Source organism: Parabacteroides sp. Marseille-P3160 (assembly GCF_900162725.1).
Lineage (GTDB): Bacteria > Bacteroidota > Bacteroidia > Bacteroidales > Tannerellaceae > Marseille-P3160.
In genome coordinates this window covers 2,270,191-2,323,560 of sequence record NZ_LT799418.1, presented here as the reverse complement: position 1 = coordinate 2,323,560, position 53,370 = coordinate 2,270,191, and the positions used below count along the sequence as shown (strand labels likewise).

Here is a 53,370-nt window from a genome sequence, read left to right as displayed (position 1 = left end):
ACCTGCCATTACCCACTTCGGCAACAACAGGTTTTTATATCCTGACAATGTCAGCAGGTTATCTGTTCCTATTGGTTGGTGGATTATGGATGAGCCGATTGCTGAAGAACAATCTTATGGACGACGTTTTCAATATGGAAAACGAATCGTTTATGCAGGAAACACGGCTATTGCAGAGTGAATATTCCGTAAATCTGCCTACAAAGTTTTGGTATAAGAAAAAAGAATGGCGGGGTTGGATTAACGTGGTAAACCCGTTTCGAGCCAGTATCGTGTTGGGAACTCCGGGTAGTGGTAAATCATACGCCGTTGTTAATCAGTACATAAAACAACAGGTGGAGAAAGGTTTTTCGATGTATATTTACGACTTTAAATTTCCAGACCTTTCTACAATAGCTTACAACCACTTGCTTAATAATCAATTAGGCTATAAAAAAGTTCCTACATTTTATGTTATCAATTTCGATGATCCGTCACGTTCCCACCGATGTAACCCGATTAATCCCTCTTTCATGGATGACATTAGCGATGCTTACGAATCGAGCTATACAATTATGCTCAACCTCAATAAAACGTGGGTGCAGAAGCAAGGCGATTTCTTTGTGGAATCTCCGATTATTTTATTTGCTTCTATTATATGGTATCTACGCATATATAAGGATGGAAAGTATTGCACATTTCCGCACGCAATAGAATTTTTGAACAAACGATATGAAGATATATTCCCTATTTTAACTTCTTATCCTGAACTCGAAAATTACCTAAGCCCCTTTATGGATGCGTGGCTCGGAGGTGCAGCCGATCAGTTGATGGGGCAAATTGCGAGTGCAAAAATTCCGTTATCCCGCATGATTAGTCCGCAGTTATATTGGGTAATGTCGGGCGACGAATTTACGTTGGATATAAACAATCCTGACGATCCGAAAGTATTGGTAGTCGGCAACAATCCCGACAGGCAAAATATTTATGGTGCAGCTCTGGGGCTTTATAATTCTCGTATTGTAAAACTTATAAACAAAAAGGGACAACTAAAAAGTTCGGTAGTCATCGACGAGTTGCCCACAATATATTTCAAAGGTCTGGACAACCTTATCGCAACTGCCCGAAGCAACAAGGTTGCTGTACTTTTAGGATTTCAGGATTTTTCGCAATTAACAAGGGATTACGGAGATAAAGAAGCAAAAGTCGTGATGAATACCGTCGGAAATATTTTTTCCGGTCAGGTTGTAGGAGAAACAGCCAAAACGCTTTCCGACAGGTTCGGAAAAGTATTACAGAAACGTCAGTCTATGACTATCAACCGCAATGATAAATCGACCTCTATCAGCACCCAAATGGATAGCCTGATACCGCCATCGAAAATTTCCAATCTTACACAAGGCATGTTTGTCGGAGCCATAGCCGACAATTTTGATGAGCGTATTGAGCAGAAAATTTTCCATTGCGAAATTGTAGTGGACAATGCGAAGGTAGCCGCAGAAACTAAAGTATATCAATCCATCCCTGTAATTACCGATTTTACAGACGAAAACGGAGAAAATAAAATGAAAGAGCAGATACAACTTAACTACAACCGTATCAAAGAGGAAACGAAACAGATTGTCGCTGAAGAATTACAACGAATTAAGGATGATCCTGCATTGGCTCATTTATTACAACAGGAATAATTTTATACATATATATAATGTAAGAGCCGGATTTTCGGCTCTTTTTCGTTGGAATTATTTCTTTTGTAAAAGAACTATATTAGCTGTGATTGACTCAGATCAGTTCAAAATCCAACTTGAACGCATTCGGATTTACCAACATTTGATAAACCCGCATATCTGGATTTAATTTTCTGGCTAACTGGATTATCTCTTCTTTATCTTCTCGACTGATATTTACGCCCAAATAAAGAGCGGCAAAACACTCGGTACCGATTGTCGGATAGGCGCGAACTTCTTTCCAATCTATCACTTCGTTCTCGTCTTTGAGTTCATAAGGTAGATGCATATTCATACACATCATATGAGGGCCAAAAATAAATATTCTCACCTCTTGTTCGTGTGCCCATTCTTTGCCTTTCGTTAATATCTGATAAAGAAAAAAATCTTTGTTCCCGGTAAAGAAATCTGGTTTCTCGATAATATTCTTATATTCTACCTCATAAGGTGGAAAAACCATTTTTCCAAGCATATAGTTAATGTATTGTTCGATATTTTGAACATCTACTCCGATGCAAACACCCTCATGCTTGTTGTAGTAACTCCACATCAATATTGAATCAAATACTTTTGAAAGACAACAAATCCATGCTTCATCTCTATTTCTTTCGTATGGATTGATTTTTAACGAAATGGTGTCTTCTTTTCCCCAAGGATAGGCTTGTTCGGGAGTAATTTTAGAAAAATCAATAAGTGCTGGATGACAATCAAACGGATCATTAAGTTTTGTGGCGTTGGTAAACTGCAAATTGCTGTTTGAAAGCATTGCTTTTGCGCCATTGATGTCGAGGTATTTATACAACAACCTCTGCTTTTTTTCTTTTGAATTGGTTTTAGCATCCATCATGTGGTATCTCTTATATAATCAAAAGCAAATGGAGAATAGCTGGATTTACCCGTTGTCCCCCTTCTTCTTTTGTAGTTTGTTAATTACGGCATCGACATTGATATTGTGCTGAAATACAAAAACAAAGATACATCTTCTCCACTGAACTGATTTAAATAATCGTAGTTTTTCTTGCTCTCAGCGCCACTCACTGCCAAATCGGAGCCACAAGCGACCACCTGCCTAAAAATCAACAGCTAACATCCTGATTACCGCTACTTTTATTCTGCATTAATAGTGATGCAGAACTAAAAACAGTTTAATCATGGATGAAAAATTAAATCCGAAAGACAAGGTTCTCCTGATGCGAGATGAAGGAGAAGGCAACAAACTCAAAGTCGTGAAAGGCATCGACAAAAAAGGAAAGATTGATGCCATAGACCCCATGAAGGCGAAGCAAAGTGATTTTATCAAAATTGACAAACACGCCGATCCCCTCGAAAACTTTTTCAAAAACTTCTTTAATCAGGCTAAGAATCCCTCACATACGGGATTTTATGCCGTAACAGTTGATATGCTTGATAAAATCCTGCATATCAAAGAAGAAGATTTGGAAAAGTACCGTATTAATCCGAAGGATTACCTGAATAACGAACAGGAACAATCGACTAAGAAAACAGAAAAAGAAGTAGTGACCGAAAAAAAAGACGAAAAAATGGAAGCGACACCAACAACCGAACAAAAGACCGAATTTAAGCAATTCGATACAAGCCGTATTCCTGAAAGCGAGTATCAGAAATACGGCATTAAACCCGAAAATCTGGAAGGCGAACTCAAAGCCATGAGTTACGGGTATAAATCCCCGCATCTTGTAGATATCAATCCTAATATAGAGGGCGTGGACTATCCCATGCAAGCCCGCCTTTCACTGGAGGAACAACCGGACGGCAGCCTGAAATTTACTCCACATCCATATCAGCAACAGGTTGATTTGGAAAAACCGTTTCAGGGGATCATGCTTCCGAACGATGTAAAAGAAAGCCTGTTAGCAACGGGTAACGGTGGCAGGGTGGTAGAACTGGAGCCGATACCGGGCGAAAAAGTACCGTCGCTTATTTCTATTGACAAGCTGACCAACCGATTGGAAGCTGTACCCCTTGATAAACTCACTGTTTCTCAAAATCTGAAAGGCGTTGAACTATCTCCCGAACAGCAACAGGCACTAAAAGAAGGAAAAAAGGTACTCGTAGAGGGAATGACCTCTAAAAAGACAATCGGAACCGATAATCCCAAAAAGTTTGATGCTTATGTTCAGTTCAATGCAGCTAAAGGCGGTTATGATTTTAATTATGACGGATTAGACCGCAATAAGTACCAACAGAACAATAAACAGGAACAGAGCCAGGGCAGAGAACAGCAAAACCAAGTCCGTATTCCTAAAAAACTTTTAGGCGTTGATTTGGATGAGAAACAGCAGAACTCTCTCCGGGAAGGGAAAGCCGTTTATGTTCAGGGAATGGTGAAAGACGGAAAAGGCGAGCCTTTCAATGCCTATGTAAAGGTCAATAATGAAAAAGGCAAACTGGATTTCTTTAAATGGAATCCCGACAGAGCCAAGAAGCAAGGGGCAGAAGTAACTCCTGCCAACGAAAGCAAAACACAAGTTGCTGTCAATTCACAGGGTAAAACCAATGAAGCGACCAAGCACTCAAAAGAACCCCTGAAACAAGGTCAGCAAAAGCCTACCGAGAATCAGAACAAAGAGCAGAAGCAACAGCAAGGAGTTAGAAAGCCTGTGAAAAAATCCACAGGACATAAAATGTAATATCAACCACTAAAAAATCCAATAGTAAATGAACGTTTTGATTGCTGAAAAACCGTCTGTGGCTCAAAGTATTGCAGCCATAGTTGGAGCGAATAACCGCAAGGACGGTTATCTGGAAGGTAACGGATACGCCGTTACATGGGCATTCGGCCACCTCGTAGGGTTGGCAATGCCACAGGATTATGGTATCACAGGATTTCAGGCTGAAAACCTGCCGATACTTCCCGCAGAATTTAAGTTGATACCCCGTCAAATCAAAGACGGTAAGGGGTATAAGAATGACCCCGGCGTGATGAAGCAACTTAAAGTTATCAAAGAGTTATTTAATAAATGCGAACTCATTATTAATTGTTGCGATGCAGGTCGAGAGGGCGAAGCCATTTTCCGCTACATATATAATTATCTCGAATGCACCAAACCTTTCGACCGTCTTTGGATAAGTTCACTCACGGATCAGGCTATCCGGGGTGGATTGGAGAACCTACGTCCGGGAAAGGAATACGACAACCTGTACGCTTCAGCCAAAGCCCGGAGCCAAGCCGATTGGGTTGTCGGTTTGAACGCTACCGGCGCTTTATCAATATCTGCCGGGTACGGGGTATGGTCATTAGGGCGGGTACAAACACCCACACTTGCCATGATTTGCAGCCGTTACCTCGAAAACAAAGAGTTCAAGCCGCAAACTTATTTTCAGGTAAAACTCCATACGGCAAAAGATGCGACCCAATTCGCCGCTATTTCCACAGAACGATTTGGCACCAAGCAGGAAGCAGACGAAATCTTAAACCGTGTCCGTTCCGCAGAATCCGTAAACGTGATAAGCGTTGAGAAAAAAGAAGCTAATCAGGAGCCGCCATTGCTCTACGATTTAACTACATTACAGAAAGAAGCGAACAGCCGGCATAGTTTTTCGGCAGATAAAACCCTGTCGGTAGCCCAGTCGCTTTATGAAGCGAAGTTCATTTCCTATCCGAGAACGGGAAGCCGTTATATTTCCGATGATGTTTTTGCCGAGATACCTGCCCTTATCGGTCAGCTATCCGGTTACACTCCATTCGGCAGTTATGCAAAATCGTTATCAGAAGCATGTCTGAACCAGCATTCTGTAAAGAATACGAAAGTAACAGATCACCACGCCTTGATAATTACCGAAAACATACCGGGCGAACTATCAGCAGACCAACGTATCATATATGATATGATTGCCGTTCGTATGTTGGAAGCCTTTTCGGGTAAATGTACCAAAGAAAACACAAGTGTTTCATTGGATGCTTCGGGCGTTTCGTTTTCGGTCAAAGGCAGCGTTATTCTTATTCCAGGTTGGCGTGCAGTATTGAATGCTCCAGATGAAGAAAAAGGCGAAGACGATGCTCCGGCACTTCCGTCCCTGTCTGATGGTGATGTACTTCCCATTAAGGGAATGGATTTATTGGAGAAGCAAACCAAGCCCCGCCCGTTACATACGGAAAGTAGTTTATTATCTTCTATGGAAACCTGCGGCAAAGAACTTACTGATGAAGCCGAGCGGGAAGCTCTCAAAGAATCGGGTATCGGAACACCTGCCACCCGTGCCGCCATTATCGAAACATTATTTTCCCGTGAATATATCCAGCGTGAAAAAAAATCCCTTGTCCCGACCAATAAAGGATTGGTAGTTTATATGGCTATCCGTGATAAAAAAATAGCGGACGTAGCTATGACCGGAGCATGGGAAAATGCTTTGAATAAAATAGCAACGGGAGAAATGGATGCCGATACATTTCATCGGAGTATCGAAGTATATGCCGCACAGATTACAACCGAATTACTGGAGAAGAAAATCGAAGGTGGCAATACAAGAGAGAACTGCCCATGTCCTAAATGTAAAAACGGTCAGGTAACCATATTCCAAAAGGTAGTCAAGTGTAACAATGAAGGATGCGGACTGACGGTATTCCGGAACAAATCAGGTAAAGACCTGACTGACGGACAACTGAAAGACCTGCTTACCAAAGGCAAGACAGGAGTTATTAAGGGCTTTAAGAGCAAAGAGAATAAGCCTTTTGATGCTGCCGTAACCTTTGACGGCGAATATAAAACCGTCTTTTCGTTCCCACCTAAAACAGGTTTCAACAAGAAACGGAAATAAAAATGTTATATTTGCCACTAAGAAGTTCATACGCCACAGGTTTGATGAGAAATTGTTAAATCAGGTGCTATTGAATTTTTTAGTGGTGGCACTGGGGAGGGATACCCCGGTGCCTTTTGCATATTCAAATCAACAGTTTCCACTAAAAAATTCATAGTAATGAAATACAATTCAAATTTAGAGCCTGCGGAAATGTCGTACTTCCGGCTCAATCTATTATCTTATTTACGTGATTCCCACCCCGACAAAGCAAATGACCTTTCCTTTATCGCCGGACGTGGGGATATGGCAGCCGAAGCATACAGCGAAGCGGTAAAAAGCGGTTTAGACCATATTCAGGCAGCCGAAATCGCAAATGAAGCCTTATTCAAAGGTTTACACTTTTCTCCTTATAATATGATTGTCGAAATACTTTGGAATGAGTTTTTCGACGAAGTTTCTCCGGGTGAAGCCCAGGCAAAGGCAAAAGAACTAATGCCCGAATGTCAGGCGGTATTTGCTAAATACAACCTCAGTGATGATTATGCCGAAACGACAGAGTACCAGTCGCTTTATACAGAGCTTGTCGGCACAATCCTGATACTGCTCGAAAATGAGTTACAATAAGCGAACTCATTTGCATCAGAACATTGATGCAATAAAGTTAGCGTTAAGGCTCGATAAGGAACAAAAGAAGGCAACTCCCAAAGAACGGGAAATATTCGCTAAATATTCAGGGTTCGGAGGAATTAAGGCAATCCTTAACCCTGCCGACAAACCCGAAGATATTGAGCGGTGGCCTAAGTCCGAAATCGAGCTTTTTCCGTTAGTACGGGAACTTCACGAGGTACTCCGTGAAAATTCCCCCACACCGGAAGTTTACAAACGCTATGTCAGTTCCCTGAAAAGTTCTATCCTGACGGCATTTTACACGCCGAAGCCTGTAATTGATGCGTTGGCAGATGCGCTAAAGGATAGGGGAATAACACCGACACGGTTTTTAGAACCCAGTGCCGGAACAGGTGCGTTTATTTCTTCCTTCAAAGAAATCGCACCCGAAGCTAAAGTAACCAGTTTTGAAAAAGACCTGCTGACAGGTAAAATTCTTTCACACCTCTATCCCGAAGATAAAGTAAGGATTGAGGGTTACGAAAAAATGGAAGGACGTTATTCACAGCATTTTGANGAACACCTGCCACCCGTGCCGCCATTATCGAAACATTATTTTCCCGTGAATATATCCAGCGTGAAAAAAAATCCCTTGTCCCGACCAATAAAGGATTGGTAGTTTATATGGCTATCCGTGATAAAAAAATAGCGGACGTAGCTATGACCGGAGCATGGGAAAATGCTTTGAATAAAATAGCAACGGGAGAAATGGATGCCGATACATTTCATCGGAGTATCGAAGTATATGCCGCACAGATTACAACCGAATTACTGGAGAAGAAAATCGAAGGTGGCAATACAAGAGAGAACTGCCCATGTCCTAAATGTAAAAACGGTCAGGTAACCATATTCCAAAAGGTAGTCAAGTGTAACAATGAAGGATGCGGACTGACGGTATTCCGGAACAAATCAGGTAAAGACCTGACTGACGGACAACTGAAAGACCTGCTTACCAAAGGCAAGACAGGAGTTATTAAGGGCTTTAAGAGCAAAGAGAATAAGCCTTTTGATGCTGCCGTAACCTTTGACGGCGAATATAAAACCGTCTTTTCGTTCCCACCTAAAACAGGTTTCAACAAGAAACGGAAATAAAAATGTTATATTTGCCACTAAGAAGTTCATACGCCACAGGTTTGATGAGAAATTGTTAAATCAGGTGCTATTGAATTTTTTAGTGGTGGCACTGGGGAGGGATACCCCGGTGCCTTTTGCATATTCAAATCAACAGTTTCCACTAAAAAATTCATAGTAATGAAATACAATTCAAATTTAGAGCCTGCGGAAATGTCGTACTTCCGGCTCAATCTATTATCTTATTTACGTGATTCCCACCCCGACAAAGCAAATGACCTTTCCTTTATCGCCGGACGTGGGGATATGGCAGCCGAAGCATACAGCGAAGCGGTAAAAAGCGGTTTAGACCATATTCAGGCAGCCGAAATCGCAAATGAAGCCTTATTCAAAGGTTTACACTTTTCTCCTTATAATATGATTGTCGAAATACTTTGGAATGAGTTTTTCGACGAAGTTTCTCCGGGTGAAGCCCAGGCAAAGGCAAAAGAACTAATGCCCGAATGTCAGGCGGTATTTGCTAAATACAACCTCAGTGATGATTATGCCGAAACGACAGAGTACCAGTCGCTTTATACAGAGCTTGTCGGCACAATCCTGATACTGCTCGAAAATGAGTTACAATAAGCGAACTCATTTGCATCAGAACATTGATGCAATAAAGTTAGCGTTAAGGCTCGATAAGGAACAAAAGAAGGCAACTCCCAAAGAACGGGAAATATTCGCTAAATATTCAGGGTTCGGAGGAATTAAGGCAATCCTTAACCCTGCCGACAAACCCGAAGATATTGAGCGGTGGCCTAAGTCCGAAATCGAGCTTTTTCCGTTAGTACGGGAACTTCACGAGGTACTCCGTGAAAATTCCCCCACACCGGAAGTTTACAAACGCTATGTCAGTTCCCTGAAAAGTTCTATCCTGACGGCATTTTACACGCCGAAGCCTGTAATTGATGCGTTGGCAGATGCGCTAAAGGATAGGGGAATAACACCGACACGGTTTTTAGAACCCAGTGCCGGAACAGGTGCGTTTATTTCTTCCTTCAAAGAAATCGCACCCGAAGCTAAAGTAACCAGTTTTGAAAAAGACCTGCTGACAGGTAAAATTCTTTCACACCTCTATCCCGAAGATAAAGTAAGGATTGAGGGTTACGAAAAAATGGAAGGACGTTATTCACAGCATTTTGATGTGATTGCTTCCAATATTCCATTTGGGGATGTTTCGGTATTCGATCCGCTACTTTCCAACCATGAAATACCCGCCGTCAAACAATCAACACAGGCTATCCACAACTACTTTTTTGTAAAAAGTGTTATGTCGGCCAGAGAGGGCGGGATAATTGCCTTTATTACCAGTCAGGGCGTACTTAATTCGGAACAGAATAAACCGATACGGGAATACCTGATGGACACCTGCGATGTGGTTTCAGCTATCCGTTTGCCGAACAACCTCTTTTCCGACCATGCCGGAACGGAAGTCGGCAGTGACCTGATTGTATTACAACGGAACAATAAAAATATCCTACCCAGTCAGCGACAGCAGAATTTTATCGAATCCCGCAAGTTATCCAATGGCATATCGATTAATAACCTGTTCCGTGATTTTAACAGGGTTATACAAACACGTTCCAAAATCGACACCGATCCATACGGTAAACCTGCGATTGTCTTTACCCACGAGGGAGGAATTGACGGCATAGCTAAAGATTTACGGCAAATGTTGAAAGAAGATTTCTCCCAACATTTGGATTTGCAGCGTTATCAATCCCATGCACAGGAAAGTTTGGCACAACTGCAATCGCGGATAGAAGTAACCGAAGCGATTAAACCTGCTATTGAAATTAAACCGGAACAGTCCAAACAACAGCAAACTTATTCAGGTACTCTTTTCGATATGGACGATCCTGCCATTAAAAAAGAACCGACTCCGGAGGCGAAACCTAAATCCGTTACAGAGCAACCATTAATTACGCTCTATGACCTTTTTGGCTTTACCCAAGAGGAACGCAGTCAGGTAAACAAGCCTAAAAAACGGGGTAGAAAATCCAAATCGCAAGCGAGCAAAGCAAAGGAACCGCCGTTTATGGACTGGCGGGAAGAAATGATAGTAAATGCGCATGAGAAAAGGGAAAAGCTGCAACAGGAAACTGCCGCAGCCTATCCCGTATTTGATGCCCGACGGGAGGAACAGTTGGAACGGCTGAAAGAAGAAGCCGAACGGGAACAGCAGGAACGCATGAAACCTGTTCCTTTCCTATTGGAAGATATACCATCCCATTATCGTGAAGGCTCACTTGTTACCGACTCAACTAATCGTATCGGTTATTTGCGTGATTTGGACGGATTTCAGCCGATGTTCCATCCGCTTCAGCTCACCGGAACACAGGAGGCGAAAGCATCCCTTTATATTGAAGTACGGGACACTTATCACCACCTGTACAGCAACGAAGCGACAAAGTTGGAAGCCAATCCTGCATTAAGGGAAATGCTCAACCGACTGTATGATGATTTTACCCGTCGTTTCGGAAACATAAACGATGCGAAAAATCTTAGCCTTATTAAAATGGATGCCGGAGGAACGGAAATTCTTTCTCTGGAACGGTATATAGATGGTAAAGCCGTCAAAGCCGATATTTTCCAACAACCGGTTGCATTTAATCCGAATGAGATTACCCATGCCGATAACGCACGGGAAGCCCTGACCGCTTCACTCAACAAATATGCAACGGTAAATCTTGAATATATAGCAGGGCTTACCGGAGGAACTTCGGATGAAATACTGGAGGAACTGAAAGGACAGATATTTTTTAATCCGATGATAGGCTCTTATGAAATTAAAGACAAGTTCATAAGCGGTAACGTCATTTCAAAAGCGGAACACGTCGAGCAGTATGTAGAAAACCACCCCGACCATGAAGCGGCAAAAGAATCCCTGACGGCATTACGGGAAGCAACGCCCCGCCCGATACCTTTCGAGGATTTGGATTTTAATTTCGGGGAACGGTGGATTCCGACAGGTATTTACAGCAAATATGCTTCACATTTGTTCGATACCAATGTCTCAATTCACTATGCACAAAGCCGTGATGAGTACAGCCTGAAAGCTGACAGCAAAAACGTAAAAATTTACGACCAGTATGCCGTAAAAGCTCAAAGCCGGACATTTGACGGGGTAGCCCTGATGAAACACGCCCTACACAATACCTCTCCCGATATTACCAAGAAAGTTAATAAGGTAATTGACGGGGAAACGGTAGAGGTAAAAGTGCGTGATGCCGAATCAATCCAACTCGCCAACTCCAAGATTGACGAGATACGGAACGGCTTTACCGAATGGCTGAACGAGCAATCGCCGGAGTTCAAAAACCGGTTGGCGGATAAATATAACCGCACATTTAATTGCTTTGTCCGTCCTGATTACGATGGAAGCCACCAAGAGTTCCCCGGATTGGATTTGAAAGGCTTGGGTATTCCCGACCTGTATAAAAGCCAGAAAGATGCCGTCTGGATGGACAAACTCAATGGCGGGGGCATAATCGACCACGAGGTTGGCGGCGGTAAAACCCTGATAATGTGTGTAAGCGCCTATGAGAAAAAACGATTGGGACTGGTAAACAAACCGCTCATTATGGCTCTCAAAGCCAATGTACATGAGATAGCCCAAACTTTTTGTACGGCTTACCCCAATGCAAAGGTTTTATATCCGGGCAAGGAAGATTTTACTCCTGCCAAACGTATGCGGATTTTCAATGAAATGAAAAATAATAACTGGGATGCTATTATTTTAACACACGAACAGTTCGGCATGATACCCCAGTCGCCCGAAATACAGCAACGGATATTACAGTCGGAACTCGATTCAGTGGAAGAAAATCTGGACGTGTTACGGGCACAGGGCAAAGAGATTTCCCGTGCTATGGAAAAAGGCTTAGTCAAAAGGCAATTAAACCTTGAAGCCAAACTGGAGAACGTAGCCCACCAGATTAAAACCCGCACCGATGATACGGTGGACTTCCGGCTAATGGGTATTGACCACCTCTATGTTGATGAATCACACCGATTTAAAAACCTGACCTTTACTACCCGCCATGACAGAGTTGCAGGTCTGGGTAACGCCGACGGTTCACAACGGGCACTTAATATGCTTTTTGCCCTGCGTACCATTCAGGACAGGACGAATAAAGATTTGGGTGCGACTTTCCTTTCGGGTACAACCATTTCCAATAGTCTGACGGAGTTATACCTGTTATTCAAGTATCTCCGCCCGAATGAACTGGAACGTCAGGGTATTACCACCTTTGACGCATGGGCAGCCATTTTTGCCAAAAAGTCGATAGATTATGAGTTTTCGGTGACGAATGAAATTGTACAGAAAGAACGGTTCAGGTATTTTATCAAAGTACCCGAATTAGCGGCTTTTTATGCTGAAATTACGGACTATCGTTCTGCGGAAGATATTGGTATCGACCGACCTGTAAAGAATGAAATCTTGCATAATATTCCGCCTACACCCGACCAACAGGAGTTTATTAAGAAGTTGGTAGAGTTCGCCAAAACAGGTAATGCCGAACTGTTAGGACGTCCGAAACTATCGGAAAGTGAAGAAAAAGCAAAAATGCTGATAGCGACGGACTATGCCCGCAAAATGTCGCTCGATATGCGGCTCATTGATCCTGTTAAATACGGCGACAATGTGGATAATAAAGCATCCCATGTCGCTAAAATGGTATCGGACTATTATAAAAAGTATGACGGGCATAAGGCTACCCAGTTCATCTTTTCCGATTTAGGTACTTACAAGCCCGGACAATGGAACCCATGCTCCGAGATAAAGCGTAAGCTGATGGATGACTACGGAATCCCGGCTCACGAAATACGCTTTATTCAGGAAGCCAAAACGGACAAGGCTCGTAAAACCATGATTAAGGATATGAATGAGGGCAAAATCCGTGTTCTGTTTGGCTCTACCGAAATGTTGGGAACCGGAGTAAATGCACAGAAAAGATGTGTTGCAATCCATCATTTAGATGCGCCCTGGCGACCGTCAGATCTGGAACAACGGGACGGTCGGGGCATTCGCAAAGGTAATGATATAGCCAAATTGTATGCTGATAACAAAGTAGATGTACTTATTTATGCCGTTGAAAAATCATTGGATGCATATAAGTTCGGGTTATTGCATAACAAGCAACTCTTTATCCGGCAGTTGAAAAATAACTCACTGGGTAGCCGTACCATTGACGAGGGCAGCATGGACGAAAAAGGCGGTATGAATTTCTCTGAATATGTCGCTATTCTTTCGGGCAACACCGAATTACTGGAGAAAGCACGATTAGAAAAGAAAATCGCTTCCCTTGAATCGGAACGGCAAGCCTTTATGCGTGGAAAATCATCATCCCGCTATAAGTTGGAAGGAATTATGTCTGATGTGGAGAAGAATAACGGATTTATTAACCGTATATCCAAAGATGTGGAAGCGTTCAATTCACGTGTTCAGCAGGCACCTGATGGCACACGGCTCAATCCTGTGCAGTTAAACGGATTGCAGGGAAGTAACCTGAAAGAAGTCGGCTTAAAGCTCAATGAAATAGCGGATAAAGCCGAAACTTACGGATTATATCAGCCTATCGGAACCCTGTACAGTTTTAACTTGCTTGTAAAATCCGAATCAAGTAACAAAGACGGTTTTATTGTAAAACAGAACCGCTTTTTCGTTAAGGGAGAAGGAGAAATTCTGTATAACTACAATCATGGAGTTATGGCCACCGATCCGAAAACGGCAGCGCAGAATTTCTTAAATGCACTTGAAACGATGCCGAAATTGTTGGAAAGGTACCAGGCAGATAATGAAAAACTGCAAAAAGACGTTCCGGTACTCAAAGAAGTAATCGAAGGTACTTGGCGCAAGGAGCCGGAACTGAAAGTTTTGAAAGACGATTTGATTAAGTTAGACCGTGAAATCCAACTTTCACTTACCCCAATCAGTGAAACCGAAGGACAGGCGGAAAGTGTACCTGATAAGACTGTTTCTACCAACAATCAGAACCAGTCGCAAGGTAAATCCGAAGCATCAACTGTTCAGGATGCACCATTGCCCAATACTTTGCAAGGAGTAAAAGAAATAATGGGGGACAGGCTTATTATTGCATCGGTGGGCGGTAGTCCGCCGAAAGTGGAGAAGAAGGAATCATCTAAAAATTTCAAATTGTAAGAGTAAAGCCCGTTCCTGTCATCACGACGGTACGGGCTTTTGATTAACATTAAAAAATCAATATGAACATAAAAGAAATCGAAAACAAAAGTTCTTACGGCTTTTTATTATTGCCCCTTTTCTTGTTAAAGTTTTCCCGGATAAAGATATGTACATCGCTTTCTTTATAGTAGGTCTTATGGTAAACTGTCTGGAAAGGCAGTTCACCTGTACTACGATAACGTTGCAAGGTGCGCTTGCTTACATTAAGCAGCATACATAAATCCTGATTATCAAGCAAAATTTCTCCGTCCAACATATTTCTTCTTTGGCTCATTTTTTCAAGTTTTTTGTCTTGCCTGTCGAAGCGATCCATAATTCGCTCCATCCATGCTTCAAAATTTTCTTTATCTATATACATAATATTCCATTTTTAGATGATATGCCCTATCATAAAGTAGTTTTGATTGGACGGATCTTTTATTATTATTTCTTTTTCTCGCATATATTTAATGTAGCTTTTGGCTGTGCGTTCTTTTACATCCATTATCTGTTGGATGCGGTCGCACAGCTCTATATAGGTCAGATGCCTTTTTGTATCAAATATTTCACGGGCAACCGTCGCCAGTTCTTTCTCTTTTCGTTTTTCTTTTTCCTCCCGTGGCTTTTCTCCGATATATATGTGCATACCCAATTCTTTATCCCATGAAAATTGCATTAATGGAACGTCGAGAGGGCTGCCGTCCCTTACTTTGAGCGCTTTTACTACCGATATGGACGGATCGCTGTCAAGTTCTATACTAAGGATTGCAGCAGCTTTGCGTTGTAGCTCCGAACCAAGATGCCCCCGCAATTTCAAGCCATTGGGTACATAATGAAGTACGCATACGATACAAGTGCGGTATATTCCCGCCAACCGGTATAATTCGTCCATAATCCTGATGCTTTCCACTTCATCATTTGCCGATGATACTAAATCTGCTATCCCGTCAATAACAACCAAGCGAATGCCCTCATATTCGTAATGGTATTTATCCATACTTTGAACAATGGCTTGCAACCGCTCTTTCCGGGACATTCCGGTAAGGGAGAAAGCCCGTAATTCTTCCGGTTTTTTTTCCAGTTTAGCACGTTTCAGAAGATTTGATACATTTTTGAAAAGTTGTACTTCCGATTGTTCCGTATCATAGAGCAAAACCGCTTTATGGTCGGAATTATCCCGCACATCAACGCCTAACGTATCTATTGGACGATTGTCGTTTCTTATCGAACCTGCAATCAGGGCGGCAACATAGTTACTTTTTCCTGTACCCTCGCCACCGGTAATACAAAGTATATTACCCTGTGTGCCCAGTGGTACGTCGCCGGCAGATATAACTTCCTCTGCTTTTGCCGGAGGATTGTTAAAATCAATTTCGCACGATTTCAGCATGGTCATTGTTTCGTTATATAGGTTATCAAGAAAATCGAGAAATAGTTGCCGGAACTCTTTCCGGCTATTGCCCTTACTGAAATAGTCGGTTATATCTTTGTCTTTTTTCTCTCCTGATAGTGGTAGTACAAGCCGTTTAACGCCATATTCGGATAATGCTTTTTCATGCTTTACCGCACTATCCGTTCCTGTTTTGTCCGCATCGTAGAGTAGTACAATATGTTTAAAGCGGAACGTCAGTTTATAAATAATCCCTGCCGGGATTGTAGAAGTTTCACTATTAAAGCAGATAGCGTGGAATCCGTGAGCGGCAAGTGTCATCACGTCTTTTTCTCCGCCAGAGATGAACAATGTATCTCCTTTGGCGGGTAATTGCTCCAGTCCGAAACAGTAATTCTCTCCGATATTACCACCATACAAGAAACGGACTTCCGAAAACGGACGGTAAATCTTCACATGCCTTTTACCCATATATCCGAAAATCGGTTCATTTTCTGATGAAGTATAATAAAATGGCTTATTGTCTTTATTTTCACTCCTGAACTCTTTTAGTGATACTGTTTTGTATAGTTTAAGTATTTCAGGGGTAATGCCTGACTGCATCCAAAAATCCAATTCTTTTTGGGTGAATTTTTGTTGAAGAATATTATACGGTTTGTTTTTTTGCGGTTCCGGTGGAGCCTGTTGCTTGTTTGATGCGATTGGCGGAGTATGTGAGTAATCTGAATCACTCAATCCTAACGCCATATCCCTGTTTATGGTCTTTAATATTTCTACAAAGTCGGCACCATTTCCACAATTCAAGCCTTTTAGTTTTCCAACAAAAAAGAAGCAATCACCACTATAATCGTCATTGCCGAAATCCTTAATCTTATACACTCCATTGCGACGGTCAAAATACACATTACATGACGCTTTACGGTCTTCATACAAGGGATTGAGGAAATTACGCCCTGTTTTCCATTGGACTGGTATATAATGCTTGAAAACATCAAGACCGTTATTTGTTCGTCTTAATAGTTCGTCTTTGTTGAGCATGATATTTATGATTGTTTATAAGGTCATTCATACATTCATCAGTACTGCGGATTCTCTTTTCAGTAAGCATCCGTTTTATTTCTGCAATGGTATAATATGATTTGCCGGAGATAATAGAATAAGAAATCATCCGGTTACTGCGTAAACGTTGAAGTGTACGTTCACTGATTTTGAGGAAAGTGCAAACTTCGTAACTGTCCACCCACATTTCGTCTGGATCGGTAGTATCATCATCCTGATGATCTATAACGAATTTCGCTATGGCATTGATTTTAGATACTAAATCTTTGTATGCTTGGGATTCTATTGTTATGACATCCATAAATGCAACTGTTTGATTTGCTGCAAAGTTGGGAAGTCGAAAAATACTTTTCTGCCAACTTGGTTGATGTTTTTTTTGAGTTTTTTTGACGAGAAATCAACGGTTTTAGTGGATTTTGAATAGGTAGGATAAAGGCAAAAAAAAACTACCAAGTTGGTAGTTTCTATGAAAAGAAAATCTAAGAAGAATCGTCTTCGTCTATTCGTCGTAAGAGATTCTCTATAATTATTTTTAAATATTTAGCCCGTTCCATCTTTCTATCCTTTATTGATATATATGTTCTGTAATATTCTCCTAAGTCAACATTGAACAAAGTTTCTAATCCTATCATTATTTCTTTAATATCGGCTTTTCCTCGGTTTACATATTTACTTGAATCAAATCCATATCCTAATTCTACTAAAGCGATTAATGGCCCCGTCCATTTTAGATCACTGACCGGAAATGAAGATCTATTTTTATTTATTATAATTTGTTTTTCTATCTGATGCATTTTTTTATTGAGATAAATGCGCAGCATTTCATTACAGATAATTTTTGCTACTTTATAATCATATCCGGTTGAAAAATACTTATCCATTATAAAGTGAACGCTGTCTATGCAAAGTTTATACGATTTTTTCTTTCTCAGAAAATAATGTTCGTCTAAATATGTTGATTTTGACCTGTAGTATTGGTAAAAATCTATGTTCCGTTCAAAAAAATAAGTAAGACTCTCTTGTTCATTTTCATAGTAACTTTTTAATGTATCATTACTTCCATTTGGACATTTTAATTCAATTGTGTGTACTTTATTGAAATATAGCAAAAACCCTAATACTTCGGGTTTGATTTCTTTAAAAAAACATATTTCATCAGATGAATCGATTGAGTTTAAAGAAAGAAAATAACTTCTCATTTTTTCCAAACAATCATTCAAGAAATTTATCATCGATTCAGCTTCTTCTATGGAAATATTACAACTTTCCATATCAACCATTTCCAATTCTGTATGTACTACTTTTAATATTTCTGAATTATATTCTTTCATTTTAAAATTCGAAAGATTTAAATTTAAGCATATGAAAGCCAAAAATATACCTGTAATATAATTTTAGTTTTATTATTAAAAACGTCAAAATTATGATAAAGCACACCGACATATATACTCCAATTTATCAGGTTATTTCATATGCCGGTGTGACACTTAACAGAATCAAATAAAAACAATTAAAATTTCCATCAGGTAATGAATAAATAGAATTTATTTCATTCGCAACATTAATGCATTTATAGCGACTATCACTGTACTGACGGACATTAGCACAGCTCCTATGGCTGGACTAAGGATAATACCTACAGGAGCGAGAACTCCTGCTGCCAATGGTATAGCGATAATATTGTACCCTGCTCCCCACCATAGATTTTGTACCATTTTGTTCGATGTGTTCTTTGCGAGCGAAAGAAAATGAATAATGTCATACGGATTGCTTTTTACCAATATCACATCTGCCGAATCTATTGCAACATCTGTTCCGGCGCCTATAGCCACGCCAATATCTGCGCGAGCCAGAGCTGGGGCATCATTCACCCCATCACCCACCATCATAATAGTTTTACCTTTATGTTGGTATTCCAAAATAACTTTCTCTTTGTTTTCAGGTAAGAGGGAAGCAAATACATCGTTAATACCTACTCGTTCGGCAACAGACTTTGCAGAGGCCTCATTATCTCCTGTTAGCATGACTGGGGTAATGTTTTCTTTATGAAGTTCCTCCACAGTCCGTTTTGCTTCCGGTTTAATCTGATCACCTTGAGCTATTAAGCCTGCAACTTCATTATTGATTAAAAGGTAGCTTATGGAATTACCTTTTCCTGCCAAGTCATTAAACAGGGATTTATCATATAGTATTGCGTTTTTATCCAGATATGCAGCAGTGACAATCTTCGCTTCCTGCCCACTTACTGTACCCGATAGACCTGTTCCGCTTATCAGAGTTACATTTTCAGCCTTTGGTATATCTGTTTTGTACTCTTTAGCCTTATCCAAAATACCCACTGCCAACGGATGATTAGAATGCACTTCCATTGCCGCCATTGTTTTCAGTATATCTGCATCACTCCATCTATCCGAAAGACTTTTTACAACAGAAACGCGGAAATTCCCTTCAGTGAGTGTACCCGTTTTATCCATAGTTACAACGGATATATCCTTTGCTTTTTCCAATGCATTGCGGTTGCGGATCAGCAGGCCATGTGTAGCTCCCAATGATGTGGAACGAGCAACGACAAGTGGTATCGCCAGTCCTAAAGCATGTGGGCAGGCAATAATAAACACTGTTACCATCCTTTCCAATGCGATATTTATATCTTTGTCGATAATATACCAAACAATAAATGCAGTGATACCTACTATCAATGCTATATAAAAGAGTCCTTTGGCTACTTTATCGGAAATGGATTCCGCTCGTGATTTTTCTTGTTGGGCTTGTCCTACTAGTTTCATCACCTGTGCCAAATAACCCGATTCGCCTGTGCCTGTCACTTCTATTACGATAGAGCCCGAACCATTGACCGAGCCGCCTATTACGGTTGTTCCTTCGTTTTTCTTTATGGCTTTGGCTTCACCGGTTACCATTGATTCATTAACAGATGTTTCACCGGATATAACTTTCCCGTCGGCAGGCACTTTTTCTCCTGCCTTTACCATTACATGCTGCCCTTCCTGTATTTGTTGAAGAGGAACATCATTAATACTTCCGTCAGGTTGTACCAGATGCGCACTTCCAGGCAACAACTCAGCCATTTTCTGTAATGCGTTTCCTGCATTACCGACCGCCTTCATTTCTATCCAATGACCGAGTAACATAATAACAATCAGTGTCGCCAATTCCCAAAAGAAATCCATTCGGTGGCCCGGCACTTGCAGAATGTAATTGCTAACAAAAGCGTACACACTGTATATGTAAGAAACAGTGATACCCATTGAAATCAATGTCATCATGGCCGGATTTTTCGTTTTTAGTTCACCTATAGCTCCAGTGAGGAACGGCCATCCGCCGTAAAAGTATAGGAATGAAGCTAACAACAGCACTACCCAATATGAACCTTCGAACGAAAGGGTAAAAGGTAGTTTCATCCCCATCATGGGGGAAAACAGAATAATCGGTATTGCTACGATAAGGGAAATCCAGAATTTCTGTTTAAGATTTCCCATATGTGCCATATGTCCTCCTGCATGGTCATGATTTTGGTGGCCATGTTCCAATGGTATAGACATACCAGTATGGTCATGCCCTTGATGCATACTGTTCATTTCTACATGATCAGGGTTATTATTATGTGACACATTTTGAGCAATTTCTATAGTATAATCGCCAACTTTCGATAAGGCATCCTGCAAAACTTCCGTAGGTATGTGTTTATCCATCCTGATGATGGCTACCGGAGGATCAAGAGTAACAGTTGCATGAATGCCTTCAATCGCATTCAGTGCTTTTTCCACACTGGAACGGCAATGACCACATGTCATACCGCCTATTGTATATGTATGTTTCATGTCTGGCTTCTTTTTATAAGAGGAATGCTCAATCGGAGCATTCCCTTTAAATATAATACTCGCATATCCCGGTTATTTATTTACCGTTTAATATATTTCTAACAGGATTTACCTGTATTTACAACAGCCGGGTAGGGCATTATACGTTTTTTTATCTGTTTTATCCTTCTCTGTATCATGTCCCACTTTAGCAATAGCCTTACTTATTGCCTCAATAGACGTTTTCTTTTCGTCAAAGTTAAGGTGTAGTTCTTTCGTCTTTTTATCCCAAATAGCTGAAGACACGCCTTCCACACTTAATGCGGCAGTCTCAATGCGTTTTTTACACATATCACACTTACCCTCTACTTTGAGCATAGCATGGGCATCTTTCACCGCCTCACTTTTTTCATGTTGATGATGTCCTCCATGTCCGGCATGTATTGTATCTTTTTTTTGCAGGCTATCCTGATTGTTAGCATTAAGGCTGTTTACCGATAAAAATGTAATCGCTGCTATAAACAAAATTATTTTTTTCATTTCATTTTTATTTTAATTGATTAATCATTTGTATTTATTTTCTGTATTTGCAACAGTTAGGCAGTGCATCATATGTTGTCTGGTCAGCCGTATCCCTATCCGTATCATGTCCGACTTTGGCAATCGCCTTACTGATGGCATCCATATTTGTTTGATGTGGATCGAAATTCAGGTGTAGTTCCTTTTTTTCTATATCCCACATAGCTGAAGATACGCCTTTGACACTTTTGGCTGCGGTCTCTATCCGTTCTTTACACGTTTCACAAAGTCCCTGTACGCCCAACATGGCATGTTCATCCTGATGATGTTCATTACCCGATTGAGCCACCGTTTCCGTTTTGGCAGTATCATTACTTGATGCGTTTTTTGAGTTGCACGCACTAAAAGACAGGATGCCTAATCCCAATACTATAACTAAAACATACTTCTTCATTTTATTCTGATTTTAAATTATTAATATTCCATTATTTCTATTTTCTATATTTACAGTAATCGGGGAATGCGTCATAAACTACTTTAGTAGCTTTTTTATGCGTTCCTTAGATATTTCACATAGTTTCTGCACATTTATCATGGCATGTTACTTCTGCATAGAAGACATATCATGTCCTTCATGCCCAGTTGAAGTTTCGGATTGGTTTGTACCTGATGAACCACCCGACATATTGTGACCTTCGTGTCCAGTAACAGGACGGGATGCTTCGGTATTCATCATGCTGCGTTTTCCTTCGAGTTGCGCACTGGCATCAATAGTAAAGGCTCCGTTAGTTACAATCTCATCTCCTTCATTTACACCCGAAAGCACAACATACGAATCGCCGAGTGAAGGGCCGAGTTCAATTTCATGCAGCATAAATGCTGGAGACTGTGTATTCGGCTGTTTCACATAGACAATCGAACGTTTCCCTGTCCATAACACAGATGATTTTGGTATGACAACTTCATTATTGAATTGTTTCAATGGGGCTTTGATAATGGCATTGGCATACATTTCTGGCTTTAATTGCATACCGGAGTTGGCTGTTTCTACCCGAATTTTAGCTGTACGGGTCGTTCTATCCAATATCGGATCAATAAAGGATATTCGGCCTGTAAATGTTTTACCGGGTACAGCCTGTAACGTAAAATCAATTTTATCCCCGACTTTAAGGAAGGGCAGATCTACTTCATAGGCATCGAACATAGCCCATACTTGTGACAGGTTGGCTATATCAAAAAGGACACTACCTTGATTAATATAATCTCCTTGGCTCACTTTTTTACTTACTACAATACCGCCAGTATTGGCTTTTATTTCCACCAATGCAGATACATTACCCGATTGCTCTACCCTTGCTATCTGTTCATCTGTCAATTTCCACAGGCGCAGTTTTTCACGTGCCGCCTGAATTAAGGCAGGTTGTACTGATTGCATTTTAGCAGCTTCCAATAATTCCTGTTGTGCACTTAACAATTCGGGAGAGTAAATTGTAGCAATTGTTTGCCCTTGCTTCACACTTTCTCCGGTAAAATTGATAAAGAGTTTTTCAATCCGTCCACTGACATGGGATGTCTGTGATTGTGACAATCGTTCATCAGCTTGTATCGTACCATACAACTGAATGTCTTTTATCGGATTTTGGCGGCTGATTACAGTCGTTTGTATATTAGCCAGAGCGGCAGCTTCTTTTGACAATTGAATTGCTTTTGGGTCAATCGCCTCATCAGCGCTATCTGACGTTTTCAACGGAATCAAATCCATACCGCAAATAGGGCATTTACCAGGTTTATTTTGCCTTATTTGTGGGTGCATGGCACAAGTCCAGATTTGTTCTGTACCTTCCTCGTGTACATGCTCAGTTACTTCATTATGATTATTGGATGAGCCTCCGAATATCAGCCATCCGATAAATAGTCCTGCAATGAGTATCAATCCGTACTTGATATAATTATTATTGATTATCTTTTTAAATTTATTCGTTTCCATAATATGTGTTATTTACGTTTTGTTCTGTATCCTTAAATGAAATCAGCTTTTGGATGGATGCCACCATTGTATTGTAACTTGCGACTGCTTCGGCTTTTTTGAGTTGATAATCCAACAGTTGCCGTTGAACCTGTATGACATTGGTTAGATCGCTTTTTCCTGCAACAAATTCCTGTACAACCAAATTGTAGGTTGTTTCAGCAAGGTCTGACTGTTTTTTATAAAGCGAAATTTTACGGGAAGCATCATCCAATAGGTGCTTTGTCTTATATAATTCAGATTCTATCGCATTGTAAGTATTGGCGTACTTCTCTTTACTGGCTTGCCACCAAAATTTACTTTCGCGTTGTTGTGCCTTATACTTGTTACGATAAAGTGGGATACTAACTGAAATCATCGGCATAATCATATCCTTTCCGTTCATATCGCCCATTCCAAACATCGGATCATCCGTTTTTTTATTAAGCATATATTGTACTCCAATACCGAACATTGGATAACTCATCTTTTTATCCATTTCGGCTTTAGCTTTATAGGCAAGCCCTTCTTCATTAATCATTCCCAGCATAGGGTTCTGATCACTAATCTTTGTCATAGCTTCAGGATCGAAAAGGAATGAGAGTTGCTCAAAGGCTTCGGGTATTTGTATTTCGCTGTCGGCGGAACGGTTCAGTAAAGCATTGAACTTTACTTTTTCCGCTTTTATTTCCGAAAGAATACTTTCTATATTATTATCCAATTCAGCTATTTCCAACTGGATACGTAATACATCGGACATACCTCCCGAAGCCGAGTTACTCATACCTGATGACATACTACTACCTGAACTGCCCATCGAAGACATACTTGTACTCTGAGTGGTTGCTTGAGAACCAGCTGAAGACATACCGCTTCCCATCGAGGACATACTACCTCCACTTCCAACCGGAGGTGTACTGGTCGGCTGGGTTGGGGCAGAAATTGAGTACCCTGCTCCTGAACCAGCTGATGGAGACGAAAATTTACGCAACGCTAATTGTTCCAACTGAGTCAGCAGGGCTTTATTATCCCTGTTATTCATTAATTTCTGTTGAAGGCTGCAAAGGATAAACCACTGAGTGTATATTTCCAGATAAAGGTTATCCCTTGTTTCACGGAATTTTTCGAATGACATTTTTGCCATATGGGTGGCTTCGGTCTGTGCAGCTTTCTTTGTACCAAACCATGGGAACATCTGCATCAGTTTGAACTCGGCAACTTGTTTTCCTCCGATAATATCCATCGGTTCAAGGAAAAAGCCCATTTCAAGTTCAGGGTCTTGATAAGCTCCTGCTTGTGGGATTTTTTGCAGCGATGCCTTATAAACCATAAAATCGGCTTTAACACCGGGGTTATTTGAGGCTGCAATTTTGAGATAATGGCTAAGCGAATCAGCAGTTTGTGCTGAAACTGCACCGGTTGCCATTATCATCATTAATAGCATTGTTAAATATTTGATTCTTATTGTTGTCATAATACAATCTGTTTTTATTCTTTTATTTTACCGTGTTTTTTTATTGCTGATTCACGCCACCAACATTGAAACACTGGAACTACGAACATAGTCATCGACTGGATAAGCATACCCCCAAAAGTAGGGATGGCCATCGGAACCATAATATCCGCTCCTTTACCAGTCGACGTTAGTACCGGAAGTAAGGCAATAAGTGCAGTTGCCGTAGTCATAGCAGCAGGGCGTACTCGTCTTAATCCAGCATGAACTACAGCCTCTCTAATTTCATCTTTGGTATGTGGGTCACGTTCAAGGAAAGTATCATGGATATATGTACCCATTAATACACCGTCATTGGTGGCAATGCCGAATAAAGCAATAAATCCTACCCAGACAGCAATACTCAGGTTTATCTGATGCATTTGAAACAGGTCGCGCATATTCATATCCCCGATTGAGAAGTTCATAAACCAAGGCTCTCCATAAAGCCACAGCAGGATAAATCCTCCGGCAAAAGCTACGATTACTCCGGAAAAGTGGATCAATGATGCTGTAACGGTTTTGAACTGGAAATACAATATCAATAAGATAGCCAGCAAACTTAACGGTATAACAACCAATAGTCGATTAGCAGCCCTTTTTTGTTGTTCATAATTTCCAGCAAACTTATAAGATACACCTTTGGGTAATTCTAACTGCCCAGATGCTATTTTATCTTTAAGTATCTTGTCAGCTTCCTTAACAACATCTACTTCAGCTTTCCCTGCCACTTTATCAAAGATAACATAACCAAGCAAGAAGGTATTTTCACTTTGGATCATCTGCGCTCCTTTGGTATATTCTATATCTGCTACTTCCTGTAAAGGAATCTGGGCTCCGGTTGCTGTAGGTACAATCAGTTTAGCCAATTCTTCGGGATTATCTCTCAATTCCCTCGGATACCTTAAACGCACAGGAAAACGTTCACGCCCTTCTACGGTTGTGGTCAGGGGCATTCCTCCTACTGCCGCACCGATCACATCTTGTAAATCTGCCACGGTAATGCCATAACGCGCCATATTCTGACGGTTTAGTTTTATTTCAATATAGGGTGCTCCGACCGCACGATCATAAAATACAGTAGATGAAAGAATCGACGGAATATCTTTCAAGGCTGTTTCCAATGCTTTACCACCTTGCTCAATGGATTCCAAATCGGGTCCTGATACTTTTAATCCCATCGGCGCACGCATACCTGTCGAAAGCATAACCAAACGGGCTTCTATAGGTTGTAATTTGGGCGAGGATGTAAGTCCGGGCATATGGGTTACGTTCACAATTTCCTGCCAAATATCATCCGCTTTTTTAATGTGAGGGCGCCACTGGCGGAAATAATCTCCTTTGCTGTTGATAACAAGACTATCGGCAGGTAGTAGGCGGAAACCATCTTTTGGATTATAAGTACCTCCACCTTTTAAAAGAAATTCACCATTACTATTAACTTTAAATCGTTGCCGATGCCCATCTTCGTCCAGTATATATTCGCTACGGTAGTTAATCGTATTTTCAAACATTTGGGTTGGAGCCGGGTCGAGTGCAGAATTGACACGTCCCCATTTACCTACGGTTATATCGACTTCGGGGATATTGGAAATACGCTTATCCAGTGTTTCTATAAATTGTAAATTCTGCTCTATACCCGTATGTGGCATGCTGGTTGGCATCAAAAGGAACGAGCCTTCGTTCAGGCTTGGCATAAATTCTTCACCGATGCCAGGGAAACGTTCACTCGAAGCCTGCCAGAAAGTAGTCTGTCTGAAACTCTTCCAGCCTACGGTTTCAAACCCTTTGGCGACAAAACCGAATGTTGTATCGAATCCCAACCATATCATAATACCAAAGAATACCGTAACCAGAGGTATAAGCATAAATTTCCAACGATGTTCCAAGCACCAACGTAAGATACGTTCGTAATAAATTACCAATATCCATAACAAGGCTAAGATTATACTTATAGCTACAAGAACAAATATCAGGTTTAAAAAGAATCCTTCCTGTGGGCCAATAGGTAGCCATTCGATAGTCAGGTAATAGACGGCAACCAGAATGGCAATGCCTATATTTATATAAGTAGGTATCTTCTTATTCGTCCAACGGTTGGCAAGGAAGTTATTTAGTCCGAATAGAGTGAGTGCTAACGCAGCAAATACACCTGTAAAGACAAACAACAGAATACCTCCAGCTATCAAGATAATATTAGCAATTCTACGCATCTGGGCGGAAGTTACTTTAATGGAAAATGCATAATAGGCCAGTGTTGGTAACAGGCTTAGCCCCAGTAGTAATGCTGATACAAGTGCAAAGGTCTTTGTAAATGCTAGCGGATGGAATAATTTCCCCTCTTGTGCCTGCATGGCAAAGACCGGCAGGAAGCTCACAATGGTTGTAAGCATAGCTGTAGTAATAGCCCCCGAAACTTCTCTAACACTTTTATATATCAGATTCGCAAAGGCTTTCCCTTTAGAAATACCTTCATTTTCAGGCATTTCCATATGCCGGATAATATTCTCTACAAAGACGACTCCGACATCTATCATGACCCCGATAGCGATAGCAATACCCGACAGTGCAACAATATTAGCTTCAATCCCTGTATAACGCATGATTATAAAGGTCGCTAATACTGTTATAGGGAGCATGGCGGAAATTACAACTGATGCACGTAGATTAAAGACTAATACTATTACAACAATAATACAAATCAGTATTTCGTGAGAAAGAGCGGTTTCCAGCGTCCCTATAGTTTCTTGTATCAGTCCTGACCTGTCATAGAAAGGAACAACAGTAACTTTCGATATAGTTCCGTCTGCCAGCGTTTTTTGTGGCAATCCAGCTTCCATCTCTTTGATTTTTGCTTTTACATTGTCGATAACTTGCATTGGATTAGAACCATAGCGGGCAACCACAACGCCGCCGACAGCTTCGACACCTTCTTTATCCAGACCACCTCGACGTGTCGCTGGCCCCAGATTGACAAAAGCGACATCTTTTATTTTTACGGGTACACCGTTGCGGACAGTAATAACTGCTTCTTCCAGATCGGAAACATTCTTAATATATCCCAATCCCCTGACTAGATATTCAGCCTTATTGATTTCCACCGTTTCAGCACCAATATCCAAATTGCTCTTTTGCACCGCATTCATCACATCCATGATGGATACATTAAAGGCACGCATGGCATTGGGATTTATTTCTACCTGATATTCTTTCACAAACCCACCAATAGATGCAACTTCGGATACTCCTTCGGCTGCCGAAATCGAATATTTGGCATAAAAGTCTTGAATAGTCCGTAATTCATCGGGGTTCCATCCTCCGGTAGGCTCTCCTGTTTCAGGATTACGTCCTTCAAGAGTATACCAGAATATTTGTCCTAAAGCGGTGGCATCGGGCCCCAAGCTGGGCTGTACTCCTACAGGCAGCGTTCCCGCAGGTAGAGAGTTCAGCTTTTCCAAAACTCTGGAACGACTCCAGTAAAATTCGATGTTATCGTCAAAAATGATATAAATAAACGACATACCGAACATAGAGGTACTGCGGATAGTTTTTACTCCGGGTATCCCCAGTAATGAAGTAGATAACGGATACGTAATTTGTTCCTGAATATCTTTAGGTGAACGTCCCATCCATTCGGTGGCGACAATTTGCTGATTTTCCCCTATATCAGGAATAGCATCCACAGGGACGGGGTCGCGTGGCAATACGCCACCATGCCAATTGAATGGAGCTGTAGATAGTCCCCAAACAATGATGATAACAAGTAATAACAATGTTATAACTCTGTTATCGAGAAAATACTTGATGATTCTGTTAAGCATACTACATATTTTATTTATCAGTTAATAATAATTCGTTCAATTTTTCCCATCCACCTCCGTTATAGACATTTATAAATCCTTGATGTGTTAAAAATGACTTGGCTTTTTCACTTCTCTTTCCACTACGGCAAACTATAACAATAGGTTCTTTTTTTTGTAGGAAAAAAAGAGAATCATTGAATTTATCAAGTGGAATATTTATAGAATTTCTTATATGACCTTCATTATACTCCAGCTCTGTGCGAACATCAAGTATAATAGCGGATTTATTCTCTACCAGATACTTAATATGGGTATAAAGAGGCACTGACGGTTGGGTGACAACCGAATCAATTAGAACTGTATCCGTACTATAATGGGTATATACGGGACGTCCTATGATATAGCCATTGGAGATAGCTATACCAATTAGAAAATAAAAAGGTTTCATTGTTTTTTGATTTGATAAACATTTGTTAATCTTTAGTTATAGATATAAACAACCTTACTACATATTCGGTTTAGGATATGCATAATCAAGCGAATGACTATATAGCCACAAGGTTTATCAAATCAAATACGATAGATGCAAATATAAGTCAACAGGTCTATGTTATGTAAACTAAAACCTCCTGGCGGAAAGTATTGACTTGTTTTTGTTATGCCCTCATTATTTGTAGGTATAAGCAGATTAAGAGCTAACCATACGCTTTCAAATGTTGGCAATACATTATTCAAGTTAAATTGTTGAGCCTGATACTGATAGTCATCCGTGGAAAATTCAATTTTTTGGATGTCACAGCAGTTCTCATGAGATGGTAATATATTATATTCCTGTGCATTTTGGTTAGAATGGCAGGAATCATTTCCCTGTTGTGGCATTTCCATATCTTCACAGCAGGACTCTTCTATTTCATTGTTTAAAACTCCAAAGGAATATAATTCTCCTGCACAAAAATGCATAGCAAGTACGGGATGAGCCCCGATAACCAGCATTAATAGTAACAGAAATATTGATATAACCTTCTTCATTTTTATTACTGTAAAATTTTGCTTATAAAGTAAGCCATCTGCAAAAGTAGATAATTATTTTAATATAAACACAATAAAATTGTTTTTTTTGCTACAAATGATTAAATGTGCAAGGTGCAAGTATCTATATATAGATAAACTTGCACCTTGCATTGCATATAAAATATTATTATTCAGATATTTTGGTTGTTTCAGAAATAGTTGTAACTTTGAACCTGAGTTTTATGCAGACAAATCGGCGTCAAGGGCAGCAAGTACTGCCAGTAATATGCAGCAAGAGTGCAGATTTTACTTTGATTTGTACTTTGAAACTTATAAATGATGATTTTTTCACTTAATATGTGTGGTTTGGTAATCCGAGGATTCGGGTACAGCCTTACCACAATGGAAGTGTCAATAGAGACGTGGAGATTAAAGCGCTGTAATTGAATTAGTTAGCTTTGTTTAACCCAATTCGTACCCCCTAAGATAATTCGTAGGGATGAAGCATTAAAATCCAGTCATTTAAGGTCTTTAGGTGGCTTTCCCGTCCGGACCGCCAAAGAAGTCTCTAAGTTAGTTAATTTTAGCTACTTGGAGACTTTCTCTTTTTCGGTAGGAGCGATATAAGGAGCGACTTTTCAATTATTACAGCTTTCTGACTATAAGGTCAAATGAGCAGAATCAAGACTAATGAGGGAAAACAATTGATAGAGATTGATTGTTATAATAAAGAGACAATATTCTTTCCTTTTTTATATCAACACCATTTTTCGCAGAATCTGATGTTTTTATTAGCCGATCATAACAGATAAGATCGGGAAAAAAGTTTATTTACTTTTTATATAAAAAAACAGATAAATATTACCATCATGAAAATATACATTAGACATATGGTAAGCCAACGATGTAAAATAATAGTAATGCAGGAGTTAAAAAAAATAGGACTCAATTACGTTAACGTAGACTTAGGTGTTGTGAATCTTCCAAAAGATATAACGAGAGAGCAAAAAAACCAATTCAATCTGGCGTTGCAAGGAACCGGATTAGAACTAATAGAGGATAAAAAGGATGTAGTGGTCGAACAGATAAAAACAGCGGTTATTGAATTGATCTATTATTCAGGAAATAAGTTAAAGGTTCCTTTTTCAACCTATTTGAGTAATCGGTTGAAATTAAACTACAATTACTTATCAAATATGTTTACCGAATCGGAAGGTATTACAATTGCTCATTTTATTATTATGCATAAAATAGAATGTGTTAAAGAATTTATCCAATACGATGAACTAAGTTTTTCCGAAATTGCCTTTAGATTGCATTACAGTAGTATTGCTCATTTATCAAATCAGTTTAAGAAAATAACAGGCACCACACTGTCTTATTATAAAGCACATGGACTGAAAAGAACCGTCAATATTGAAAATCTGTAAATTGTGTAATATTCAGCCATAAATATATAACACTTTAGATTTCGGTTATGCATACCTTTAACAGATATGGATAAAATAAAGTATTTGGAGAGCACTACGCTCGACGAAAAACCGTTACGAGATGAATTATTCAATATAGAACAACTCATACAACACGCCAGAGGACTCGCATGCCGGCAACAATTAGCAAACCGGAAGAAAGATCATTTTTTACTGGCGCGGCTCAACTATAATGACAAAGTTCTGCATGAATTCAATAAAACAGAACTTATTCTCAAAAAACCTTATAATGTTACTCCTGCAACGACATGGCTAATTGATAATTTTTATCTGATAGAAGAACAAATACAATTGGCACGGCTGCATTTCCCGCAAAGATACAGCCAGGAATTACCTTGTCTGGCAACAGGACTCCATCGCAATCTACCCCGTATTTACAGTGTCATCTTGGAGCTTATTTCCCACGTAGACGCACAAATAGATGAGGCTTCTCTTCAGGCGTTTATTGGTGCATACCAAACGGAATCCCCACTGAAATTAGGTGAGCTTTGGGCAGTCCCGATTATGCTCAGATTAGCATTGATCGAGAATTTGCAGCGGATTGTAATACGCTTACAGGAAAATCAACTACACCGTGATAAAGCAAACTTGTGGATAAATAAATTACAATTGATGGCAACAAAAAGGCCATCCAGGTTAATCGAAGTAGTATCGGATATGTCGAAATCCGATATTCCTCTCACCAGCGCTTTTGTTTCAGAGTTTTGCCAGCGGATGTCATTGAATAACCCGGCTTTACATATCGCACGTAATTGGCTCGAACAACGATTGTCCGAGAATGGATTGTCTATTGAAGAGTTACTACATGCCGAAAATCAAAATCTGGCTGCCGACCAGTTATCGGTAAGTCACAGCATCAACAGTTTTCGAACGCTAAGCGCTATCGATTGGAAGGATTTTGTTGAATCATTAAGTTTTGTCGACAAAATCCTTCGAAACGATCCGGCCCGGATTTATCCCATGATGGACTTTGCCACCCGCGACCACTACCGCCATTCCATAGAGCGGTTTGCAAAAAAGAGTTCGTATTCTGAAATGGAAGTCGCCCGAGAAACAATTAAGCTTGCAGAAAAAGCGGAAAGACAAGAATGCCATACTCGGAATGCACATGTCGGGTTCTACCTGATAGACGATGGGCAAATAGAGCTTATGCGTGTACTTAAAATAAAGAAAACATTGGGTTCTATTACTGAGCATATCATTTATAAGTATCCTCTTTTTTTCTATGCAGGAGGCATCCTGCTTCTCTCTCTAATCGGCAGTGGAGTTTTCATAAAAATATTATATTCTCAGGATATCTATCTGGACATTTGGAAAATGATAATTTTATCACTCATTTTTCTTTTATGCGTCAGTCAGTTAGTTGTAGATTTAGTGAATTGGCTATCCATGTTACTCATTAGCCCCAAGGTACTTCCCCGGCTCGATTTCTCAGAAGGCATACCAACCGAAAATACAACGATGGTCGTTATTCCGACGATGCTTTCAAGTATTGATTCTATAGAGAAACTTATAGATAATCTGGAACTTCATTATCTGTCTAACCGCGATGCTAATCTACATTTTGCTCTGCTCACGGACTTTCTTGATGCAGAACAAGAGATAATGCCTTTTGATGAGAGTCTGCTTGAGCGAGCAAAAACAGGCATTGAAACTCTCAACCGACAATATACAATATCGGGTAACGGTTCCATTTTTTATTTGTTTCATCGTCCTCGTCTTTGGAATAAATGGGAAAACAAATGGATGGGATATGAACGGAAACGGGGAAAGCTTATGGATTTCAATGAGTTTCTAAGAGATAGTTCTACAAATGCGTTTTCTGAGATCGTCGGGGATACGGCTATCCTGTCTTCAATAAAATATGTAATCACTTTAGATACTGACACTCAATTGCCTGGCGATTCAGCCTATAAATTGGTAGGAACTATGGCCCATCCACTCAATCATCCGGTATTTGACACAAAAAAGAATATTGTTATCAAGGGCTATGGTATTCTTCAACCGCGTGTTTCCATAAACTTAGAAAGTAGCCAAAAATCTATATTTACCCGTCTAGCATCAGGAGATATAGGCATCGACCCATACACACGCGCTATTTCGGATGTATATCAAGACATTTTTCGCGAAGGCTCTTATGTTGGAAAAGGTATTTATGATGTGGATGCATTTGAACAGGCCTTAGCTGGTCGCTTTCCGGAGAATAAAATACTTAGTCACGATCTGTTGGAATCGGCATACGTTCGGTCAGCTCTTATCAGCGACGTTGAAATGTATGAATCCTACCCTCCGGGATATAATTTGGATGCCATTCGCCGCCATCGCTGGATTCGTGGGGATTGGCAGATTATACAATGGCTATTTCCCCGGGTTCCTACTTTAAATCGTAAATGGGAGAGAAACCCTATTTCCAGGTTGGGAAAATGGAAATTATTAGATAATCTCCGCCGTAGCTTGATACCTCCAGGACTATTATTGCTGTTAGTTTCATTCTATTATCTTTCTCCTAAAGCTATCTGGTTGGTTCCTCTATTGATACCTATTATAGTCACATTGCCTCTTGCAATGTCATTATTGACCAACATAATTTATAAATCTAAAGAACAATCATGGTATTTTCATTTACGTGAGGTTTCACAAAAAGGAGCTCGGCAGTTTAAGCAAATATTACTCTCACTGATACTTTTACCATACGAAGCTTACCTAAATTCTACAGCTATTCTGACTAGCTTATGGCGTTTATTGGTAACTCACCGCCATTTATTGAAATGGAAAACATCGATAGCCTCCGAGCAAGCAACAGGTAATTATTTATCCAGCTTTTATACATTGATGTGGTTTACTCCGGCTTTAGCTGTCGTTTGCATTGTGCTGCTGTCCATTTTCAACCCCTTATTATTGCTCTATTCTTTTCCTATTTGGATTGTATGGCTAATAGCTCCTTATATTGCATGGCTAATCAGTCGTCCTATAAAAAAACAGAGTCCGGACTTTACAGCTAAACAAACGCTCCTTTTACATCGTATTGCCCGCAAAACATGGTATTTCTTCGAAACGTTTGTTACCGCCAGAGAAAACTGGTTACCACCCGATAATTTTCAAGAAATACCTGAACCTGTTATAGCTTCACGGACCTCTCCCACCAATATCGGATTAGCATTATTAGCTAATCTATCAGCATATGACTTCGGATATTTATCTGCCGGAAAGATGTTGGAACGTACCCAACTTACGTTTATGACAATGAACCGTCTGGAAAAATATAGGAATCATTTCTATAATTGGTATGATACGCACACGCTGCAGCCTCTTTTCCCGCTCTATATATCAAGTGTAGATAGCGGAAACCTGGCAGGGCATTTACTTACATTAGGACAAGGCATCAGAGAATTGGAAGATAGTCCTATATATACATCCGGCATTTTCAGTGGATTACTCGATACCGTACGTGTAATAAAAGAATATGCTGTGCAAAATACGCTTCTCCTGCAGCTTGAAACGGATTTGGAAGCCAAACCCCAAACATTGCAAACCGCATTTGCCTTTCTTCAGTCTATAAGTTCTCAAATAGATAAGATAATAAGATCATTTGATTCCGGAGATGAGGAATTACAAAAATGGGGGCGAACATTGAAAGACAACTGTGACGACCATATCAATGAATTATTATATATCGCACCTTGGATTCAAGGACAGTATACATTACCCGAAGAGGGTATTACAAAGAATTTGGATTTCCTCATTTCAAAAATAAAGACCCTCGATTACCCTCTCACATTAAAAGAGGTTTCTGAATTAGGGCAAACTATCTGTCCTTTAATTGAATTGACATTAACAGAGCTTACAGAATATCATAGTCCTTCGATTAAAAGTTTGACCGCATGGCTATTCTGTATACACAAAGCCGCCGATCATGCTACCGAAAGGATAGGACTCATAAATTTATTAGCACGGCAAAGTGAATCTTTTTCCCAAATGGATTTCACATTCCTCTATAATACATCAAAGAAATTGTTTACGATCGGATATAATTTGGCGGAACAACGCAGCGATACAGCTTCATATGATATGCTGGCCTCGGAGGCCAGATTATGTAGCTATGTGGCCATTGCTCAAGGTCAGATACCCCAGGAGCATTGGTTCTCGTTAAGCCGGTTATTATTTATAACAGAAGATAAGCCGGTCTTATTATCATGGAGTGGTTCTATGTTCGAATATCTGATGCCTTTGTTGGTAATGCCTAATTTCGAACAGACTTTACTCGATAAAACCTATGAGGGAGTAGTACAAGTTCAAATAGAATATGGTAAAACGCTCGGGGTCCCATGGGGTATTTCAGAGTCCGGATATAACCGCACCGATACCCATCTCAACTATCAATATAAAGCTTTCGGCATTCCCAGTTTAGGCTTGAAGCGCGGATTGTCGAAAGACTTGGTTATTACCCCATACGCTACCGTCATGGCTTTGATGGTTGCACCAATCAAGGCATGTGAAAATATGGAACGTCTCACAGCAACCGGACATGAAGGCCTTTATGGTTATTATGAGGCTATCGATTATACTCCCTCCCATCTGCCGCCTAATGAGTCGAGCGTAAATATACATTCGTTTATGGTACATCATCAGGGAATGAGCTTACTTGCGCTGACCAATCTGGCAAAAGACAATGTGATGCAACGGCGTTTTATGTCATGTCCGATACTGAAAGCCAACGAGCTATTATTACAGGAACGCGTTCCCCGCAGTATATCTGCCAATATAATTTCAGATGATTCCGAATACGAGATAAAAGGAACCCATCCGTTACTTTCCGACACGTCTGACACAATACGCCACTTTAAAAATATGGATATTGCTCCGGAGATAAATCTATTATCCAATGGGCATTATCATATTATGGTAAATAATGCCGGAGGAGGATATAGCCGATGGAACAATATAGCTGTTACTCGTTGGCGGGAAGATGCGACAAGCGATAATTTAGGACTATTCGTCTATTTGAAAGAGCGAAACAGCAGCGAATTTCATTCCATCACCTATCAACCGGTACACTCCACTCTTTTGGATAGGGAAGCTATATTTACACAAGCATATTCCGAGTTTCATCAAAAAGGGTCGAAGTTAGAAACACATATGACCATTTGCATTTCACCCGAAGATGATATCGAATTAAGACGGATCAGATTGATCAACCATTCACATACGGCCCGGACAATAGAGTTGACAACTTATAGCGAAGTGGTCATAGCGCCTCAAGCCGCGGATGAAGCACACCCGGCTTTTAGCAACTTGTTTGTGCAAACAGAATTTGTCCCGGATTTATCCGCCTTGCTCTGTACCCGGCGTGCCCGTTCGGAGAATGAGTATCCACCCTGTTTAATTCATTTATTGCTCGTTGATGATCATCAGCAAAAAGATATTTCTTGCGAAACGGACAGGGCTTTATTTATTGGTCGGGGATGTTCTTTGAACAATCCTTTGGCTATGCAACATTCAGGGCCTTTATCCAATAGCTGTGGTTCTGTCCTGGATCCGGCTATTTCTTTACGACGAACGGTGACTGTACCGCCCGACTCTGAGATAACTGTCTGCGTCCTGCTCGGAATGACAGAAACGCGTGAGGCCGCCCTGGCATTAGTTGACAAATATCAGAATATCCGGATGACTGAGCGTGCCTTTGAACTAGCCTGGACTCATAACCAGGTTGTACTTCATCAATTAAATATTACCGAAGCAGAAGCACAACTATATAGTAAACTTGCCGGTTCTTTGGTTTATGCAAATTCATTAAGACGGGCTTCACAGACTACACTAAAGAGTAACAGACGGGGACAAGATGGCCTTTGGAGTTATAGCATTTCGGGAGATGTGCCTATCGTTTTAGTTCGTATCAGTGATCTTTCCGGCATAGAATTGGTCAGGCAAATCGTATTGGCACATGCCTATTGGCGTATGAAAGGTTTGACAGTAGAATTAATTATAGTAAATGAAGATGTTTCGGTGTATCGCCAATCAGTACACGATGAGATTGTGAACCTGATATCATCGGGTATTGAAGCCCCATTATTAGAAAAGGCAGGAGGAATTTTTGTTCGCCGGATCGAACAAGTGCCACACGATGACATGTTGTTATTATTAGCTGCTGCACGTATCGTTCTTAGCGACGAACAAGGAACATTCTCCATGCAATTAGAGTCGTTAACGATAGATGAATTACAGGTGCCTGTTTTACAACCTGTAATTTTACCTATATCAACGATAGAAAAACAACCATCAAAACACAAGTTAATTTTCGAAAACGGTTTAGGTGGATTTACTTCCGACGGACATGAATATGTTATCACCCTTCAACCCGGACAGACAACTCCTGCTCCATGGTGTAATGTATTGGCTAATGAGCAGTTCGGTACAGTGGTTTCTGAGAGCGGAGGTGCATATACATGGGCTGAGAATGCCCATGAATTTCGACTTACCCCATGGAATAATGATCCTGTAAAGGATGCGTCAGGCGAAGCTTTCTATATTAGAGACGAGCGATCCGGACAATTCTGGTCGCCGACTCCGTTACCGGCAAAAGGTAGAACTCCTTATGTAATCAGACATGGATTCGGATATACTGTATTTGAACACAGTGAAAATGGAATAGAATCGGAGCTGACCGTATATGTTGCAATAGACGCCCCTGTCAAATTGAATGTATTGAAACTGCGTAATGTATCCGGAAGAAGCCGGAAAATCTCCGTTACGGGATATTACGAATGGGTGTTGGCTGATCTGCGCCCGAAAAGTTTATTACATATCCAGACGGAAATAGATGTAAAAACCGGAGTCTTTTTTGCCAGAAATTTTTATAATATCGGCTTTGCCGGTCAGATAGCCTTTCTTGATGTGGGTGAACCCCGTACATTAACAGGAGACAGGACTGAATTTATCGGGCGAAACGGTAGTTTATCACAACCGGCCGCAATGAAACGAACGCGTCTGTCGGGTAAAGTCGGTGCCGGTTTAGATCCTTGTGGGGCTGTGCAAGTGGTGCTTGAATTAGCGAATGGACAGGAACGGGAGATTCGTTTCAGACTCGGTTTTGCTCACAATAAAGACGAAATGAGAGATTTGGTTTCACGTTTCAGACAAACAGGCGCCGCTAAAGAAGCGCTTGGTAAAGTCGGGGCTTATTGGAATAAAACATTAGGCGTGATTAATGTCGACACTCCCGATCCGTCGGTAAATGTGATGGCTAACGGATGGCTGTTATACCAAACAATAAGCAGCCGGATATGGGCCCGTTCAGGATATTATCAGTCGGGAGGAGCTTATGGTTTCCGCGATCAACTTCAAGATGTAATGGCGCTGGTACATGCCGAGCCTATGATGATTCGCAAACAAATACTGAGAGCTGCCGGCCGCCAGTTTAAGGAAGGAGATGTACAGCATTGGTGGCATCCGCCTTCGGGTAGAGGTGTAAGAACACATTTCTCGGACGATTATTTATGGCTTCCGTATGTTGTGAGTCGGTACGTAACGAGTGTCGGCGACACTGATTTACTGGATGAGAACGTACCCTTTATCGAAGGACGGCTATTAGGGACGAATGAAGAATCTTATTACGATTTACCCGGACGTTCCGGGGAATGGGCTACGGTTTATGAACATTGTGTAAGAAGTATAAAGTACGGATTAAAATTTGGAGACCACGGATTGCCATTAATGGGATGCGGCGATTGGAATGACGGCATGAACCTGGTAGGAAAAGAAGGCCGGGGCGAAAGTGTCTGGCTGGGATTTTTTCTATATGATGTTCTTCTGAAATTCTCTGAATTGGCCGTATCCCGCAATAATGGTTCTTTTGCCCGGTATTGTATTGATCAGGCGGAAATACTTCGTGACAATATTCGAAAGAATGCTTGGGACGGAGAATGGTACCGGCGTGCTTATTTCGATAACGGGATGCCTCTCGGATCGAGAACCAATGAGGAATGCCGTATCGATTCGTTACCCCAAAGCTGGTCGGTTATCAGTGGTGCGGGAGATCCTGAACGATCTGCAGCAGGAATGGCTCAGGTGGATATCCAATTAGTACATTATAAAGATAAATTAATCCAGTTATTTACTCCGGCATTCGATCAATCGAATCTTAATCCCGGCTATATTAAAGGATATATACCCGGCGTTCGTGAAAACGGGGGGCAATATACACATGGAGCTATCTGGGCGGTACTTGCTTTTGCCCTTATGGGTGAAACCGAAAAAGCATGGGAATTATTTGACCTTTTAAATCCTGTGCAGCACGGAAATTCCGCCGAACAAATCGCTGTTTATAAGGTCGAACCTTATGTGATAGCCGCTGATATTTATGCTGCCGAAGGATATCCGGGCCGTGGCGGCTGGACATGGTATACAGGTTCTGCGGCTTGGATGTACCGCCTTCTGGTAGAAACTCTTTTAGGTATCAATTTAGTTGGTGATAGGTTAGATTTATCTCCTCATTTACCGAAAAAATGGGATCGCTACAAAGTACATTATCGTTATAAAGAGACTGTGTATCATATTACTTTCTCTCGCATATCGGATTCATCATCTGCTCACATTACACTTGATGGGAAAATATTAGATCGCAAAAATAGTTTACCTCTTATCAATGATAAGATCGAACACTCTGTAGAAATGTGGATTGAATAAAGAGGATGCCAAGGCCATAAAAAAGACATACAAGAAATAAATACGCTCATTAAGTAGAATAAAATAGAAGGATGAAGTTTCAAAATTTCGTCAGTAAAAAGTCATAGAGATACGAATGCACAAATACGGAATCCGCACTTTGCAAATAAAGCAAAAGATACTACCTTTATGCACGTCCGAATCCGGGGATTTTGAGAAAGATGCAATCGGATGGACTGAAAGGAACTTCAGGAAAAAAACAATTAATTTAGGACAATTATGGGTATCATAAAGTCGGTAAGGGGATTTACCCCCCTCATTGGAAAAGACACGTATGTGGCTGATAATGCAGTAATCATCGGGGATGTAGAAATCGGGGAAGGCTGCAGCGTATGGTTCGGCGCCGTTCTACGGGGAGACGTCAATTCAATCCGCATCGGTAACGGAGTCAATATACAAGACGGTTCGGTATTGCATACATTATATGAGAAATCAGTGATCGAGATTGAGGATGATGTTTCAATCGGGCATAATGTGACAATCCATGGGGCAAAGATCTGCTCCGGCGCACTGATAGGCATCGGTTCGATCGTGCTGGATCATGCCGTGATCGGAGAAGGCGCCATTATTGCGGCCGGATCGGTCGTACTCAGCGGTACGATCGTCGAGCCGGGAACCATCTATGCCGGCGTTCCGGCCAAATTCATTAAGAAAGTCGACCCGCAACAATCCAAAGAAATCAATCAGAAAATCGCACGGAATTATCACATGTACGCCTCCTGGTACAAGGAAAGACCCGGACTATAACGGGCCGGGGCAAAAGGGAGAAAAAAGAAAGAAAAAGAGTTACCTTTGTCAGGCAAAACAAGGTATATTTCTATGATCGACTGGAAAAAAACATTCGTTATTATATGGTCGGGACAACTTTTATCCATTTTAAGCAGCTCCATCGTCGGCTTTGCCATCGTTTTATGGTTGAGTTTCGAAACCCGCTCGGCGGAGGTTCTTGCCTTTAGTACCATTGCTGCTTTGCTGCCGCAATCGTTGCTAGGGCCGATTGCCGGCGTTTATGTCGATCGATGGAAACGGAAGCGGGTGATGATCCTGTCAGACAGTTTTATTGCTTTCTGTACCATCATTCTTGCTGCCCTTTTTTATCTCGACGTGGCAGAAATATGGCAGATCTACCTCCTGTTGGCCATGCGTTCCATAGGCTCGGCGTTTCATTCGCCGGCGATGCAAGCCTCTATCCCGCTGATTGCGCCGAAAGAGGAATTGGTACGCATTTCCGGCATCAACCAGATGATCCAGTCTCTGTGCAATATTGCAGGACCGGCCTTGGGAGCCTTGCTGATCACCTGGATGGATATGAGTTTCATCCTGATGCTTGATGTTGTGGGCGCAATCATAGCCTGCCTAGGACTGTTGCTGGTCGTCATCCCCGATCCACCGAAAGAGGAAATACAGGAAAAGCGCCAGGTCTTCCGCGAAATGATCGAAGGCATACGGGAAGTAACGCAAAAGAAAGGATTGAAATGGCTTTTTATCTTTTCCATCCTCTGTACGTTCTTCCTCATGCCGGTCGGAGTCCTTTTCCCTCTCATGACGCTGAATCATTTCTCCGGGACAGCCTTCCAGATGAGCCTGATCGAAGTGGTCTGGGGCTCCGGCATGCTGATCGGCGGTATGGCCCTGGGGCTGAAAAAGGTGAAATGGAATAAGATCGTACTGATTAACCTTTCCTACATTATTCTGGGCTTATCGTTCGCCTTTTCCGGCCTCCTGCCGAAGGAAGGATATGCCGGATTCGTCGTCCTGACAACCATAGGAGGAATCGCATCTTCCATCTATTTCTCCATGTTTAATACGGTGATACAAACGAACATCAAACCGTCGGCCCTGGGGCGTGTGTTCTCCATGTTTATGAGCGTTAGCATCCTGCCCTCGATGATAGGACTCCTTAGCACCGGTTTCCTGGCGGATTCTATCGGTATCGCATCCACCTTTCTTATCTGCGGAATTGTCGTCACCTTGGCCGGAGTTATTTCATTCGGAGTACCTTCCATCATGCTACTGAGCAAAGAAGATAACGAACGTTGACCATTGGATTATTCAACAAGAGCATCTATCTTTGTACGTCTTAAAAAAAGAAAGAATATGCATAATTGGTTTGAATGTAAAGTTTCATACGAAAAGGTAATGGAAAACGGGATGCAAAAGAAGGTATCGGAACCCTATCTGGTCGACGCCCTCTCATTCACGGAAGCGGAAGCAAGGATTATAGAAGAGATACGTCCGTTCATTACCGGAGAATTTACCATAGCGGATATCAAACGCGCCCGCCTCTCCGAATTGTTTTTCAATGAAAACGGAGACCGTTTCTACAAATTCAAGATCTATTTCATCACGCTCGACGAAAAGAGCGGAGCGGAAAAAAAGACAGCCGCCCAGATGCTGGCGCAGGCATCCGACCTGAAAGACGCCATTCAAGTACTGGAAGAAGGAATGAAAGGTACGCTAGCCGACTACGTCATCGCTTCCGTAACGGAAACGGCGCTGATGGATGTATTCCCGTTTACGGCGGAAAGTTCAAAGACAGAGGAGGTGAAGGTGGCATCATGAACATAGCTGAGAATATCCGGAAATTAAGAAGTTCGATCCCCGGCGGAGTCAGCCTGGTCGCCGTCTCAAAGTTCCATCCGGAAGACGCCATACGGGAAGCTTACGGAGCCGGACAGCGTATTTTCGGGGAAAGCCGGGTACAGGAGCTGGTAGAGAAAAGACCGGATTTGCCTGCTGATATCAAATGGCATTTCATCGGCCCTTTGCAAACGAACAAGGTGAAAGCCATCGCTCCGTTCATCCATACTATTCAAAGCATCGACACCGTCAAGCTGCTGAAAGAGGTCGACAAGCAGGCCGCACGGAATGAACTGATAATCAATGTATTGCTGGAGATCCATATTGCAAAGGAAGAAAGCAAGCACGGGTTCAGCCGCGACGAATGCCTCGCCTTGTTCAACGAACCTGTCGGGGAAGCCTATCCCAACCTTCATTTCTGCGGATTAATGGGAATGGCGACCAATACGGATAATATGGAACAGGTGCGGCAGGAATTTCACGACCTGCACCAGTTCTTCGAAACCGTAAAGAGCTTGCCGGGCGTTACATTGTCCCATTTCCAAACCCTCTCCATGGGAATGACACATGATTACCGGATTGCGATCGAAGAGGGAAGTACCATGATACGGATCGGAACAATGCTGTTCGGCGAACGGGAATATTGATCTTTGTTAACACTCGGGGAAAGATGCCCGGATTTCATCGGAAGAATATAGAATATATTAATTATTTTTGTGAAAAAAAGTAGGGATGATCGATATGAAAACTAATTACGGTGGGCTCATGCTTCGGAATCCATTGATTGTGGGTAGTTCCGGACTGACCAACAACCCGGAGCGCATCAAGGAGTATGAGAAAGCCGGCGCCGGTGCGGTTGTATTGAAATCTCTTTTTGAAGAACAGATAGAGATGCAGGCCTTCGAGGCCATACATGAAAATGAATATCCGGAAGCAGCGAGATACATCAATACCTATGTCAAGGCAAACCAGGTGAGCTCTTACCTGGAGTTGATAAAGAAAGCCAAAACGGTGTGCACCATTCCCATCATTGCCAGCATCCATTGTTATAAAGCGGACGCATGGACCGATTTTGCCCACCAGATGGAGTTAGCCGGTGCGGATGCACTTGAACTGAATGTATTTTTCCTTTGTACGGATCCGGACACGGACTATGATGCCACATTGGATCTCTGCGTTTCCATCCTGAAAAAAGTAAGGGAAACGGTTTCCATTCCGATTTTCATGAAAATCGGGAAGAACATAGGCAACATTCCCCGCCTGGTGAAAACCCTGAAAGACAACGGCGCTGATGCCGTCGTCCTGTTCAACCGCTTCTATCAGCCGGATATAGATATCAATACCCGGCAGATCGTGTCGGGAAATGTATTCAGTAATCACTCCGACCTGAGCGAAACAATCCGCTGGACAGCGATTGTCAGCGGAATCGTACAAGGAATCGACATCGCCTCCTCTACCGGAATCCTCGACTGGGAAGATGTCATCAAATGCCTGTTGGCCGGCGCTTCGGCCGTTCAGCTCTGCAGCGCTATCTACACCCACGGTGCGGAGATCATTTCCCAGATGCTGGTATGCATCGAAGAATGGATGCATCAGGCAAAATACGAATCCTTATCGCAATTCAAAGGCCAACTGAGCTTCCGGAATGTTACGGACCCTTCTGTATACGAACGTTCCCAGTTTATGAAATATTTCTCCGACAGAGACTGATTCCACCCATAGGGAAAGATAACAATAACGAAATCGGGCGGCAATTTATTCTCTTGCCGCCCGATTTGTCATCAATCCTATTTATTCGGAATCAGTTAAACTCCTGAATTTTATATTTACTTTTGGCTGTATACACACGGCCGAAGAGATCGGTTCCGCGTACTTCAATCTGATGTTCGCCTACCGAAAGATTGGTCGGTATATTGGCACGCCACAAGTGACGGCTTTTCTCCGGATTAGATGGCCTGCGGACAGGCCTTAGCTCTTCGATAAAGTCCCAATCCTGCACATAACGATAGTAAGCGGGATCGTAATCCTCCACTCTCTTCATCTTTCTCCATTCGCCATCATCGACACGACACTCAACGAGGTCATTCTCGCTTCCCATAAAGAAATTGGCATAGATTCCGGAAGATACTCCTTTCTTGGAGGGTACTACTTTCGGATTGTAGATAGAAATCTGGTAATCGGCGGGCTTGCCGGCTACTTTATAGTCAAGCGTATATTTATTGCCCTTGATATTCAGAAAGGCATATCCCTTCGGCGTACCGTCGCGCATGGTAGAAACAGGCAATCCTTTATCATCCAATATTCCGGAATACCAGTCCCCGCAGGTAGTTCCTACGTTGTATTCATGAATGGGTTTCTCCCGGTTTAAGCCTTCCTCTTTTCCGGCAAACCCATGACACTGTACATGCGTATGGGCGGAAAAAACCAAAACGTCCGGAAATTTACTCAAGAGATAATATAGCTGGTTGCGGTCGTCTTCCCGGAAAGCCTCCTTAAAAGTAAACAAAGGAATATGCATGGAAATAACGATCAGTTGGTCCGGACTTACATGGGCCAGATCATTCTTCACAAACTCCAATTGGTCATCCCTTAATCCTCCAGTATAGCCTTTGCCGGAAAAAGGATTCGGATACAAGACATCATCCAGGACAATAAAATGGACTTTCCCGTAATTAAAAGCATAATTATTGGGGCCGAAGCTTGCTTCGAACGACTCGTCCGACTGGAAATCGGACTTTGCATCGTAATTCATATCATGATTGCCCAGTACATTATACCAGGGCAGGCCGATCTGTTTGATGGCATCCTTATAGGGAGCGTGCAATGTCAGGTTATCTCCGACCAGGTCTCCCATCGTGATTCCAAAACTGATGTTCGGGATGTCTTTCACTTCATCTACAATACCCCGGATAAAGTAATCAATCTCCTGATTCGTATAAGTTTGCGAGTCTCCGAAAATAAAAGAAGTGAAGTTTTCAGGTTCATCGTACTTGATGATGGCAAAATCCACCGACTTCGGCAAATCCCCCGTAGGGCTTACTCCTTTGTAAAAAGACGAAGGAGAACCCGCCGGCTTATGAATATAATAAGATTTGGGAAGGTTGAATTCGTCCAACGCTATTTTATACCCGGAGGGTTTGATCACGAAAATGATGTTGTCGTTCCCAACAGGTAATTCATACGCGCCGGAAGCATCCGTAAGCGTTACATTCACCCCATTGGAGACAGCCACATTAGGCACGCCTTTTTCCTGGCGCTCTTTCTTCCCGTTTTGATTTTGATCTTCATAGACATAACCCTTCACTAGGTTTTGTCCGATTAAATTGCTACTTATGACAAGTAAAAGAATAAATAACTTAAGCTTCATTTCTATTAATTTTTATTTTCTGCTATTTTCAAATCCTTTGTCGCTTCCAGTTCTTCTATACCCCCCATCGGAAAGAAAACCTTTAATCCGGTAACCTGATCCTGCTTGTCGCGAAGGAAAATAACGGTTCCGCCATATTGAGGAATACCGAAAGAATCTTTCTCAACAGGAACCAAAGATACGGAACCTAACGAAACAGAGGCATTCAATGTATCACGAAGCAATGTAATCACCGCATCATCGACCACAGCGCCCGCCGGAAAAATATATTTTCCGGTATATTCCGAAAGGTTCGACTTCTCCGACTTCTCCGATGCAATTAATTGTGCAAAAACAATTAAATTCAGCAATAAAAATAATACTAATTTTGTTTTCATACTTCAATTATATAAATAATAGATTATAATTATCCGCATCGTGTCCTACGTGAAAAATCAAGTATACTGAGTGAATAAATCGAGTATACTCGATTTTATAATTCAGTATACTGAATGGATGCATTGAGTATACTGAATTTTTCAGGGATCTAAATGCCTTTGCCAGGACATTATGCGGATAATCATTTAATAGATTATCAAAATCCAATTTTTACTTGCATCCCGAACTGATTCGGACTACCCCCGATAAAGGTGGGCATACCAATCGTATTCCCACTATTCCCCGCATCGATAATATATTTCTTATCCAATGCATTTTTCCCATACATGCTGATTTCGTAATACAATCTTTTTGCCTTAAAGCCTACACCCGCGGTATAATTAGCCAACCCATACCCTTCCTGGCTCAGCAATTCTGTATTCTCATCTTCAAAATAAACCTTAGACTTATAAGAATAAGAGGGGCGTAAGAACAATACGGTCGCTCCTTTTAATGGAATATTAGCATCCAAGCCGACGGAGAAAGTATGTTTCGGCGTCAAACGGAACCGGTTTCCGGCATACTCCTGTTCGTTTCCTTCTTCATCCCTGTCACTGAACTTGCCATCGATATAAGCATAATTGGCAAAAGCATTTACCCCCGGAAGAAAAGAATAACGCAAGCCGGTTTCGATACCGAAGCTATGTGCTTTCCCGGCATCATCTGCCTGGTATTGGGGAGCGAGACTACCTTCTACGGTCTGAAGCGAAGTCGTCTGGAAATGATTCCAGTCATAATAAAACATCGTAAAATCATACTGAAGCTTTCCTCCGGCGACATGTCCTTTGATTCCGGTTTCATAATTCCAGATTATCTCCGGTTGCAGGAAAGTCGTCTTTGCCGGAAGGATGCTTACCACACCGGGCCTCCGTCCCCTCGACACGATGGCATACAGATTGTTCCGCCCGAACATATAATTCAGGGCAAGTCGTCCGACATAAGAAAAATAGTCTTTTGAGGCTGAGATCTCACCGTTCGAGATCGGATTTAATAAATTGTCGGTTTGGGTCATTAACATGGCAAACACACTGGGCTGGCCCGAAGCGGCTGCTTCATAAAATCCCTTCTGCTTTTCATAACTTAAACGAATACCGGCTGTAATGCCTAAATTCGGCGTTATTTTATAGGTCCCATCCGCAAAAAACTCTGCAGCATGATTGATGCCGGTGTTTTTGGAAGATTCTTCGTGATACGAATTGATATTTTTATCAGATAAAAGATCAACCATTCCGATCAATTGCTTCTGTGTGGTTTCCGGCACTTGGGCTAACGCCAGGATTTGTTCTAAGGTAAGCGGCATGCCGATTTGTGAACTAAATACATCCTCCAACGTTTTACGCACATTCGGCGTCTTGGCAACATAGTTGGGAACTCCGTCCGTCAAAGGAGGAACATCCGGAAATAAAAGATTCGCAATAGCCCCGACTTGTTCTTCCGTCATTCCCGGTATTGCCGAAAACTGTTCCGTCAGGTTTTTTTTCAGCATCGGGGAAATATAAGCCGGATAGAGGCTTTGCTCATTGATTCTCATCGGCACTTCCTGTGAATTCTTCTCATAGAAATAACTCGCTCCGAGAAACCCCGAAAAATTGTCTTTATTATCATAATTGAAACGGAACTCCTGACTCAATTGGGTTCCTTTGGCAATTTCGGATACCCATAAGATCGGCGCTGCTGTCCCGTCGGCATCGAAAGATTCGTCCGAATCGAAAGCGCGAAAACCGGTAATTGATGAAAATTTCCAATCGGAATTCAGCGTATGATCGATCAGCAAACCGACCCCACCCACATTTCGCTTAATATATAAGTCTTTCCCTTTTTCCAGGTCGGCCATCGTATTGGGATCCGTATCTCCGCCTTTCGGAGCATATTGTCCGTTCTTGAAGGAGGTGCCGGGATAATCATCCCGTTGATAATCTAAGATCAGGTCGGCAAAAGTATTCTCGCCGGCAAATAAACGGGTAGAGTTACGAAGCGCCCAAACACCTTTCCCGTTCAGATCTCCACCGGAGCGGTTCTCAATAAATCCGTCACGATCGTTATAATAAAAAGCAAACCGGTTCAACAATTGATCTTTTAGGATAGGCGTATTAATAAATCCGGTCAGCAGTTTCTGGTTATATGATCCATAGCCTAAAGTCGCTTCCGCCGCCCATCGGTTGATAGGTTTCTGGCGCACAATATGTAAGGCGCCGATTTCCGCTCCACGCCCGAACAAGGTTCCTTGCGGACCCTTTACAACTTCTATACGTTCCAGATCAAAAAGCTCGACGACCGATCCGCGGGAACGGGAGATAGAAATACCGTCCTGAAAAACGGAAACACGAGGCTGCGACCGGGAATCTCCGTCGTCGGAAGTAACCCCGCGAATTACATAACCCGGATTGTTCGGACTTTGCAACTGCATTTGCATGCCGGGAATATATTCGGACAATTCATCCAACTGCCGCACATTCAAATGCACCAAGCTTTCCCCCGACAAAGCGCTGACAGGAACCGGAATTTCAATGCTACTCTGATTCCGTTTCTGCGTACTGACAATGATTTCATCCAGGTTCCTTGCCTGTTCTTCCATAATGACTTCCATGTACTCTTTGGCCGTCAATTCTCTCTGCTTGTAACCCAACAGAGAAAAAACAAGGATATCATCCGGTTGAACATTTTTTAGTTGGAAAGTACCGTCCGGGTTGCCAACGATACCAATCGTTGTCCCTTTTTTTACTATACTTACGCCCGCAATCGCTTCGCCTTTGGAATCCGTCACTCTTCCCGATAGGCCCTTATCCTGAGCCGTAACATGCAAGAAGAAAAGAAAAAACAGACTAAAAAATAAACCTGCAATTCTCATTATTCTGATTTTTTAAAGTTATACAAATAAACAAACAGAATATTAAGGGGATATGAACCAACTGTTACGTTTTGGCTGCTTTTTGCCGTCTAAAATGTTACCTTTTTACTTTAGTACAAAACATGTTTTTTTATTAACTATCCTGATTTTTGAGATTCATTCCTTTTTTTGTAGTTTTGGAAGATTAACTAATAAATCAATGATATTATGAAGGAATTAAAGATGTTTATTGACGGACGGTTTATTGAAAACACATCCGGTAAATGGATTAATGTATTGAACCCTTCCACGGAAGAGGTGATTTCCCTGATGCCCGACGGAACGGTAGAAGATGCGAGAAAAGCAATCGACGCTGCGGAAAAAGCCCAGCCGCAATGGGAAAAGACACCTGCCATAGTACGTGCCGGTTATCTGATTAAAATAGCGGAAGGCATACGCAGACGCGCAAAAGAAATCACAGATATTATTGTCCGTGAAGGAGGAAAGACACAAGGATTGGCAAGTGTGGAGACTTACTTCACAGCCGACTACCTTGAATATATGGCCGGATGGGCCCGCCGGTATGAAGGCGAAATCATACAGAGCGACCGCCCGAGGGAGAATATTTTTATTTTTAAAAAGCCGATCGGAGTAACCACCGGTATCCTTCCATGGAACTTTCCTTTCTTCCTGATCGCCCGGAAGGCAGCGCCGGCATTGGTTACCGGAAATACAATCGTGGTAAAACCCAGCCAGCTTACCCCCCAGAACGCTTACGTGTTCGCCCAGATAGTAGAAGAGGTGGATCTGCCGGCCGGCGTATTTAACCTGGTCAACGGGCGCGGCTCCGTCATCGGGCAGGAATTGGCGGGCAATCCGAAAGTCGGCATGGTCAGCCTGACCGGCAGTGTAAGCGCCGGAGAACAAACCATGGCGGTCGCTGCCAAGAACATCACCAAGGTCTCCCTGGAGCTCGGTGGAAAAGCGCCTGCCATTGTACTGCCGGATGCCGACCTGGATCTGGCAGTCAAAAGCATCATCGGTTCGCGTGTCATCAATACCGGACAGGTATGTAACTGCGCCGAACGGGTATATGTCCATAAAGACATCAAGGCCGCTTTCCTGGATAAATTGGTAAGCGGGATGAAGAATGTAAAAGTCGGGAACCCTTCGGTTATCTCCGATCTGGATATGGGGCCGCTGATCGAGGCCAACGCCCTGAAATCGGTTGAAGGCAAGGTGGCGCAAGCTATCCGGGAAGGAGCCGGATTACTTTGCGGAGGAAAACGCATCGGGGCAAAGGGATATTTCTTCGAGCCGACTGTTTTGGATAACTGTACGCAGAAGATGGAGATCATACAGGAAGAAATCTTCGGCCCGGTACTTCCGATTGTCGAGTATACAACAGTAGACGAGGTCATTGCCATGGCCAATGATTGCGAATACGGCCTGACATCGTCCGTTTATACCCAGAGCCTGGATACGGCATTCAAGCTGATCCGTTCCCTGAAGTTTGGGGAAACCTATATCAACCGGGAGAACTTCGAAGCCATGCAGGGATTCCATGCCGGATTCCGCAAGTCGGGCATCGGCGGCGCCGATGGCAAACACGGACTGGAAGAATATTTGCAAACCCATGTAGTTTACCTCGAAACAAAAGAATAAAGAAAGCAGTTATATATAGGGCAGACGCATCATCTGCCCTATCTTGTTATCAATATACAAAAACCAATAAGAAAAGAATGAAAGTAGGGTTATTTGTCCCCTGTTATGTAAATGCTGTTTACCCGGAAGTCGGGGTAGCAACTTACAAACTATTGGATTATCTGGGCGTTCAAGTCGATTATCCACTGAAACAGACCTGTTGCGGACAACCAATGGCGAATGCCGGCTTTGAGGACAAAGCCGTCCCTCTGGCGGTTTCGTTTGAAAATTTATTCAATGAATATGATTACATTGTCGCACCGTCGGCAAGTTGTGCGGCATTCGTGAAAGTAAACTATCCCCGGTTGTTGGAGAAGGGCGGGCATCTATGCCGGACAAGCGATAAGATCTATGACGTTTGCGAGTTCCTGCACGATATCCTGAAGGTGGACAAATTGCCGGGAGAGTTTCCTCACAAGGTAAGCCTCCACAATAGTTGCCACGGCGTTCGCGAACTGCACCTCTCTTCCGCCAGCGAGCTGAATATACCCCGTTATTCGAAAGTCAAAGACTTGCTTTCCTTAATCAAGGGCATCGAACTATTCGAACCGCCTAAGGTCGATGAATGTTGCGGTTTCGGCGGAATGTTCGCCGTAGAAGAAAGCGCAGTCTCCGTCTGCATGGGACGGGATAAAATCAGTAATCACCTTTCTACCGGGGCGGAATATATTACCGGGGCGGATAGCTCCTGCCTTATGCACATGCAGGGGATTGTCAACCGGGAACATTTGCCTATCCGATTTATTCACGCAATCGAAATATTAGCATCCGGATTATGAGTACCCTACATTCAAAAGCGGCGGAACGTTTTATCGCCCATAAAGAACAAGAAGCCTGGCACAACGAAACACTCTGGTTGGTGCGGGAGAAACGGGATCGGATGGCCACCCAACTTCCCGAATGGGAAGAACTGCGGACACTGGCCGCCGACATTAAAATGCATACGATCACCCACCTGGACAACTATCTGGAACAATTTGCAGCTAAGGCGGAAAGCAACGGAGTCATCGTCCATTGGGCCAAAGACGCCAGTGAACATAACGGAATCGTCCTCCGGATCCTGGCGGAACACGGAGCAAAGAAATTAATCAAAAGCAAATCGATGCTGGCCGAAGAATGCCATCTCAATCCCTTTCTGATAGAAAAAGGAATCGATGTAGTTGAAAGCGACCTCGGTGAACGTATCCTTCAGTTACTGCACGAACCGCCAAGCCATATCGTCATGCCGGCAATCCATCTGAAACGCGAAGAAGTCGGCCGCTTATTCGAAAAAGAAATGCATACGGAAAAAGGAAACAGCGATCCGACTTATCTGACTCATGCGGCCCGAAAGCATTTGAGAAATGAATTCCTGACCGCGGACGTCGCCATGACCGGCTGCAACTTTGGCGTTGCGGAAACCGGGGATATGGTGGTCTGCACCAATGAAGGGAATGCCGACATGGGAACCTCGTTCGCCAAGGTACATATCGTAACAATGGGGATCGAAAAGGTGATCCCGGATTACCAGGCGCTCAGCGTATATACCCGCCTGTTGGCACGTTCGGCTACGGGCCAGCCTGTCACAGCTTATACGTCGCATTACCGTAAGCCGCAGGAGGGCGGCGAATTGCATCTCATCCTCGTGGATAACGGACGGAGCGAAATCATCGGCAATGAAGATCATATCCAAACCCTGAAATGTATCCGTTGCGGGGCTTGCATGAACACTTGTCCGGTCTATCGCCGGAGCGGCGGCTATTCTTATACTTACTTTATTCCCGGGCCGATTGGGATTAACCTGGGAATGCTCAGGTCGCCTCAGGAATACGCCGACAATGTATCGGCCTGCTCGCTCTGTTTCTCCTGTAACAACGTTTGCCCGGTGAAAATAGATCTGGCCGACCAAATCTATCGCTGGAGACAGGGCCTCGATTCCATCGGTAAAGCGGATCCGATGAAGAAAGTCATGTCCACGGGCATGAAGTACCTCTTCTCCCACCCCGCAATATATAATACGGCATTGAAACTGGCGCCCATTGTCAATCACTTCCCCCGGTTTATCATCTATAACAGGTTGAACGAATGGGGAATCCGGCGCGAGCTACCCCGTTTTGCCAATGAAACATTTACTTCTCTTTGGAAAAAGGGCAAGGTGAAAAAACAAACAAGAACAAAACCGATAAGCAAATGAGCAGTAAAGACGAAATAATAGCAAAGATCAAACGAAACATCCAAACGACTTACGAGCGCCCTTTTTCTCGGATAGAAGGCATCCGGTATCCTGACAAAACAGCGCAGTTCTTGGAAGTCAGCCAAGCCGTCGGAGGAGAAGCTCTCTTTCTGGAAGAGGGACAAGACCTGAACGAGCTCTTGAGCCGGCTTTTTCCCGAGGCCAAACGAATCGCATCCAACCTACCATTCATCCGGATAGCCACGGTCAATCCGGACGAACTGGAGAGGCCGCAGGATTTGGACGGAACGGATCTGGCGATTATACAGGGCGAAATCGGAGTGGCGGAAAACGGTTGCGTCTGGATCCCACAGAACGTTAAAAAGAAAGCCGTCTATTTCATAGCCGAGCAGTTGGTCATTCTTCTGGATCGCAACAAGATCGTAAACAATATGCACGAGGCATACGCCCAGTTGCCTTTCGGTGAAGCTCCTTTCGGCGTCTTTATCTCCGGCCCGTCGAAAACGGCCGATATCGAACAGGCGTTAGTCGTCGGCGCGCATGGAGCCAGGGGGCTGACCG

Annotated in this window: 32 protein-coding genes and 2 pseudogenes (1 of these 34 only partly in view); 18 read left to right on the top strand and 16 right to left on the bottom strand. The window is 42.2% G+C overall.

Translation table 11 applies throughout. The annotated features are described in order from the left end of the window. A partial coding sequence (gene mobC, locus BQ8014_RS09215) for a conjugal transfer protein MobC (RefSeq protein WP_080904108.1) occupies positions 1-1,667 on the top strand: 1,667 nt, incomplete at its 5' end. Positions 1,668-1,761: 94 nt separating this feature from the next. On the opposite strand, the gene BQ8014_RS09210 is transcribed toward mobC, so the two are convergent. Continuing rightward, entirely contained in the window at positions 1,762-2,553 is a 792-nt protein-coding gene (locus tag BQ8014_RS09210; protein ID WP_006844376.1) for a DUF2971 domain-containing protein, read from the bottom strand. A 304-nt stretch (positions 2,554-2,857) separates the two neighbouring features. Here BQ8014_RS09210 and BQ8014_RS09205 point away from each other — a divergent pair, with 304 nt between their 5' ends. The 6 genes and pseudogenes from BQ8014_RS09205 (at position 2,858) to BQ8014_RS09175 (ending at position 14,412) form a co-directional block, all read left to right on the top strand. Beyond that, a complete protein-coding gene (locus BQ8014_RS09205) occupies positions 2,858-4,357 on the top strand; it encodes a DUF3945 domain-containing protein (protein ID WP_006844377.1) in 1,500 nt (499 codons plus the stop codon). 28 nt (positions 4,358-4,385) lie between these two features. After that, positions 4,386-6,485, top strand: a complete 2,100-nt coding sequence (gene topB / locus BQ8014_RS09200) for a type IA DNA topoisomerase (RefSeq protein WP_006844378.1) — start codon at positions 4,386-4,388, stop codon at positions 6,483-6,485. Between the two features lie 159 nt (positions 6,486-6,644). Continuing rightward, positions 6,645-7,091: a DUF1896 family protein gene (locus tag BQ8014_RS09195; RefSeq protein WP_006844379.1), complete on the top strand. Its 447-nt coding sequence runs from the start codon at positions 6,645-6,647 to the stop codon at positions 7,089-7,091. A 561-nt stretch (positions 7,092-7,652) separates the two neighbouring features. Continuing rightward, a pseudogene (locus BQ8014_RS09185) lies at positions 7,653-8,225 on the top strand (topoisomerase C-terminal repeat-containing protein); the annotation flags it as partial. Between the two features lie 159 nt (positions 8,226-8,384). Beyond that, a complete protein-coding gene (locus BQ8014_RS09180) occupies positions 8,385-8,831 on the top strand; it encodes a DUF1896 family protein (RefSeq protein ID WP_006844379.1) in 447 nt (148 codons plus the stop codon). After that, positions 8,818-14,412 (top strand): N-6 DNA methylase, encoded by a 5,595-nt coding sequence (locus tag BQ8014_RS09175; protein WP_006844380.1) that lies wholly within the window; start codon positions 8,818-8,820, stop codon positions 14,410-14,412. The genes BQ8014_RS09180 and BQ8014_RS09175 overlap by 14 nt, the downstream gene beginning before the upstream one ends. Positions 14,413-14,506: 94 nt before the next feature. On the opposite strand, the gene BQ8014_RS09170 is transcribed toward BQ8014_RS09175, so the two are convergent. The 12 genes and pseudogenes from BQ8014_RS09170 to BQ8014_RS09115 all read right to left on the bottom strand — a co-directional run bounded on the left by BQ8014_RS09170 (position 14,507) and on the right by BQ8014_RS09115 (position 29,548). Then, entirely contained in the window at positions 14,507-14,812 is a 306-nt protein-coding gene (locus BQ8014_RS09170) for a helix-turn-helix domain-containing protein (protein WP_006844381.1), read from the bottom strand. A 12-nt stretch (positions 14,813-14,824) separates the two neighbouring features. Next, on the bottom strand, positions 14,825-16,861 hold the full coding sequence (locus BQ8014_RS09165; protein WP_006844382.1) for an AAA family ATPase: 2,037 nt from the start codon (positions 16,859-16,861) through the stop codon (positions 14,825-14,827). Continuing rightward, entirely contained in the window at positions 16,824-17,183 is a 360-nt protein-coding gene (locus BQ8014_RS09160) for a helix-turn-helix domain-containing protein (protein ID WP_006844383.1), read from the bottom strand. Before BQ8014_RS09160 ends, BQ8014_RS09165 begins: the two co-directional genes overlap by 38 nt. Before the next feature lie 178 nt (positions 17,184-17,361). Continuing rightward, positions 17,362-18,213: an RteC domain-containing protein gene (locus BQ8014_RS09155; protein ID WP_006844384.1), complete on the bottom strand. Its 852-nt coding sequence runs from the start codon at positions 18,211-18,213 to the stop codon at positions 17,362-17,364. Positions 18,214-18,426: 213 nt separating this feature from the next. Then, the gene (locus BQ8014_RS09150; protein ID WP_006844385.1) at positions 18,427-20,721 is read right to left on the bottom strand and encodes a copper-translocating P-type ATPase; all 2,295 of its coding nucleotides are present in this window, start codon (positions 20,719-20,721) and stop codon (positions 18,427-18,429) included. A 108-nt stretch (positions 20,722-20,829) separates the two neighbouring features. Beyond that, a complete protein-coding gene (locus BQ8014_RS09145) occupies positions 20,830-21,240 on the bottom strand; it encodes a heavy-metal-associated domain-containing protein (protein ID WP_006844386.1) in 411 nt (136 codons plus the stop codon). Between the two features lie 34 nt (positions 21,241-21,274). Then, positions 21,275-21,673: a heavy-metal-associated domain-containing protein gene (locus BQ8014_RS09140; RefSeq protein ID WP_006844387.1), complete on the bottom strand. Its 399-nt coding sequence runs from the start codon at positions 21,671-21,673 to the stop codon at positions 21,275-21,277. 81 nt (positions 21,674-21,754) lie between these two features. Continuing rightward, positions 21,755-23,206, bottom strand: a pseudogene (locus tag BQ8014_RS09135) (efflux RND transporter periplasmic adaptor subunit); the annotation flags it as partial. Next, entirely contained in the window at positions 23,193-24,698 is a 1,506-nt protein-coding gene (locus BQ8014_RS09130) for a TolC family protein (protein WP_080904105.1), read from the bottom strand. The pseudogene BQ8014_RS09135 and the gene BQ8014_RS09130, both read right to left, overlap by 14 nt. A gap of 14 nt (positions 24,699-24,712) precedes the next feature. Beyond that, positions 24,713-28,537: an efflux RND transporter permease subunit gene (locus BQ8014_RS09125; RefSeq protein WP_006844390.1), complete on the bottom strand. Its 3,825-nt coding sequence runs from the start codon at positions 28,535-28,537 to the stop codon at positions 24,713-24,715. 10 nt (positions 28,538-28,547) lie between these two features. Beyond that, the gene (locus BQ8014_RS09120; protein WP_006844391.1) at positions 28,548-28,967 is read right to left on the bottom strand and encodes a rhodanese-like domain-containing protein; all 420 of its coding nucleotides are present in this window, start codon (positions 28,965-28,967) and stop codon (positions 28,548-28,550) included. A gap of 122 nt (positions 28,968-29,089) precedes the next feature. Beyond that, positions 29,090-29,548, bottom strand: a complete 459-nt coding sequence (locus tag BQ8014_RS09115) for an HYC_CC_PP family protein (RefSeq protein WP_006844392.1) — start codon at positions 29,546-29,548, stop codon at positions 29,090-29,092. A gap of 851 nt (positions 29,549-30,399) precedes the next feature. On the opposite strand from BQ8014_RS09115, the gene BQ8014_RS09110 reads away from it, so the two are divergent. The 7 genes from BQ8014_RS09110 (at position 30,400) to BQ8014_RS09080 (ending at position 44,031) form a co-directional block, all read left to right on the top strand. Next, positions 30,400-30,960: a helix-turn-helix domain-containing protein gene (locus BQ8014_RS09110; protein WP_080904104.1), complete on the top strand. Its 561-nt coding sequence runs from the start codon at positions 30,400-30,402 to the stop codon at positions 30,958-30,960. Positions 30,961-31,026: 66 nt separating this feature from the next. Then, positions 31,027-39,702 (top strand): glycoside hydrolase family 94 protein, encoded by an 8,676-nt coding sequence (locus tag BQ8014_RS09105; RefSeq protein ID WP_080904103.1) that lies wholly within the window; start codon positions 31,027-31,029, stop codon positions 39,700-39,702. A 258-nt stretch (positions 39,703-39,960) separates the two neighbouring features. Further along, positions 39,961-40,488: a gamma carbonic anhydrase family protein gene (locus BQ8014_RS09100; RefSeq protein ID WP_080904102.1), complete on the top strand. Its 528-nt coding sequence runs from the start codon at positions 39,961-39,963 to the stop codon at positions 40,486-40,488. 72 nt (positions 40,489-40,560) lie between these two features. Further along, positions 40,561-41,781, top strand: a complete 1,221-nt coding sequence (locus BQ8014_RS09095; RefSeq protein WP_080904101.1) for an MFS transporter — start codon at positions 40,561-40,563, stop codon at positions 41,779-41,781. Positions 41,782-41,838: 57 nt separating this feature from the next. Continuing rightward, a complete protein-coding gene (locus BQ8014_RS09090) occupies positions 41,839-42,303 on the top strand; it encodes a DUF4494 domain-containing protein (RefSeq protein WP_080904100.1) in 465 nt (154 codons plus the stop codon). After that, positions 42,300-42,968 (top strand): YggS family pyridoxal phosphate-dependent enzyme, encoded by a 669-nt coding sequence (locus BQ8014_RS09085; RefSeq protein WP_080904099.1) that lies wholly within the window; start codon positions 42,300-42,302, stop codon positions 42,966-42,968. Before BQ8014_RS09090 ends, BQ8014_RS09085 begins: the two co-directional genes overlap by 4 nt. Before the next feature lie 85 nt (positions 42,969-43,053). Then, positions 43,054-44,031, top strand: coding sequence for a dihydroorotate dehydrogenase-like protein (locus BQ8014_RS09080; RefSeq protein ID WP_080904098.1), 978 nt, complete (start codon positions 43,054-43,056; stop codon positions 44,029-44,031). A gap of 91 nt (positions 44,032-44,122) precedes the next feature. On the opposite strand, the gene BQ8014_RS09075 is transcribed toward BQ8014_RS09080, so the two are convergent. The 3 genes from BQ8014_RS09075 to BQ8014_RS09065 all read right to left on the bottom strand — a co-directional run bounded on the left by BQ8014_RS09075 (position 44,123) and on the right by BQ8014_RS09065 (position 48,953). Then, positions 44,123-45,688 carry a calcineurin-like phosphoesterase C-terminal domain-containing protein gene (locus BQ8014_RS09075; protein WP_080904097.1) on the bottom strand — a complete coding sequence of 522 codons (1,566 nt, stop codon included), beginning with the start codon at positions 45,686-45,688 and terminating at the stop codon, positions 44,123-44,125. 5 nt (positions 45,689-45,693) lie between these two features. After that, positions 45,694-46,065: a hypothetical protein gene (locus BQ8014_RS09070; protein ID WP_080904096.1), complete on the bottom strand. Its 372-nt coding sequence runs from the start codon at positions 46,063-46,065 to the stop codon at positions 45,694-45,696. Between the two features lie 197 nt (positions 46,066-46,262). Then, positions 46,263-48,953, bottom strand: a complete 2,691-nt coding sequence (locus BQ8014_RS09065) for a TonB-dependent receptor (protein ID WP_080904095.1) — start codon at positions 48,951-48,953, stop codon at positions 46,263-46,265. 207 nt (positions 48,954-49,160) lie between these two features. Between BQ8014_RS09065 and aldA the strand changes: the two genes are divergently transcribed. From aldA to BQ8014_RS09045, 4 genes are all read left to right on the top strand, one after another. After that, positions 49,161-50,597 (top strand): aldehyde dehydrogenase, encoded by a 1,437-nt coding sequence (gene aldA / locus BQ8014_RS09060; protein ID WP_080904094.1) that lies wholly within the window; start codon positions 49,161-49,163, stop codon positions 50,595-50,597. 77 nt (positions 50,598-50,674) lie between these two features. Further along, positions 50,675-51,415, top strand: a complete 741-nt coding sequence (locus tag BQ8014_RS09055; RefSeq protein WP_080904093.1) for a (Fe-S)-binding protein — start codon at positions 50,675-50,677, stop codon at positions 51,413-51,415. Continuing rightward, complete coding sequence (locus tag BQ8014_RS09050) at positions 51,412-52,809, top strand: lactate utilization protein B (protein ID WP_080904092.1); 1,398 nt, start codon at positions 51,412-51,414, stop codon at positions 52,807-52,809. The genes BQ8014_RS09055 and BQ8014_RS09050 overlap by 4 nt, the downstream gene beginning before the upstream one ends. Beyond that, positions 52,806-53,370, top strand: the 5' portion of a protein-coding gene (locus BQ8014_RS09045) for a LutC/YkgG family protein (protein WP_080905903.1). Its footprint extends 14 nt past the window's final position; the window shows 565 of its 579 coding nt (coding positions 1-565); it begins with the start codon at positions 52,806-52,808; the stop codon falls past the right edge of the window. The genes BQ8014_RS09050 and BQ8014_RS09045 overlap by 4 nt, the downstream gene beginning before the upstream one ends.

Bases quoted from the DNA above. Each gene is read 5' to 3' on its own strand.
- BQ8014_RS09110 (WP_080904104.1), top strand. From the start codon at position 30,400: ATGAAAATATACATTAGACATATGGTAAGCCAACGATGTAAAATAATA.
- BQ8014_RS09080 (WP_080904098.1), top strand. From the start codon at position 43,054: ATGATCGATATGAAAACTAATTACGGTGGGCTCATGCTTCGGAATCCA.
- BQ8014_RS09115 (WP_006844392.1), bottom strand. From the start codon at position 29,548: ATGAAGAAGGTTATATCAATATTTCTGTTACTATTAATGCTGGTTATC.
- BQ8014_RS09150 (WP_006844385.1), bottom strand. From the start codon at position 20,721: ATGAAACATACATATACAATAGGCGGTATGACATGTGGTCATTGCCGT.
- BQ8014_RS09065 (WP_080904095.1), bottom strand. From the start codon at position 48,953: ATGAGAATTGCAGGTTTATTTTTTAGTCTGTTTTTTCTTTTCTTCTTG.
- BQ8014_RS09120 (WP_006844391.1), bottom strand. From the start codon at position 28,967: ATGAAACCTTTTTATTTTCTAATTGGTATAGCTATCTCCAATGGCTAT.
- BQ8014_RS09055 (WP_080904093.1), top strand. From the start codon at position 50,675: ATGAAAGTAGGGTTATTTGTCCCCTGTTATGTAAATGCTGTTTACCCG.
- BQ8014_RS09210 (WP_006844376.1), bottom strand. From the start codon at position 2,553: ATGATGGATGCTAAAACCAATTCAAAAGAAAAAAAGCAGAGGTTGTTG.
- BQ8014_RS09145 (WP_006844386.1), bottom strand. From the start codon at position 21,240: ATGAAAAAAATAATTTTGTTTATAGCAGCGATTACATTTTTATCGGTA.
- BQ8014_RS09050 (WP_080904092.1), top strand. From the start codon at position 51,412: ATGAGTACCCTACATTCAAAAGCGGCGGAACGTTTTATCGCCCATAAA.
- BQ8014_RS09090 (WP_080904100.1), top strand. From the start codon at position 41,839: ATGCATAATTGGTTTGAATGTAAAGTTTCATACGAAAAGGTAATGGAA.
- BQ8014_RS09070 (WP_080904096.1), bottom strand. From the start codon at position 46,065: ATGAAAACAAAATTAGTATTATTTTTATTGCTGAATTTAATTGTTTTT.
- BQ8014_RS09075 (WP_080904097.1), bottom strand. From the start codon at position 45,688: ATGAAGCTTAAGTTATTTATTCTTTTACTTGTCATAAGTAGCAATTTA.
- BQ8014_RS09180 (WP_006844379.1), top strand. From the start codon at position 8,385: ATGAAATACAATTCAAATTTAGAGCCTGCGGAAATGTCGTACTTCCGG.
- BQ8014_RS09125 (WP_006844390.1), bottom strand. From the start codon at position 28,537: ATGCTTAACAGAATCATCAAGTATTTTCTCGATAACAGAGTTATAACA.
- BQ8014_RS09170 (WP_006844381.1), bottom strand. From the start codon at position 14,812: ATGTATATAGATAAAGAAAATTTTGAAGCATGGATGGAGCGAATTATG.
- BQ8014_RS09195 (WP_006844379.1), top strand. From the start codon at position 6,645: ATGAAATACAATTCAAATTTAGAGCCTGCGGAAATGTCGTACTTCCGG.
- topB (WP_006844378.1), top strand. From the start codon at position 4,386: ATGAACGTTTTGATTGCTGAAAAACCGTCTGTGGCTCAAAGTATTGCA.
- BQ8014_RS09160 (WP_006844383.1), bottom strand. From the start codon at position 17,183: ATGGATGTCATAACAATAGAATCCCAAGCATACAAAGATTTAGTATCT.
- BQ8014_RS09100 (WP_080904102.1), top strand. From the start codon at position 39,961: ATGGGTATCATAAAGTCGGTAAGGGGATTTACCCCCCTCATTGGAAAA.
- BQ8014_RS09175 (WP_006844380.1), top strand. From the start codon at position 8,818: ATGAGTTACAATAAGCGAACTCATTTGCATCAGAACATTGATGCAATA.
- BQ8014_RS09085 (WP_080904099.1), top strand. From the start codon at position 42,300: ATGAACATAGCTGAGAATATCCGGAAATTAAGAAGTTCGATCCCCGGC.
- aldA (WP_080904094.1), top strand. From the start codon at position 49,161: ATGAAGGAATTAAAGATGTTTATTGACGGACGGTTTATTGAAAACACA.
- BQ8014_RS09165 (WP_006844382.1), bottom strand. From the start codon at position 16,861: ATGCTCAACAAAGACGAACTATTAAGACGAACAAATAACGGTCTTGAT.
- BQ8014_RS09205 (WP_006844377.1), top strand. From the start codon at position 2,858: ATGGATGAAAAATTAAATCCGAAAGACAAGGTTCTCCTGATGCGAGAT.
- BQ8014_RS09095 (WP_080904101.1), top strand. From the start codon at position 40,561: ATGATCGACTGGAAAAAAACATTCGTTATTATATGGTCGGGACAACTT.
- BQ8014_RS09140 (WP_006844387.1), bottom strand. From the start codon at position 21,673: ATGAAGAAGTATGTTTTAGTTATAGTATTGGGATTAGGCATCCTGTCT.
- BQ8014_RS09105 (WP_080904103.1), top strand. From the start codon at position 31,027: ATGGATAAAATAAAGTATTTGGAGAGCACTACGCTCGACGAAAAACCG.
- BQ8014_RS09155 (WP_006844384.1), bottom strand. From the start codon at position 18,213: ATGAAAGAATATAATTCAGAAATATTAAAAGTAGTACATACAGAATTG.
- BQ8014_RS09130 (WP_080904105.1), bottom strand. From the start codon at position 24,698: ATGACAACAATAAGAATCAAATATTTAACAATGCTATTAATGATGATA.